Consider the following 57,671-nt stretch of genomic DNA (forward strand, 5'->3'; position numbering starts at 1 on the left):
GTAACAGCCAGCTCTTCTTCCATACTTTTTAACAGGGAGGAAATTTTATTAAGATAACGTGACTTCTCATCTGCGCTCGTCTTCTTCCAACTTTTATAAGCAGCAGAAGCTGCTTGAATCGCTTCTTTTACATCATTCGCTCCACCAAAGGCAACTTCACCAATGATCTCTAGATTAGCAGGATTATACACTGACATGCGTTCTTTTGACTGAGCAACTTTCCATTTCCCGTTAATGTATAGCATGGCCACTCTCCTTTTTATCTAGTTTTTTTAATCCCTCTTTTAATATCTTAAAAGCCTGATCAAGCTCAGATTTTAAAACCGTTACAGGTGGGATAAAACGTAAGACATTCTTATCCGATCCACAAGGTAATAGAATAAGTCCATTTTCTAATGCATATTGCCTCATGTCAGTCACTTTTTGGGGATCCGGCTTACCTTTATGATCAATAAATTCCACCCCAATCATTAAACCTAGCCCCCTTACATCACCAATACCATTAAACTCATTTTTCAATTCTAGTAATTTTTGTTTAAAGTAGTTTCCCATTTTTTCAGCGTTTTCAATACCTTCTCGTTTTAATATTTTTATAGAAGCAATTGCTGCTGAACATGAAACTGGATTCCCACCGTATGTCCCACCATGTGTTCCAGCTTCCCACTTCTCCATGATTTCACGCTTAGCAACTAGGGCACTTAATGGAAAACCAGATGCAATTCCCTTACCTAAAGTTAGGATATCGGGCTCGACCCCAAAGTGCTCATAAGCAAACATCTTACCTGTTCTGCCAAAACCGGTCTGTACTTCATCAAAAATTAGCAGAATGCCAAATTGATCACAAATCGCTCTTATTTGTTTCAAAAATCCCTTCGGAGGAACAATATATCCTCCTTCACCCTGGATTGGCTCAAGAATAATTGCAGCTACTTGAGAAGGATCTACCTGATATTGAAAAACGTCTTCCAAGCTTTGAATACACCTTCTCGTTTCTTCTTCTTCACTCAGACCTGTTCGAAAAGTATATGGATATTCGCATAAGTAAACACTTGGTAACAAACCTTCATAATCTTTTCTATATGCAGAACTTGAAAAAGTAATGGATGTTGTCGCTATTGTACGACCGTGGAATCCTCTTTTAAACGATATAATCGCAGGCCGTTTGGTTGCCTTTTTCGCTAATTTAATAGCTCCTTCATTAGCTTCTGCACCACTATTTGAGAAATACACCATTCGCTTAGATCCCGTAAGATCATTTAGTATCTCAGCTAATTCGATATAAGAAGGATAATAGGCAACATTATGACCAATATGAATCATCGAATCCAATTGTTCCTTTACCGCGTTAATTACCTCTGGATGGCAGTGCCCTACATTATTGACCCCTACTCCACTAGCAAAATCCAAATATTTCTTCCCGTTTTCGTCCACTACTGTAGAGTCGTATGCACTCGTAACTCCAATTGAAGTAGCTCTATTAGCTACGGGTGGCAATACTTTTAACGCTCTCTCTGATAAACTGCTGTTGTACTTCAAATGTCAACCTCTCCTTCCTATTTATAATCACGATTCCAAAGTTCAATATATTCCATTGCATTATGAATATTTTCATTCTTCTCTTCTTCCGTAAGCTCCTTAACCACTTTAGCTGGGATTCCAATAGCAAGGGCTCCTTCTGGAATTATCCTGCCTGGGGGTACAACTGCTCCAGCTCCTACTTGTGCTCCTTTTCTAACAACAGCACCATCCAGAACTATCGCTCCGATTCCAATCAATGCCCCATCTTCAATTTTGCAGGCATGCAGGATAGCGCCGTGTCCAACTGTTACCATTTTTCCTATGTGTAAAGGGAATTCTGGTGTAACATGTCCGATACAACCGTCTTGGATATTGCTTCCATCCCCTATTTCAATAAAATTATTATCATCTCCCCTTAATACGGCTTGCGGCCAGATGCTCACATCTTTTGCAATCCTTACATCCCCAATAATTTGAGCCGACTCATGTATAAAGGTTTCTGAATGGATGGATGGAACCTTTCCTCTTAAACCATGAATCATCCATACATCCCCCTTTCATTTTCGTAATTAACATTGGATTTAAATGTTTAACTCTTTATAAGATGAATCAGATTTCTCTAATCCTAACTCTCTTAAAATTTCCTCATTATGCTGCCCTAACAAAGGAGCTGCATTTTTTATTTGACCAGGATTCTTTGAAAGTTTGATAGGGATACCTAACGCCTTAATCTTTCCAGCAATAGGATGCTCTACCTCTTCAACCATTCTCCTAGAAATGGTATGTGAATCAGTTAATGATTCTGGATAAGAATTTATTGGGCCTGCAGGTATCCCTGCTTCTTCAAACTTCTCTAACCAATAACTTCTTGGGCGTTTACTAGTTTTTTCTTCAATTAATTGTATGAAAACTTTTAAATGCTTTATTCTTGAAGGATCATCCACAAATCGCACATCTTTTAGGAATTCTGGTCTTCCTATGATATGACAAAACACAGGCCAATGATGTGGTGTATCTGCACCTACAGTGAAATAGCCATCACTCGCTTGAAAGGCTTGATAGGGTGCTGACAAACGATGTCCACTACCCGTAGGTTCAGGAGTTTCGCCATTAACCCAATACTGCGTACTTTCCCAAACAGATAAAGCAAGGCCAGTATCAAATAATGAAGCATCTATAAATTGACCTTCTTTTGATTGGACACGTGCATACAAAGCAGATAATATTCCATAGGCAGCAAACAATGCGACACCCAAATCTGTAATAGGCAGCCCGCATTTTACTGGGTTTCCACCTCGTTCCCCGGTCACACTCATTATTCCTGTCATTCCTTGCGCAATTAAGTCATAACCACCGCGTGAGGAATAAGGTCCATATTGACCAAAACCTGAAATGGAGCAATAAACTAAACGAGGATTAATCTTGTTAAGGGTGTCATAATCAACACCCAACCGCTTTACAACACCGGGACGATAATTCTCAACTAGTATATCTGCTGTTTCAATCAATTTATAAAATATTTTCTTGTCTTCATCGTCTTTCAAATTCAGCGTCATGCTGCGTTTATTTCGATTTATTGCCATAAAAGCAGCACTTTCTCCATCAATGTGAGGTGGCCACCTTCTAGTATTTTCACCAGTAGGGGGTTCAATTTTAATTACATCAGCTCCCATATCCGCCAGTAACATACTGCAATAAGGGCCGGCCATAACCTGACTAAGATCTACGATACGGATGCCATCCAATGCACTCATCAAATCAATCCTTTCTATCATTTACTAAAAAATTTATTAATCTATCAAAGAGATTTTCCCAAAAACTCATAAATAAAGTTCATTGCCGCGAAGGATAGTTACACCGTCTATTTCCACCACCGCGTCTTTAACGACCATGTCATAATGACCTTTTGCCTTAATCACTCCGCCGATATATGCATTCGTCCCTAAAGCAACGTGAATGGTGCCAAATACACCTTCATCACTTAACATACTATTTTCTAGCTCACATTCCGGGTTCATACCAATCCCAAATTCACCTGCAAAGTAGATGTTCCCTTCTTCATCACTTCGTTCATTTAATATTTTTCTAAATAAATCAGCCTCTTTTCCCCCTGTAATTGAAACCGCCTTCCCCCCCTTAAACTCAACAACCACAGGGGTATCTATTAGACCAACTCCAGGTATGCTTCCATCAACCACTAAAATCCCTTCTGCTGACCCTTCAACAGGTGCGATACTGGATTCTATACAGTGAGCTGCAGATATATCCTTGGTGTTAGCAAAACCTGTTAATGCTCGTCCTTCCCTTCCTTTAATGGATAGTTGTAAATCCGTTCCTTGAGTAGTCGTTACCCTAACTACATCACCCTTGGTTAATAAATTTGCTATTCGTTCCACTTGGGGTCTAAGCGAAGTAAAGTCAGCTAGTAATCCTTTACTCAATAAAATGTTATCGTGGGATTCTGGCAACACTAAAACTCTAGCACCAGCTGTTTGAGCTTCATGACGAGCTTGTGTGTGTGCGATGTTATAAGTAGTTGGAGCAATCACAACATCTACTTTTTTCATAGCTGCAGCGACTGGGTCAGGTAGAGCATCACCATGCCCCTTTCTTGGCGGCATGGACATTGTGATCGGTTCAGCACCTAAAGAGTAGGTTACAGCTGCCAATGCTTTAGCAATACTTTCTGTTTGAAAATCCGTTAAAATCAACACTTTTTCTCCTTCTACAACTCCTGCCAATACTTTTACCAACGCATGGGCACCTGGATACATCATGACTTCCTTCATAACTTATTGATCCTCCCCTTAATCTATCTAGATCTCTTTATCATCTTCCTTGGAAAACTGGTATTTGTTTATTAAAAAAAGACTCAATTGCATGTTTATGATCTCGTGTATTCTGGCAAGTTATAAATGCATCTAACTCATACTTCATGGCTTCCTGCCACTCTAAATCCATTGTTTTTTGGATTGTATCTTTCGCATTCCTGACTGCAATTGGTGCACGTGAGGCAATCATATTTGCCCAATTTAAAGCTTCATTGATTAATGTAGTTTGGGGAACAACTTTGCTAGCCAAACCACGTTGAAATGCTTCATCAGCTAAAACGGTTCTGCCAGTTAATATGACTTCCTTTGCGTAAGCTTCTCCCATTAACCTCACAAGTCGAGTAGGCCCGACAACCAATCCAACTTTCACTCCTGCGGCACATAGCTTTGCTTGATCGGACATAATTCGAATATCACAAGCTAAAATCAGTTCAAAGCCTCCACCAAAGGCATATCCATTTACAGCAGCAATCACTGGTTGTGGCATTTCATTAACAACATCATAAATGCGGCAATCTTCTTCAAGAAAGTGGCGTACAGTCTCTGGGGTCAATTCACCTTCTTCATTTAAATCAGCTCCTGCACAGAATGCCCGATCTCCTTCTCCTGTCAAAATAATGACTCGAACATCATACCGAGTTTTTAATTCTTCCATATAAGGCACGAATTCTTCCCGAAATTCTTTCGTCAAAATATTCATTGGAGGGTTATTAATCGTTATGATGCAAATATGATTTTCAATATTGGTCTTTATCCACTTCATTCGATACTTCTCCTTTCTAACTTTGCTTATTTACTTCCAACGGCATCTCACTTTGGTTTAAAACATCTTCCAATTGACCGTCAATCCCTTTACTTCTTTGATATTTATCCCAAAAAATCACAGCAATTGGACAAAGAATAGAAGTAGTAATAGTAGAAATAGAAATTTGAATTGTAGCTAGATTAGCTATTTGCTGAAAACTTTGTGCCTCATCTAATGACATAAGTCCGGCTCCTGCTGCAACAGAAGCAGCTGCAGCTATGGCTGCTGGTGTTCCCACTGCATTCCCTGCAGTTGAAGCCTCAGCAACGGGACCAATTGTACTTTTCTCACCAAATATTCGATAAACAAGGATTCCTGTTAGCCCGGTAAAAATGACGGTTGCAAAACCCAGAACAAGACCGCCCCAAACAGCTTCAGCATTAAAGAAACTCATAAAATTCATTCCTGCTCCTAAACAAAAAGCAAAAAAGGGAACAAGTAGCGTTTCACCTGGTTTAAGAAATTCTCTGATGTCTTCATCCAAGTTTCCTAAAAACATGCCTAATGCAATTGGTAACAATACCGCGATGAATGCGATAGCAGGAAAATTGATCCCTACTATTCCTAGTGCCATCATGGTAAAGAATGGACCATCATTTAATGTCAATACAGAAATGGCTCCAACATCTGAACGATTACCATATTGTCCGGTGAGAACGGCATACATTCCTTCATTTCCATTTGTCATTGCAGCAATAATAGCCAGCGTGGATAAGCCAAGGAGCCCATTCATAGGATCAAAAAAGTAACCGAATAGAAGTCCAATTGTAATTCCTGTCAAACACTTACTTGAAGTTAATAGAATCCCTTTTTTTAAGGCTTTTCCACCAACTCGTAAATTCATCTGGCTACCTGCACAGAACAAGAATAAACCGATAAGTGTCAATGTCCCGTTTTTAAAGAGGGCTTCCGTAAACCCCCCAATTCTCATAAACTCATAAATACCTTCTTCCACAGGCGTTACCCCTAATGATTTTAGAAACTCCATTACAAGGGGTATATGGAGCTGATCAATCGTATTAAAAAATGCCCCCAGCATGAGTGGGATGACCATAAGCCCTCCCGGTACTTTCTCAATCCTTCGCTTGATCCTCATATAATCACTCCCAAGTAGATTTTTCATAAAAAGCATGTTTTATAATCAGAGGCTTTTCCCTGTTATGGAAATCGAATATACATTAGTTTTTCAAATACTAAATAAATGAAACCAACCATGCCTACTGATACCATAGCAGCTGTATACCAACTAACTTCCTTGTATACCATTAATCCAACAAATAGAAAGACCAATGTGGAACTCAAAAACCCTATTAAAGGCATAAGAATGAATATATACAAAAGTGTATTAAGGATAAAAATGAATCCTCTCTTCATGGAAACAGATGAAGTAATATATTTCTCGTCTTTTTCATTTTTTGTTCTGGCAAGAAGTAATTGCCAAATTGATAAAAGAATAAGACAGCTCCCTAATAGCATAGGAAATGAACGAGATGAATTTAATGGATGATCTCCCGGAGGCAATTGATAGCTCTCTATTACAAAAAAGATACCGATTGCAAGAACGATCCCTCCAAGAAGGAACTCTTTACTAATTTTCATTTTTTTCACCATCCCGTCACTCGTTTGCTCGCGTTATTCCTACTTCTTCAGGAGACCGTTTTCCTACTCCAATATCCCAAAGCAGCCAGCTAGTTTTTTCTGTCGCTTTTTGAGTATATTCTTGACTATCTTCGAAATCTGTAAGAACGATTGCCTTATTCTTTGCGAATTCTTTGAATTCATTACTGTTTATAGCTTTGTTATAAGCTTTTTTAATTTTTTCTACGATAACCTCAGGTGTTCCTTCCTTTACTGCAGGTCCCCACCAGGTTCCTTCTGGTACAAATTTATCCAGATCAGCAACAAATTCTGTCACTGGTGCAATCGTTCCAAGGCCATCTACTTCAAATGGTTTATTATCCATTACTGCTAGAGACCGAAGATCTCCTGAACGCAATAAGTCAGCAACTTCATTAACGCCACTGATGGAAAAATCCACTTCTCCTTTCATTGCGGCCATGGCTGCATTTGAGCCAGAATCATAAGTGATGATTTCTGCTTTTCCATCAATCACGCTGTTGAGAATTTCTAAAGTAAGGTGCCAAGGATCACCTATAGCTGCCACTCCGACTTTAGCTCCCTCGTTTTTTAATAGTTGCACGAGATCATCAAATGTCTTTAGTTTAGATTTATCTTTTACGACGAAATTGGCTATCCCCATGGCTCCTATACCAACTTGTTCAAAATCTTTGTAGGTTAAGTCTGTCATTCCCATTGTTGGAAACACTCGAACTAAGTCGGTTTGGAGTAAGATAGTGTGCCCATCGGCTTTTTGCTCACTGACATACTCCAAAGCTAAAGCACTGGAAGCACCTGGTCTGTTTTTTACAGCAACAGCAACACCTAGTTCTTTTTGGAGCATGGGTTGTAAAGTCCTAGCCATAGTATCCGTCCCCCCCTCCTTCACCAAAGCCAACAACAATTTCAATTGGTTTAGAGGGATACCTTTCGGCATCAGCCGTATTTCCTGAAGTCTGTTGCTTCGATTGATTTTGGCTGCATGCGCTAAGCATTAAAGCAATTGAAATAAGAAGCAAAAACATGATCTTTATCTTCATAACATGTTCCCCCTAGCCTTTATTTTTTCTGAGTCGCCTTAATTGTTTAGTTAGAAATTGATTTTGATTTAAGAGTAAAAAGATGATGCATACAAGCAAAAAGAGACTGATGGGACGAGTTACAAATGGCAGGAATGAATAATCAGCACTAACCATCGCCCTGCGAAAGTTTTGCTCTGCCATTAAACCCAAGATAATGCCTAAAACTAAAGGTGGAGCAGCCAAGCCTACTTTTCTCATCATAAATCCAACGATTCCGAAAGCTATCATAACTGCTATATCAAATGTACGATTATTTACCGCAAATGTACCGACGACACTTAAAACCGTGACAATAAGCAAGATTACACTTTTGGGAACTGCTAATATTTTCTGAAACAAAAAGGTGAAAAATAATCCGCACACTAGCATAAAAACAGATGCCACAATAATAATCACAAAGAACTGGTAAAAAATATCAGGGTTTTGAGTCGTTAATAATGGACCTGGTTGTAACCCATGTAATAAAAGACCTCCGATTATAACTGCGGTTACAGCATCTCCTGGAATTCCTAAAGTCAACATTGGAACATAAGAACCGGGTACACATGCGTTATTTGCCGTTTCTGCTGCAACAATACCTTCCGGGTTTCCTTTTCCAAACGTTTCTGGTTTTTTACTTTTTCTCCGTTGGATATCATAAGAAACCCAAGCTGCTACATCAGCTCCAACTCCAGGAATTGCTCCTATAATTGCTCCTACACCTGAAGATCGTATACCAATTGGTAAAAACTTCATCAACATTCTCCATGTAGGTAAGACGGATTTTGAATTTTCAGACTTTAAAGGAGGCTTAAGATGTATAAGTGAATCAATAACCTCTGCGATTCCAAATATGCCGATCAAAATAGCAATAAGACTAAATCCATCCATTAAAGCACTCTCTCCGAAAGTAAAACGTTGAACTCCAGTAATTTTATCCATTCCGATAGTGGCTATAGCCAGCCCTAGAAACCCAGAGATTAAGCCTTTCACCAAAGACTCTGCTGTTAAGTTAGCACTTATAATTATTCCGAACATAGCGAGCAAAAAATACTCCCATGAACCAAAATTCATTCCTAAATCAATAAGTAATGGAGATGCAAACAAAAATAGAATGGCAGCAAAGATTGTTCCCAAAAAGGATTGGAAAGTAGCTATTCCTCGCGCCAATCCCCCTTCCCCCCTTTGAGACATTGGGTACCCATCTAGGGCAGTGGCCGCAGAAGCTGGGGTACCTGGAATATTTAAAAATATGGCAGAAGTAGAGCCTCCATATGTACCTCCAATGTGAAGAGAAACAATCAAAACAATAGCTTCGACCCATTCCATCCCCCACGTAAATGAAATAAGTAAGGATACTCCCATTGTAGTAGTTAATCCCGGAAGAGCACCTACAGCTATCCCTGCAAAAGTGCCTAAAAGAAATAAAAATAATATCTTAATAGAAAGGATACTTGTAAACGAATCAACTATTGAACTTAAATCGACCACCAGATTTCCCTCCTAATCTAAGTAAATCTCGCCATTCTTCATGAGAATCTTCCCATCCACTTTAATAAGAGGATCTCTCATAACAAGATCACAATGACCAGGTGCACGAATACTGCTACCAAAAGTGATTCCATTTCCAATCCCAATATGCATCGTACCAAACTCTGCTTCATCTTCTAATTGTCCCCCTCTTCCAATCTTTGCATTGGGATTCATGCCTATTCCCATCTCAACCGCACAATAGACATTTGGATGATTATAGCTTTCTAGTGTTTGCCTTAGCATTTGTGCGTCTTCACTACCTTCAATCGAAACAATTCTTCCTTCTTTAAAAGTGATTTTTATGGGTGCTTGACATGCCCTCCCAGGAACCACGGCTCCGTCAATATATATCACCCCTTCTGTTGTACCCTCCACTGGTGCAACGGCTGATTCAATACACGGAGGTGGAGATATACTTCCAGGTTCATGACAGATACCTGTTTGGGGAACAGCATGCCGACCTGAAATATCCATGGTAAGGTTCGTACCCAACTCTGAAAAAATGCTCAAATGACTTCCAGCTTCTAAAATGGCTGATAATTTGTCGATTTTTACCTTTTGAGCTAAAAAATCAATATCTAATGAACCATCCAAAAAAACCTCTTCATTTGCATCTGGCATAAATATTAATCTTGCACCCGCATCACTCGCTTCTTTTCTTGCAGTAGAATGATTTATAGAAAAAGTGGTTGGAGCGACTATGGCATCAGCTGCTTTCATGGCTTCTGCAATAATTTTTGGAGGTTCATCTCCATGTCGAGTTGTAGGACTCATAATTGTCATAACTACTTCTGCATCCATACCTTTACCTACAATGGAAAACATCTCTCCAATTTCAATTGTGTTGGTATCGGTTAGTATAAGAAGATTTTCACCTGGTTTTATATTTAAGCACGTGTGTAAGATCGTCTGTACAGACTTCATCATAAACATTTTGCGTATTGTATTCATAAACCACCCTCACCTTTTATTTTTTTCTTTTACTATTACTAATGCAACTTCCGTGCCAAGTTAACAGAAAAATCAAAAAATAGAATAAACCCTAAATCTAAACGGGTTTATTTTTACATTTTAAAAATATTAAGCTACAAGACCCTTTTATTTTTCGCAAAATGCAAATAAAAAAAGTAGGTTAGGCCTTATAAATGTTAAAGAGGCCAAACCTACTACCGATTTTCAATTAATCGCAAAATGCAAATTACATTTGCATTTTGCGATTAATATCAAACTTATTGATTTTTCTATAAAGAGTGGCTACGTTTATTCCTAATTCTCTTGCAGCCTCTTTCTTTCCGCTTAGTGTATCACCGTGTTTTTTTAAGGATTGCAAAATCATTTTTTCTTCCATAGCTTCTAAAGTCAAATCTTGATTTAAAACACTGTGATTTATTTTTGGTTTAACCCTAGTTGGTAAATCTCCTAATGAAATCCATAAAGATTTTGTCATATTAATAGCGTATTCTACTGTATTTTGAAGCTCTCTTATATTTCCTGGCCAGGTATAAGAACATAAACAGTCTTCAGCCTCTGGTGTAAAACCACTTACTTGTTTTCCTGTGATATTTACATAATGTTTAACAAAATGGCGAAGAAGCACTGAAACATCTCCCACTCTTTCTCTCAATGGAGGAATGTGAAGAGGAATAACATTTAAGCGATAAAATAAATCCTCTCTGAATTCTCCGTCTATTACCATTTGTTCTAAGTTTTTATGGGTTGCTGCCAGCACTCGAACATCAATATCTAAAGAAGAATTTGAACCAATCCTTTCAACTCTTCTTTCTTCTAACACCCGCAAAATTTTCACTTGTAAATGAAGAGGCATGTCACCGATTTCATCTAAAAATATAGTTCCTCCATTTGCCATCTCAAACTTTCCAGGTTTTCCCTTTTTCCTCGCGCCTGTAAATGCCCCTTCACTATATCCAAATAATTCACTCTCTAGTAGGTGTTCTGGTATTGCCGCACAATTTATAGCCCTAAAGGGTTTGTTTACCCTTTGACTTTCTTGATGCACGGCCCTCGCGAAAAGTTCTTTACCAGTCCCACTTTCGCCCATAAATATTATGGTGGAGTCAGACGCTGAGATTTGCTTGGCTGTACTTTTGGCCTGCAGAATAGCTTTACTTTTCCCTATAATAATATCAAAGGTTGAATCGTCTATTTCTGATGTGATAGAATATGCCAATTTTTGTACATCCCTTAAGGCCTTAAATGAAATGGCAATTCCAATAATAAGACCCTCATAAACAAGTGGAATAACACTACCGATCACTTGAATCTTTCTTTTATGTATATGAAGTGAAAATTCAATGTCTGAATACCCTTTCGCTGTAGATAATACCTTCGTAATTGGCAAATCAGGAGTGATATCGGAAATATTCAGCTTAAGGACTTCAATTCTGTTCATCTTCAGTATCTTCTCAGCAGAACGATTTAGTTCTAAGATATATCCGTTTTGATCTACCGCGAGGATGCCTTCATACATCGATTGTATAGCCACTTGAAGCATTTGGAACATGTGTAAATATTTTTCCAACAACGATTTTGCATTTATTTTACTACTGAGTAAGTCAGCCATTTTCCCAAGGTAATTCGATAAAACAAGGTGCCTTTCTTTTAATTCCGCCTTTTGCTTTTCGGAAAAAGCCGTTAAACTAATCACCCCTATGGTTTGCCCCTCATGCTTTAGAGGAAAAGACACATCAGCTTTTTCAGGGCAGTTTCCCTGGAGAATGCAGCTTTTACAAACTTCATGAAATCCTGGTTCGAAGTTATATAGAGGCATATCTGTTTTTATCACTTCTTTAATAATATGTCCTCTAACCTGTTCACCTACAACAGCATGATGACCACCGCCTGTAGCAGCAACTACCACTTTATTCTGATCATAAATAATGACTTCCAAATCCAAGACAGATTTTATTGCTTCTGCTATCAAATTTACTTCTTCTTGCACTTCAAAAAGGATCGATTTCCCCATCTTTATCCTCCTGTTTAGTAAGACATTCAATTGATCCTTAATAATTTTTCATAATAATATTCTTCTGCTTGTTAATTGGAAAACCTTCTTTTTTAGAATTGAGGTTGTAAGAACGTGTTTTTTTATAGTTTTTCTTACATTGAAAAGAATTCAGAATGAATTTCCCTTGATCGATGAACCGGACGTCATCATTTCCTCCAAAAATGGCTCTGTACCTTCTTTCCTGAAAAATTGACAGCCTAAAGACTCCCCTCCTCAATATAGAAGATTATTTAATTTCAGCATCCAATATTTACGTCTCGTTAAAACAGAACGTATGTTTGTACAATGAATTGATTGAAAGGTGGCGATGATCCCATGCTTAGAGACCGGGGAAAAATGAAGTGGCAAGGTTTCTTTATGACGGAACATTTAAAGCTGCTGTGGGATATGGAAGAGGAATATCTAAAAACAGCTAGACCGCTGTTAGACGAGGGACAAATTGAAGACTTGGAACGACTTCTATCAGAAAGCCTGCAAGAAAAGATCTTACTGGAAATCGTCACATGGAAAGGATTAATGTTTGTGTTTGTGGAATTGTTTGATTTAATACTTGAATCATTTGGTGTACTGTTTCCGGACTCTTCTCCCCAGAAATTAATAATACATTTGCATTGATTATCTGATAATTGTTGTAAGTAGACACTAAGCGTCGAACTTCTTTATGTTCATATAAATTTGTTGGCAATAATTCTTTTATTTCGAGACAATGATTTTCACTTATTACCATACGTAAGATGAATTTTGCATACCAGTTTGGCATCCGTGCCAAAGGACTATGACTTGATCCTCTTACGAAACTAGTAAATGCTTCCCTAAAGTCTTTTCGATTCATTGCCTCTTCATATTGTAATATCCAGTCCCAATCTGTTGGTAATGAACTTATAGAAAAAAAAGTATAATTCCTCAGAATCTGGGGAACTATACCTTTTACATTCTATTTCAATTCATATAACCTTAGTAATCATAGCTTTATAGTGCAACCATTCCTTTTTCTAAAGCATCTTCGACTCTTACATAGTTGTAACAAAGGTCTTTGGCAACTGCTTCAAACGTAATTTCACCATTTGCTGTGTTTACTCCAAGTTTTAATGCTTCGTTTTCAGCGATTGCTTTATATACACCTTTGTTTGCCATCTGTAATGCATATGGAAGGGTAACGTTCGTTAACGCAATGGTAGAGGTTCTTGGAACCGCACCAGGCATGTTGGCTACAGCGTAATGAACGACTCCATGCTTTTCATAGGTTGGATTGTCATGTGTTGTAATATGATCGATCGTTTCAACGATACCACCTTGGTCAATGGCCACATCAACGACAACAGAACCAGGTTTCATCGTCTTTACCATTTCTTCTGTTACCAGTTTAGGAGCTTTTGCACCTGGAATTAAGACAGCACCAACTAAAAGGTCAGCTTCTGCTACTGCCTCTGCGATATTGAATGGGTTGGATATGAGTGTTTTAATTTGATTGCCAAAAATATCATCCAATTGACGTAACCGATCAGCACTTAAATCGATAATCGTTACATCAGCACCTAATCCAACTGCCATTTTCGCTGCGTTCATACCCACGATACCGCCGCCGATAATGGTCACTTTCCCACGGTTCACACCCGGAACACCTGCCAGGAGAATTCCTTTACCACCGTTTGATTTTTGTAAAAATTGTGCGCCGATTTGTGCTGCCATCCGGCCAGCAACCTCACTCATTGGAGTAAGCAGCGGTAAAGAGTGATTTACTGAAACGGTTTCATAGGCAATGGCAAGAACTCTCTTTTCTCTAAGCGCCTGAGCTAAAGCAAGTTCAGCGGCCAAATGTAAATAAGTGAATAAAATTAAGCCTTCACGGAAATAACCATACTCACTTGGAAGCGGCTCTTTCACTTTCATAATCATATCTGATTTAGCCCATACCTCTGTCACATCTTCAATAATTTCTGCCCCAGTATTTAAGTAATCTTCATTTGCAAAACCACTGCCCGCACCAGCGTTTTTCTCAACTAATACTTTATGCCCGGCATTTACGAATGAAACGACTCCAGCTGGAGTTAAAGCAACACGGTTTTCGTTATTTTTAATTTCTTTAGGTATACCGATGATCATGTTATGATCTCTCCTTTAATCAATCTTTTTTCAAATGATCTCTATACTGTCTAAACAGCCTTTTCATCCTGCGAAACATAAGATTTCTGTGGATTCTTTTTTTTCATCACAAAATAAGCAATTGATAAAAACAGCAGCCAAGGGATACCAAATTGGAGCATAATTTTGAAATCAGTAAACCAGGCTGTGATCATTAAACTTAGTAAGAGAAGTCCTCCCAATATCGTTAAATAGGGAAAGCCAATCATTCTTACCGGTAATTTGCGCCCGCCTATTTTCTCCCATTTTCTTCGGAAAAATAAATGAGAAATGAAGATCATTAACCAGGTAAAAAGGGAACCAAACATGGAAATCCCTATCATAAATGCATAGGATGATTCAGGCAGGAGCGCATTTACAGCAGTAGCAAGCACAATTCCCATTGTTGAAACGGTAAGAGCAGCTGTTGGAACACCTTTTTTATTAAGTTTGCCTAGAATGGCTGGTGCAAACTTTTCACTTGATAATGAATACATGGTTCGTGATGAAGCATACAGCTGTCCGTTCATCGATGATAAAGCTGCTGTTATTACAATAAAATTCATCACTCCAGAAGCACCAGGTATATTTAAGATTTCCATTACTTTTACAAACGGGCTTTCTTCAATTCCTGCCGATTGCCATGGCACAATCATCAACATGATCGCCATAGTCAACACATAAAAAGCAGACAATCGAAATACAGTTGCTTTCAATGCTTTCGGTACAGCTACATCCGGCTCTTTTGCTTCACCTGCCGTAATCGCTACCAATTCTGTACCCAAAAAGCTAAAAAGAGAAATAAAGACGGCAATCCACATACCCTTTAAACCAAATGGCAGAAAACCTCCATGATCAACTAGGTTTTTAGCACCTACATTTTCATGACCAGAAGTTCCAAACAGCACATACGCTCCAAGAAGTATAAAAGCAACAATGGCACTAACCTTTATCATCGAGAACCAATACTCAAATGTTGCAAATGCATTCACACTGGTAGCGTTTACATAAATGAGGGCTGTTGCAAAAATGATGATCCAAACAATCCCCGGGACTCCTGGAAACCAGTATTTCATATAGATTGCGATCGCACTTATTTCAACACCAATAGCAAGAACTTGAGCAATCCAATATGAATATCGGACAAGAAAGCCTGCCATGGGATGAAGATATTTATCAGCAATCGTTCCAAAAGATCCCGAAGTTGGATGGGCAACCGTCATTTCTGCCAAACATCCCATTAATAATAAAACGATGAACGCCCCTATTGTATAGCTGAGCAATACACTAGGTCCTGCAGTCCCAATGGCTAGTCCACTTCCAAGGAATAACCCCGTTCCAATCGCCATCCCCATCGCGATCATTGAAAGCTGACTTGTTGTTAATTCTCGTTTTAATCCCTCTACGCTATTATTCTTCATCTATTTCATCCCCTTCTTTAACCATAAGGCTTTGTCCGACCATTCCTTAACTACTATTAGAGAAAGAACCCCTCTAATAGATTTTCACATTAAGCCACCACTTCACGTTCATTGTTAAACTTCTCATACTCTTTTTCCGTCATGATCTTTTTAAGAATTTGAACCACTTGCCAAACTTCCTCGTAGGAGGTATAAAGGGCAACAGGTGCAAGTCGAATGATGTTAGGTGCTCTAAAATCCGGAATAATACCGTTTTCCTTCAATGACTTACAAATTCGTGCTGCTTCTTTATGTTCAAGGCTCACATGCCCGCCGCGACGTACATCTTCTCTTGGAGTTCCAATGACAAAGCCCATATCTGCTAATTCATTGTCAATTAAATCTATTAAATATTGATTAATTTTAAGTGATTTTTGGCGGATATTTTCAATACCTGCTTCTGTAAAAATTTCTAAAGAACCAATCAAAGGGGCAACGCTTAACACATGAGGTGTTCCAATTTGGAACGCTCCTGCTGAATGAGCTGGTGTTAATGTATGCTCCATATCGAATTGCTTTTCTTTATCAGAACTAAACCATCCAGCGAGTCCAGGCATCTTTCCAAAATGCTTACGATTGACAAATAAGCCTCCAACACCACCAGGTCCGCCGTTTAAATGTTTATAATTGCACCAAAACGCAAAATCAACATCCCATTCACTGAAGGAATGCGGCATCGAACCAACTGAGTGGCAACCGTCAAAGCCGATTAAAATACCTCTTTTATGTGCTTCTTCGGTTAACCGTTTAATGTCTAATATTTGACCACTGCGATAAAAGACAGTCGGCAAGACGATTAAGGCGATTGTCTCGTCCATCGCATCGATAATATCATCCTCTTCTAAAAAGCGGCCATCGCGGCTTTTCACACGAATGAGATGTGTATCCGGATCATATCCATGAATCCTTACCTGGCTTTGAAGAGCATAAATATCGGATGGAAAGGTTAGTTCATCCGCTAAAATTTTTGTGCGTGTTCCTACTGGCTTATAAAACGTAGATACAAGCTGATGCAGATTGACTGTTGTAGAACCCGTTACAATAACTTCCTCAGCAGAACCTCCAACTAACGGCGCAAGCTTTTTGCCCAATTCCTCTGCCATAAAGAACCATGGGTGATTCCCCTGTGTCCAGCCATCGATTCCATATTCTTTCCAATCGTCCAAGGATTCTAAGAGAGTCCTTTCCGCTCTTTTCGAAAGAAGACCCAATGAGTTTCCATCCATATAAATGGTTCCTGGCTTTAAATAAAACTCTTCTCGAAAATGTTTTAGAATGTCTTCCTTATCCAATTCTTTCCCGTATTCTAAAGTTGCTTGAAAGTTATTCAAAACCATCATGATTCTCCCCTTTACAATTAATGAACTGATTTTAAAGCGCTTTCTTTTATGAATATGACATCATGTCAATATTATTATCCAATGAATATGACATGATGTCAATATTATTTTTTCAGAGTATTATTTTATTAACATCTTAAGACATCCCTTCCATTTTTATAGAAATCCATTTATTCTAGAGATAATGAGTAGTGGAGGAATAGAAATGAATCAAAATAAAGTAGTGGATAAACGACATTTACGCTCGATGATGACACGGCAAAAATTATTAGAAGCAGCAAAGGAAGTTTTTCTTCAAGAAGGTTTTCAAAAAGCAACGATTTCGCAAATGATTAAAAAAGCAAACATCGGATACGGAACTGCCTATGTTCATTTTGAAGGAAAAGAAGATCTTTTAATTGTATTGATGGAGGATGTCATGGAGCGATTTTATGAAATTGCCGAGATCTCCTTCCTGCCAAAATCAAAACAAGACGCAGAGGCAATCATTAGCAAACAAGCGAATGCTTTTTTATTAATGGCAGAAGCCGAGAGGGATATGATGCAAGTCTTTGAACAGGCAATTAGGGTTTCTTCTTTAGTTTCAGACAAATGGAAAGCGATTCGCGAAAAATTTATTCAGCGTATTTCAATGGACGTTGCCTATGCACAACAAAAGGGATTAGCCCGAGCAGAATTAAATCATGAGATTGTGACACGAGGCTGGTTTTTCACAAATGAAATGTACCTATGGGAAATTGTCCGGAACGAACATCATGGTTCTGTTGAAGAGGTCGCTAAAACGATCACGTCTGTTTACGTCAAAGGACTGTATATATAAGGGGTACCACCACAAATACCTGACAAACCCATATTTTACGATAAATAAAAAGAATCCATTTTTTAAAAAAAGATTGATCAAAATAGATTCTTTTCCAGCAATTTTCAGTTTGTTTTTCATAAAAAAGTTTGATCATTTTCTACCTATGTTGTTCCACAATCGCGCCCGTTTGTGGAAGATAATTAATATTATTTAGGCTGTTGAAGCCGGCTCGTGCTTATTAAATTATAGCCCGCGTTCAACAAGGAAATAGAAATATCGAAGCAACTATGCAACCTCTTGAACGGTTCGCTTAAAATCTCTCAACTATCCATCTTACCTACAATCTTTATAAGATCCGTCAGCTCACGGATTTCAAACGTCGGCTTAATTCCTATATTGTTTTCCTTAAGATGCGGATTGAACCAGCAGGTGTCAATCCCGTAATTTATCCCCCCCTGAATATCGGAGGTCAAAGAATCGCCCACGATCAACACTTTAGCTTTATCTGTAATCTGTAGCTTGGAAAACGCGTAATCGAAAATACCCTTTTCGGGCTTCTGGAATCCAGCTTCTTCAGAAATAATAATATGCTCAAAAGTATTACAGAGAGGAGAGCTCCCGATTCGTGATGTCTGCACATCCGTGAATCCGTTTGTTATAATGGCAAGCCGACAACCGGTAAGATTATCACATAATTCTACGGCTCCCTGTACAAGATGTGTTTCATTGCCCAAATATCCAAGATAAACACTGCTGAACGTATCTGCATTGATTTCAAGCTCATGCGCAAGGAACAACCTCCTAAATCTCTCTACTCCCAGTTCTGATAAATTAGTAAGCCCCTGTTCCAAATCTCTCCATAATACCTTGCTAATCTCTTTGTAATTGGCTTCATAATCCACCAATCCCGTAGGCAACCCGAACTCTACAAAAGCTTTATGTAGTGCCTTTTTTTCCGACATACTGAAGTCGAACAATGTATCATCAACATCGAACAATATGATTTCGTATTTCATAGCTACCTCCATTTATCATTACCGACCTAATTTGGACACTTAAATATATCCATATTATACTGTATAGATAGGAAGCTTTGTGCAACTATCCTCCCTCTTAGTTCAATAAGCCTTATTCCATAATATGGCCCTTTAATCGAATAACATGACTGGCGTTTTAATGTAACGATTATATTTGTAATGAAACATCTTATTGTCATTCAACAGCAGCAGCTGACATCAGACTTTTCAACAATCAAAAAGAGCAGTTCTCACTGCTCTTGTAAAAACATATTTGCTGCTTATAATCTGTATTATGTTAACTAGTTATATTGATAATTCTTCAATATGCTTTTTATCAACAGACCAGAATAAATACAGTGTCTCCCCTAAACGTGGATAGAACAAATTATAAGTCTTTAATTCTATTAGCAACCAATCATTAAATGGTAAATATTTAGCATAATAATAAATCATCATCAGTTCATGTGGAGAAAACTGCGAGAATAAAACTTCTCTGTATATTTTATTGTTTTGGGTATTATTTTGTCTGTCTTCACTTTCAAATTGACTCTCATGCAAAAATTTCAGAATTGTAGAGATGCTATTAAAATAGCCCCCTAGAATGCTATCATAATTTAAATCGAATTGATAATAGGCTAAACGGATTAGATCCTCTTGAGGTTTATTGTAAGCATAATTAAAAAAATCTTTTATCATTCTTTTTTCATTTTGAAGGTTTAATACATCTCTAAAATCGAGTTCTTCGAAAACTTTTAACACTTCTTTTTTACTATTTAATTGAACGGATTCCATTCCAGAAACTGATTGTCTTTGTAAGTAACCAATTAAATCAACAATTTCATCAAAATCATCAGTTAAATACATCTTTTTAAATTCTGAATTTGCATTCTCAAAATAATAATCCGAAAACGCTTCGAGACATTTTTTAATAACCTTATTCCCTTGAGTATCTTTTAAACTTAATTTATCTACAACATTTTGATGTAAGGTAATCATATTAAAAAAAGTTGTTTCAAATTGTTGCCTTTTCATTGTTTCATTTGTTATTTGAGTTTCTTTTCTAGATTCATCTGCTTGTTTGACTGATGCCTCAGTTTGCTTCACTAATTCTAAAATGCTCTGTTGACTAATTTTTATTTCTTTACGCTGCATAATAATTGTAGCCAATAATAAGACTACACTTGCTGCTGTTAAAAAAGCAACAGTTGTTCCACCTATAAAGTCTCCTACTGCTCCTATATCAGCTAGGTTTTTATACTCTTCTATACGGGGCTTATAATATTCTCTTACTTTAAATGGCATAACTGTTGCTGTAATAATGAGAATAATTCCTAAGAATGTTAAACTCCAAATAGAAAGCTCTGTTAACTTACTTTTTAAATACGATACTTTATTTCTCAAACTCTTCCCACCTCAAACCAAGGTCTTTATGCAATTCTTGCATTTAAAATCCGTATTTACGTTCTCTTTTTTCGAATGCTTCCTTACCCCCTTCTAAGATCTCACATACATGTGATTTTATACCTCTACCAGAAATTTTATTGTTTATATTAAAATCACACTCTAAAGCTCCATTAATATATTCAAAACGTTTAGTATCATTTTCTGTTAATAAATTGTCTTGATTCGCTACTATAACGTTTTCTGAATCAGTTAAAACAACTAAATTTGCATTATGGGTTACAATTATTATTTGTCTCTGTTGACTCTTTTCTTTAACAAACTTAACTAAATCAGTTGATATCGTCCTATTATCTAAATTGTCTTCCGGTTGATCAATTAAGATTGGATGTGTCTCATTACTCATATCTAAAAATAGTTCTATAAGGACCAATCCTCTTTTTCCTGGTGACATTTCTGATAATCTATCTCCATCTTTTTCTAAATCAAATATTATGTTTGTATAATTAGAACTTAAAAGTTCTTCAATTGCTTTTTGCTTTGAATATCCTTTCTTATATTTTACTTTATCCATTGTAAGAGCAACTTCAAATAAGTACTGAACTTTCTCTATAAAAGTTTCTTCAGAAAATATAAAATCATCATTTTCATTAAAAATATTTTTAGTTTCATAATCAGGAAATAAATTGGTCATTTTTCCTCTTCTCACGAATATCGACAAAAATGCTTGATTAAAACTCACCTGATCAAAACCTACATAAGTTGTCAATTTCAAATCTTTAAAATATGCTTTTGTATTGAAATAGTTTTTAATTTCCTTTTTTAAGTTATACATTTTTTTAAACACTTCAAATATTCTATTTTGTGTAGCATAAACTTTATTTTCTATCTCATTTATCTCCTTTTCTAACCTCTCAATACCTATTAGGTACTCCTGTTGTTCATCAATCTTACTTTTTATTCCGTTTATAGCTGAAATCCCTCTCATTTTTTCCAATAATGGTGTAAGCAAATCATCTATACTCTCTAGCTTTTTATTTTCAGACTCTAAATTTGAAACGTGAATATTTATACTTTTTTCAACTTTAGTTTGTGCTTGTACAAATGCAGCATTAATAGCCAAATGCAATTCATCTAATACTTCTAATTGTAAATTGTAATGGTCTTTAATAGTTTTGATCTTTAAATTGATTAGCTCAAATAAAACTGATAATTCATTTGTCAGCTTTTTATCACTCTCTTTATTTATTATTACATTATTAATTTTGTTATTAATATCTACCTTTTTTAAGTCACATTCTTGAATCTTCTTTTCTTCTTCAGATGTGAGATTTGCATTAGCAATTTTAATTAGTAAAGTTTGTTCTAGCTTTACTTTTTCTTTTTCTATAGCTTCTTTATCCCCGTACCTTTTAATATCACTTATAAATTGCTCTTTTTTTTCAAATTGATCAAATAACTCAATTATATGGTTGCTTAATTCATGTTTTAATTTTACTCCTTCTGCTCCTTTAACTTGCCAATATTCCTTACTCTCATTATCTTGAAGAATAATTTCTCTTATCTTTTTTTGTAATACACTGTTTGCAGTATCTTCAGAAAGAGCATTAATATACATCTGAGGAATATATGTAATCTGGCCATTTTGGCGTGATTCTAAAAAATTACTTGTTTGGCCATTTCTCCATTTAACTTCAAAATCTACACCTTCTATAAAAGTCCCCTTATAAGAATTACTCCATAATGTTTTTCCATCAATTGTATCGTTTTCTCGTAATTGAATTTCTTCTTTAGATACAGATTGAGCGATTTTATATAACAATAGAGATTTCCCCGAAGACTTCCCACCAATTATTGTATTTAACCCTGAATTCAACTTAATATCTCTATCAATAAATTCTGCTGAGTCGTTAAATTTTACTGTTGTAATTACGTCATAGTCGTTTTTTTTATCCGGGTGTTCTTCTTGGATAACAACACGCTCTTTAGGTTCATGGAGTACCTGAATTAACCCTTCAAATACAGGCTCTGCTTTTATCCATGTAAACCTGTTTTGATCAGGTTTTCCTATTTTCTCGAAATCATGGGCATCCGAACCATGAAAGCAAGGCATTATTTTTCCACATTGTTTTATGGTTTCCTCAAAATTTCTTTCTCCTAAAAAGAAAGAACGATCTGATTCATTTGCACTAAAAATCGCATGAGAAAAACGATACAATTCTCTTCTTGTGGCTTTAAATGAATCATCTTTATTTCCCGAATTCCCATCAACATTACTATTAGGAATAACAACAATATACTTGTCCTTGAATTTTTGTTCATGTTTTCGTAGTACTTTTTTTAAATTATCTAATGATACTTTAAATTGTTTCATTCCTTCATACAGGGCCTTTTGCTTCGAGAATTTATCACAAAAAATTTCACCTAATGAAATTAAGTCTTCTTCGGTACACCTATAATGATTACCATTATATTCAAACTCTAACTCTTCTAAAAAAAACTTTTCTATAAAATTATCAACTTCTGATGAAAAGATTATATGTATATTTATTGCTCTACCTTTAAAGGTAGTCGTATTAAGCCTTAGCTCTATATTAGGTAGAACTAAATCAAGATTTTGTAATTTCCCTTCCTCTTTGAACTGCTTAACTTTCTTATATCCTTTTATAGAAAAATAGTCAGTAATCCCAATAACACTTATATCTTTAAGTTTTTCTAAAGTTTTTATATATCTAATCCAATCCCCACCAAAATTACTACTTAAAACAGACTCTGGTGAATGAATATGTAAATCCCATTTACTCCAATAAGAACCTTGAGAATTAAGTAATTGTTCCATTTTATTACTCCTTATCTTGAAAGATATTTCACCCTCTGAATACTGAATATACCTACAAGGATTTAAGATTCACTTATACTTGAAAGACCAACTCTCAAGTAATTTGACCTATGTAATGTATATTCTATAATATCCCAATTAAAATCTACCTATTTTGCGAATTGAATAAAAATTGTATTGTTTACAAAATTTTACCACACATATTTTCATTTATCCTTTTATCTCAAAAATAAAAGATATAATTATTATCGTTTATGATTAAGAATTTTTTATAGTTAGTTTCATATATTAATCCGAATTTTACTTCTCTCAAGATTTTGATTATAAAAGCCATATATTAAAGAATAAAAAAGGAGGCCTTTTCCTCCTTTTTTTGATTACAAAACACTAAACCTTAAATATTTGACGAGTTTCTACTATTATTTAGTAGACTGTTTATTAGTGTTTTCAAATCCTTAACCAACTTATAGAAAGTAGTCTTTTTAACACCCATTTCTCTTATTGCTTACAGCTGTGTCATCTTCCTTGCTTTCCAACGACCATACACGAAATTGAATTCTTTTGTAGCCTGTACTTTTGGCCGTCCAAGTACTACACCGATTTGTAAAGGAACATCTATTCCTTCACGCTGCCGTTTTCGAATACGATCTCGGTCTTCTTGCGCCATCCAAGATAGAATCTGAATCTGTAGGACTAGATCAGCAATGACTGTAGGAAGACTATCTTTATATTAAGTGGTGACCAACAAAGGCATATCCATCACTATAATGTCTACTTCAATATTCTTAGTAATGTTATTCCACTTCTGGAGGATCTCTTCATTGTTCCGACCAAAATGATCCAAAGAATGAATGTAGAGAATATCTCCTTTCCTGATCATCCGTTTTAGAAACTGATATTGTTCTCGATTGAAACTTTTACCACTTTATTTATCTAGAAAGATATCTCGTTTGTTGAGACCAATTCCCAGCATTGCTTGAAGTTGGCTTCCTTCATTTTGATCTTTGCTACTAACTCTTATGTATTCCAATCTACGAACCTCCATTTTATTTTCCTTTTTCTTCTTTCCTTCCTATTCCTCCTAAAGTGTACTTTCTAAAATTTATTAGAAGTGTCTATTGGAAACATTTGTTATATAGGTGAATAATTCATATCCTTTCTTAAATATTCCAATTATATCCAAATAAGATTTGTATAAAAGTTGTAACTTCTAGACATTTATGTTTTTAATTTATTATTAATAAATTTATTAGTAGAAATCAGTCTAAAAGATAGTCTGTAATTTGAAGTATAAAAGATTATTGATTTATAGACACAAGGAGCTTAGTAATGAAAATTAGTTATATATTTATGCCGAGTTTCTACTATTATATAGTGAACTTATTAAAGCCTTTTTCATGTTCATTAACCAACTTATAAAAGGTCGTCTTTTTAACACCTAATTCTTCCATAGCTTTTACAGCTGTCATCTCTCCGGCCTTCCATCTGGTATAGATTTCAATAAAATTGTCTGTAGCCTGTATTTTTGGCCGCCCAAACGTTACACCATTCTTTAAAGCAACATCTATTCCCTCACGCTGCCGTTTTCGAATACGATCTCGTTCTTCCTGAGCCATCCAGGAAAGTATCTGTAAAACCAAGTCAGCAATAAATGTACCAAGACTATCTTTATATTGAGTGGTATCAAGCAACGGCATATCCATCACTACAATATCTGCTTGAATATTTTTAGTAATGTCATTCCATTCATGAAGTATTTCTACTTTGTTCCTGCCAAAACGATCCAGGGAATGAATGTAAAGAATATCTCCTTTTCGGATCATCCGTTTTAGCAACTGATATTGCTCTCTATTGAAATTTTTCCCACTTTGTTTATCCAAAAAGATATCTCGTTCATTAAGACCATTTTCCATCATGGCTTGAAGTTGACGTCCTTCATTTTGATCTTTGCTGCTTACTCGTATATAACCAAATTTTCTAACATCCATTTTTTACTCCTCTTCCCTTTTTTTTCTCTAATTCTATCAAATTCGTTCGGAAAAGTGTATGCAAAATAGAGAACGTTCGAATAATAATTTCATACTTAAACGGACGAAAAAAAGAAATGAAATAATAAAAAAATACCCCGTTCGGAAAAGTGTACTTTTACGAACGTCTTAAATAACAAATCATAAAAATCAAAAACACAAAAGTAGGGAAACCTCTCTCGAAGCTTCCCCTTATCAAACCGTATGTGACTTATTAAACCGTACATACTTTATTAAACGGTACGTGTCTTATCAAACTGTACATGACTTATCAAACTGTACATGACTTATTAAATCGCACATGTTTATCAAACTACACATGACTTATAATCCGTACGTGTCTTATCAAACTGCACATTACTTATTAAACTGTACGTGTCTTATCAAACTGTACGTGTCTTATCAAACTGTACGTGTCTTATTAAACTGTACATGACTTATCAAACTGTACATGACTTATCAAATCATACATGTTTATCAAACTACACATGACTTATAATCCGTACGTGTATTATCAATACTGTACATGACTTATCAAATCGTACATGTTAATCAAACTGCACATGACTTATTAAACTGTACGTGTCTTATCAAACTGCACATGACTTATCAAACCGTGCATATCTGATTAAGGCAACGGCCCGCCCATATGTTAAAATATTCATCAAGAGGATACGTTCCAGGTATTTTCCATATTTCGGAATTGGAAAGGAGTGTAATACTTTGCTCCTTTTTCTTTTGCTCTATTTCTTGTTCTTTGTATTTTATCTTTTGACTTCCTCTTTATTCAACTCAAGCATCATGATTTACACCACCCCCGCGGGTAGGCCGCTCTTGTCACTTCTTCATCATATGGTGCACGGGTACTCCAGAACTGAACTAAGAATGTACCTGTCACAACCTGCCATGCAGAAGCAAAAGCACTTGGTAAGGCTGCAAGCGGTGATAAGTGAGTGACTGCTCATGTGACTCCAAGACCTGAATTTTGAATTCCAACCTCAATTGCGTTTGTACGACAATCCTGCTCAGGTAACTTTGTTAACTTCCCTGCAAAGTACCCAAGTAAATAGCCAATGCTATTGTGTACAAGATGAAACAATAATAATGATTGCGACAATTGAAAATAACGGTAATATTGAAGCACCCTTTTCCGGATTCCTTAACAATCACCTGCAGGGCTTCACTCTCTTGATTGTGTTGGTTTAGCGTGGTATTACCTGTTACATCACCTTCTGTGAACCTTAAGTTACCTACTGTACCATTCACTAAAACTTTAGCTATAGCGATATTCCCTCAGACTATTCAAAATAGAGATTTCCTGTAATAATTCCTCTCCAACATTCGTTTCTATCACCTTTTTTCTCTCTAGTTCTTTATCCACCAATCTTTTTACTGATAATACATCTGTTCCATTTAGGAGAACATCTTCTTTTGAATTAAAATGTTTATGTGCGACGAGTTGCATACCGTAGGAATTATATAATAACGTGTATCCGGCAATACCTGTTTTTGATTGATAAGCCTTGGAAAAGCCTCCATCAATGACTATCATCTTTCCATCTGCCTTAATTGGATTTTCTCCCTCAATTTCTTTAACAGGAGTATGGCCATTTATGATATGACCTTGATCAGGATTAAGATCAAATTCTGTTAGGATTTTGCGGCAGGTTTCCTCTTGTTCACGTAAATAGTAGTATGGGTTCTTTCTCTCTTTATGAGTTTCCTTATCTTTAATGAAATACCGTTCAAAGGTTGTCATTTCTCTTTTCCCAAAGAGTGATGAATATTCTCCTGTCCATAAATACCAGACCATATCTGTCGAAAGATCATCTGTCTCTTCAGGATGTGCAAATGCATGTCGTAAATAATGTTCAAAAATATCAAGTAAATCACGACCTGCATAGGTTTTGTTTTCAATCTCCATTTTTTCCATATTTCCTTTTTCATCTAAAGGAATACAACCATGTAATAATAGGTTCCCGTTATATTTTAAATAAAGACTGCCTTTCTTCATAAGAAAATTCATATGTCTGGCCAGCTTTTCCGAATGTTGGACAGAAAATAACAATTTGTCCATCACTTGCTCTTCTTCCTCTGATAATTGATGTGATTGTTCTGGATTAACCGTTGCAAAGCAAGTATTTTCTAGTAGGTACGTCTTCCCATGAATCGTTATTTCATTTTTGTCATAATCAATTTTCTCTAGCAAAAGCCTTTCTGACATATTAAAGTTCGGTCGTCTCTTTATGATCGGCATTTCAAGTTTGAACTGAATCATGGCAATGGCTTGATGAATTTTAGTAATTTGTAATTGTTCATGATCAGATAGTTTTTTATCTGAATGTCTCTTTGGTCGAAAGGCTGGATTGTCCTTATAATATTTCTCCGCAAGATTAAGAAGTGGTCTAAGATTGATTCCATACACATCTTCAATAATATCCAAATTGTCGTAGCGAGCACTGATACGAATAATATTAGCGAGACAAACCTTTGAACCAGCAAAGGCACCTAGCCATAGTACATCATGATTTCCCCACTGAATATCAACCGAATGATAATTGATTAGAGTTTCCATGATTTTATCAGGTTCGGGTCCGCGATCATAAATATCCCCTACGACATGAAGATGATCCACAACCAATCTCTGAGTGCTGTAAGCAAGACCAGTAATAAGCTTATCAGCCTGTCCAAGGGAAATAATTTGCTGGACAATTTTTGTGTAATACTGTTCTTTATTTGCGGATTCATCTGTTTTGTATAGCAGCTCTTCTATAATATAGGCAAACTGATTAGGCAATGCTTTCCGTAATTTCGAGCGTGTATATTTGGAGGAGGCATAAGAAATAAGCTTAATCATACGATCAATGATTACTTTATACCATTGGTTTAATTCTTGTTCATTGTCAAAATTATTCCTAATTATCTGTAATTTTTCTTCAGGATAATAAACTATTGTCGCCAATTCAATAATTTCTTTTTCGTATAATCCACCGTTAAAAAGGTCTCTTATTTTCTCTTTTACTCTCCCCGAACCATTTCTTAACACATGTTGAAAGGCTTGATACTCCCCGTGTAAATCACTGACAAAATGTTCTGTCCCCTTTGGTAAATTAAGAATGGCTTCAAGATTAATAATTTCAGTTACCACTTTTTCTTCACAATCATATTTCTGGGCAAGTAAGTCTAAATATTTTGCGTTCAAAACTATGTATCCCCTTTCAAAATTCACCATTTATTTTTTCTTCTACTAGATTGAAATTAAATACTTATATTATAAGATAAACTTAAGGGTTCTGGTGCAAAGATTGTATTTATTTGAAAGAGGTATATAATTCCTAATGGAATCTGATCTTATGCATTCATTATGTCATTATGACCGATAGTCAAAAGAAAAAGAAGTACGCACTTTCAAAAAATGACAAATATGACATTTTGTCATTCGTCACTACACAACTTCACATCAAAATAGCGTAAATACTCCCATAAAGATCTGGCTTTCTTATTCTTAAAATTTCCAAGTATAGTATGTCGTGCTGCCGCCCAGTCTCATAGGAAAAAAGAGTCCTCATTTTATACGTATAAGTATTTTATTTTTCTTCAAAAAGAAGAGGGTTAATTAAATCAAAATTTTAAGAACATCTTTTAGTCGGCTGCTCAATGATTATGCGAGGGAAAGAATGGACAAAATTGTTAAAAAGTGGGAAAGTCTCATCCAGGGGTGAACGAATTATTGAAGGCCAAAATATCAGTACGACAATTTATAATAATAGTGATCTTATTTACAGTTGGAACTTCCATATTAGTTTACCCGGCAAGTATAGCAGCTGAAGCAAAGCAAGATGCATGGATTACGGCAATACTCTCTACAGGCATTGGTTTATTATTCATATGGTTATTTAGTGCTTTAGGTAGTATTGTCCCTCAATTAACTTTAATCGAAATGTGCATGAAACTTCTTGGTAAATGGTTAGGTACCATAGCTGCTATCATTTTTATTTCCTTTTTCTATTATAGTACTGCTGCATTACTATTCTATGTAGGGAATTTCTTGACAACACAAATGATGCCTGATACCCCGATGGTATTCCCAATTATTCTTTATTTAAGCATTTTAGTTCTGGGAGTTTACCTTGGAATCGAAACCTTCGCTCGTTTTGCAGAAGTAGTTTTCCCTATAGTAATATTACTTTTAATGATTTTATTCATCTTCATTAGCCCTCAGTTTGAATTTCAGAACATTCTGCCCGTATTTGAGGTAGGGATTAAGCCTATCATGCGGGGTGGAATTCTCTTTTTTAGTAACACTTTTCTGATGCCTATTACTTTATTAATGATTTTTCCCTCTCACCTAAATCAAACCAAACAAGGTAGAAAAGCGTTTATAATGGGGGTTTTTATCGGGGCGATTATACTTGACATCATAATTGTGATAAGTATTTTGGTTTTGGGGGATTACATCACTTCTATTGAAATGTATCCAAGCTACGTTTTAGCACAAAAAATTAATATCGGGGACTTTTTTCAACGGACAGAAGCTATCATGGCCATAATATGGTTTATCACGATCTATATCAAGATGACTATATATTTTTATGGAACAGTCCTAGGCCTTGCACAGATGTTGAAGTTACATGATTACAAACCAATTGTCCTTCCATTAGGGTTGACTTTAGTTCCTTTTTCCTTATTAATGTATCCAGATATAACTTATATGCAAAAATTCGAATCGACAAGTTGGGTACCTTATGGCTTTACGATTGGTATATTCCTCCCATTATTATTACTAGGTGCAGCTGTATTTAGAAAAAACATTCTTAAAGAAAACCTACAAAATCTAAAATCTTAATTAAAATCGATTCTTAAATATGTTCAATTTTTTATTGCGTTTTTTCTTACTAACCTTCTTTAGTTTTAAAAATCAGAGTTTTGTCTTTACTACACCTTATATAAGTTGGCATGTTTTAGATCAATTGTGACAAAAAGAATGTCAAGAAATTGTAAAGGAGGAGTACAGGCAGACTTTCAATGAAACTCACCTGCATTCCATTAATTTGGGTTTGTAAAGCAATGGAAAATAACGGCAATAGAATTATGTAGGGTTCTGTGCACAAAATCTTTAGTCTTGTTGCTAAATTTCCAAATTTTTTGCGTTTTTTCTCGCCATTAGACGCTTATAAAGCGGAAAGCCAATCATATAATACCCTGAAAATGATAGCAGAATTAGGGATAAACCTGCCATTGTTAGAGCACTGTATCTATACAGATTGCCAAAAGTAGATCCATCATGTAAAGAAATGAGAAAGCCTGAGTAATCTGGCTTTGTTGATAAAACTTTCCCAGTGCTCGCATCAATTTGAACTTCTTGATTGTTTTCTAAGCGAACACGGAATACATTTGAACCTGGGCTTAATTCTATTCTAAAGATATCTTCAACCGATTTTATACCTGGAAGTTCCTGAGAAGTCGTAATGGAGATAACCTTTTCAATAGGTATCGATTTACTAGGATCTGCTTTAACCCCTGTCTTTAAATCAGTACCTAATCCAAGTGGAATATAATACACTAGCAAAAGTCCTGTTACAGCGATAAACATAAAAACAACCGATAAAATCAGTCCAGCCCATTTATGTACTTTTCGGCTAAATTGATACAAGCTTAAAGTTTTCGACAATTTCCCATCACACTCCTTGTCTTTCTTTTCAATTAAACATCACCCATCAATTCCGAAGCCGTTGTTGATTCCATTAACCTTCTTTCCATATTGAAAGTTGGTTCTGGTGCAAACATCGAATTTCCTAAACCAAAACATCTATCTTCTATTTCCTTTTTGAACTAACTTCATTTTTTTGATATTGTTGATGTCAAAATGAAATAGACCTTATGCTACAAACGAAGCGTCCATGATTTGGTATACCTCCATATAGAAAAGCAAAATAAACAAGCCCTCCATAGGGAGATCTCAATGGTTAGGTCGTATATATTATACTGCCTAATTGCATTTATGGGAGATGAGTTTTCATGTTTATTTTCTTTATAAGTCTGTGAGCTAGTTAATGAAATATCTTTGTCTCAGGTCCAATTAATGCTCCAATAGTGTAAATAATTTCTTTTGAACATGTGAAACAGAAAACATCCAGTTAATTTATACGTTAAAACGAGCAACAATAACAACATATATAATAATAATAATATATATGTTGTTGTATATTACAAAGTTAAAAACAACATAGTTCACATTGTTAACTTATCATTTTGAAAATTAATTGAAATAGAAACGTGACATTCTATTCAAACATCACATCTTTGCAATATCATTATGTGTGTAAAAAGAAATTATCATCATTTTGTTGAGTGTCTTCTTTAACTAAAGCGCCCTTTAATTGAAAAAGACGTTCCAATAAGGATAGTCCATTAATATTATTAATTCTTTTTTTGTAACGAGTCCAACTTTTCTTCAATACGATTTAATTGTTCTTTTTTCTTTTTTAAAGAGCGCCAAATCCTTTATAGCTAGTTAAGATATATACTAGTTTTGTAACAAATAATAAACCCTATAGTAACTAAAGGGTCAAGGGTAAACTCATTTTTTTAGCACTCTTAATTCTATAAGGAACTGTTCTTCTCTAAGTTTCACCCTATTCGTAAAATGATTTAATTTTTTTGATATTAAAAGGATACCTATAACTCCTTATCTCTTATCTCGTATAAAAACTTTAAATTCAATGCATACATCCTACTTATAGATCTTTTTGATTAACATTTAGTTCAATCAAATTACCATCTGGGTCGGCACAGAAAATTTGTGCGAATCCACTTTTTCCGTATGGTTTTTCAAGGATTTCAACTTCATTCTGTTTTAACCATTTAAGAGTGTCATAGTAGTTCTCGACTCTAAGGGCAAAGTGACCTTCTCTGCTGGATAGGCTTTTATCCTCACGAATCGTCTGTGAAGAGGGATCGACTATTAAGTGTAGTTGATGTCCCTCTATTTCATACCAGGCACCTGAAAAATCAAAATCAGGACGCTGTATTTCTTTTAAACATAAAGTTTTACCATAGAATTTTTTTGCTCTTTCCAAATCTGTCACAGTTAGACTTACATGATGGAGGCATTTATATTTAATCAAAACCTTCACTTCTTTCATTTCAACTAATTTTTTTTTACCTTAGTCGTTTTGTGGCTAAGATGACCCCTCGCACCGCATCTGGAGCTTGATCGGTTAATTTAAACAATTCGGTAAATAGAATCAATAATCCTTCTTCAACTAACTGCCCATTTAGTTTAACAAGAAAAAAGCCACCTAAAGATGGCTCCCGGATCTTCAAGTAACGCCCCCTTAGTTCAAGATTGGCTTTGCTAAAATCGAATTTAGTTTGTTGTTGTAGAGAATGGAGATGGTTGTTTTTCCCATTTAGTAGGTCCTTCACCTACTTCAATAAACTTTCTCCAATAATCTCCACTTTGTTTATCAAAAATGATGATGTTGCTTTCATTGGGTGAGATTAGTTTATACAACTATTAATCAGTTGAAAAACATTGATTTTTATTCTATTACTTCGACATCTTTTAGCTTTGCTCAATCGCTAAAATGTTACCGATCATTCATGTATTTTGAAAAATTTCAAATCCGACTTGAAGTAGTAAGAATATTTTGTTATATTAGTATCAATTAAATAATTTTCCCTTCTATAAATTTTGAAGAGAAGATAGAGGAGCAAAAACCATTAGTACACAATGCGAGGATAATGAGGTCCAATGACTATTGTGGAAAGGGGAATTTGCCGAAGTGGAAAGAATCTCATGTTCTTAAAGCTGGTTCTGTTATTGAATAAATGCGGGACTGTCATATAGGAAACTATATGGAGGGCTATCTTATGCAATGGTAACGACTTTTGATAAATTTTGTTCCTACTGCAACAGCGAATCCCTCGTTGTTGCTTTTTTGCGTTTCCTTTTGAATGGCTCTAACAACATCTATATTTTAAATAATAATATTAAAGGGTGTGAAGTTATGAATTTTGGGCAAGTTTTAACAGCAATGGTTACCCCATTTGATCGTAATGGCGAGGTTGATTTTAACGCTGCGAGAAATTTAGTTAATTATTTAGTCACTAATGGTTCTGATGGATTAGTTATAGCTGGTACAACTGGAGAGTCTCCTACATTAACAGCAGAAGAGAAAGTGGATTTATTCAAAATTGTGGTAGAAGCTGTCGCTGGAAGAGTACCAGTTATAGCTGGTACTGGCTCAAATAATACGAAAGCGTCTATCAGCTTAACTAGGCAAGCAGAAGAAGCAGGAGTGGATGGGATTATGCTCGTTACTCCGTATTATAACAAGCCTTCTCAAGAAGGATTATTTCAGCACTTTAAAGCAATTGCCCAATCAACCCTATTGCCGGTAATGCTTTATAATATCCCAGGACGAAGTGCTGTAAACATGTCAGTAGAGACAATTGTTAATCTCTCAAAGATAAACAATATTGTGGCAGTAAAAGAAGCAAGTGGCAACTTAGATACCATGACACAAATCATTAGCAAAACACATAGTGATTTTACGTTATACAGCGGCGATGATGGGTTAACTCTTCCGGTTTTAGCCATCGGTGGAACAGGAATTGTTTCGGTTTCCTCACACATCATTGGCAATGAAATGCAAGAAATGATCAATTTCTTTAAAAATGGTGATGTCCGTAAAGCTTCTTCTGCACATCGTAACCTTCTCCCAATAATGAAAGCATTATTTACTGCACCAAACCCATCACCGGTAAAAGCTGTATTGAATATGAAAGGGATAAATGTAGGAGATGTCCGCTTACCATTGGTCCCTTTAAACAATGAAGAAAAAAGAACTCTGCAAAGAGTCCTGCAACCTATTAATATAGAAGTACTTGCTTAAGGGAACACAAACTGGCATTCACTTATTCATCCTGAATCTGGATGCCCTAGAACTGAGCCCTTTACAGTTGTTTTTAGATTTATCAAATTCACAATCTAAAAACTCTAATATTATATAAACAAAGGGGCAACGCCCCTTTGTCTTTCTTAAAGATAGCCTTTTTCTTTCAAACTTATATGGTTTTCTTTATGGGTTACAATTAATGGAAAGAAGTGATATTCCTAGGGTCTTCCCCGCCTCAGCAATTCTCCTTGTAACTTCTATATCTTCTTTGCTTGGTGTTGGGTCGCCAGAGGGATGCTGATGACTGACGATAATAGAGGCCGCGTTGTTTAAAATAGCGGATTTCATCACCTCTCTTGGATGAACAACACTTCATTTAAACTTCCCACGTGTGCCCGGTGTAGCCCTATAACCTCATTTTTTGTATTAAGCATCATGACAAGAAATACCTCTCTGTCCTCATCTGCAATATAGGATGCCGCTAGCTTCTCTGCATCCATTGGGGAAGTTATTTTGTATGCGGCAAAATCTTTTTGCTTCCCTGATTTCCTATCTGATTCGTACAACTTCAAAGATAGATTCTAAAGTCATTCCTCATTCTCCTTTGTAATTTTGATTTTGGATTTTGCTTTTTCTTTGTTTCTTGAGTGTTTTAAAGGTTGTTTCCTTTCCTCCTTTACTTTTTAATTTTGCGTTATCCATTTTAAAGCCGAGGCGCTGATGTTCCCCAAAGGGGGATGATTTTTCCCTTTTGCAAGGAGACCGAAAAACTCGCATAGACGACTGGTCAAGGGCGGTTTAAGCACAAAAGTTTTTTATGCTACTGGCGACTTTAAAAAAGTTTTATGCCCCTTGACCGATTGGCTAGACGTCTTCGTTTCCAGCCGGAAAGGTTCGGGTACCTGCCGGATAGAAATGTAGCCGGCTTGCGCTGTTTTACGATTCGGATTCAAAAGGAAAAAGCATAATAAAAAGCAGCCATAAATGGCTGCTTTCCTTTTGATCTTTATTCTTTTATCTTGGAATCTTTTGAACTGTACAGTTTCCGGCTCGTTCGGTATGGCGGCATCCGGCAAATGAAACAGGAACTTACAGAATGTAGGAGAAGACCATACAGACTATTGTTATCGGTTCATTTAATGCCGAAGCGACACTTACAGAATGACAAAAAGTCGCTATTTCCTTTCTGATCAGTCTGTCGTGCAGCCGCTTTAAGGATGCTCTGGAATTACATTTAAAAAGAAAAACCTTTAATCTTGAATAAAATAGTCAGCCTAAATGCTACCTTGTAATCAATGTAGAGGGATATCCAGTCAGTTCAATAAAAGTTCATACTAACTTTTATATAAAACGTTCGTAAAAGTGTTCATTATGATCGCTTTATATTTTTTAATAAAGTGTTTGAAAAGAGTTAAATGGTTAGCACATCCCTTATAGGGGCCCTGCCAACGAAAGACATAATTATACGCTAGATGTCGGTTAATTTTTATTCTATACTTCGACATCCTCAAAGTGATTCTTTTTATTTTTATATCCAGCAAAAGTACTAAGAGCTATTGCTAAAAGAGAAAGTACCATTAGCGTTCCGGATATAGGACGTGAGAAAATTTCTAAGAAATTGCCTTTATATAATCCTAATGTCTGAAGCAGTGATTCTTCCATCATTTTTCCTAATATAAATACTAATGCAATAGGGGCAACTGGAATTTCGGCCTTTTTTAAAAAATAGCCTAATAAACCAAAAACTAGTAACCCGCCAACATCCCAAAGACTATTGCTGATAGAGTATGTACCAACTATAGAAACTGCGATGATAATAGGGAAAAGCATTTTGAATGGAACACTTGCTATTTTCGCCCAGAATTTGGCCAGAGGCAAATTCATGAACAATAAAAGCAGATTACCAATAAACATACTTGCTATAACTGCCCAAACAAAATCAGCATGACGAACAAACAACGTTGGACCTGGCTGTAAACCATGTAAAACAAATGCTCCTAGTAATACAGCCATTGTTGCTGAACTAGGAATTCCTAATAAAAATAACGGGATTAACGCACCAGCTGTAAAAGCATTATTTGCTGTTTCCGGTCCTGCAACACCCTCAATAGCTCCCTTACCAAAACGTGATGAATCTTTCGCTAATCTTTTCTCCATTGAATATGATAACAAAGACGGAACAACAGAACTTATTCCAGGAATTAGACCCAAGAAAAACCCTAAAACTGTTCCTCTCCCTATGGACATAACAGAGGGACGGATTTCTTCCCGACTTGGAAGTAAACCTTTGACCATAGGTGGCTTTTCAGGCTTTTTCATCTGTTGTTCTAGACCTAATAAGATTTCAGATAGACCAAAAAGCCCCATCGCGATTGTTACAAAGTCAAATCCGTCTATCAGAAAAGGTGTTCCAAATGTAAATCTCATATCACCAGAGCTTGGGGCAATTCCAAACATGGCTAAGACTAATCCGATTAAAACTGCTATGATGCCACGAATAATAGATTTCCCTGCAAGCCCTACTACCATGGTCATACCGAATAAAATTAAAGCAAAATATTCTGGAGGTCCAAAAGAGAGTGCAAATTTAACGAGATGAGGCGCTATAAATGCCACCCCAATTATGGCAACTACTCCACCAACGAATGAGCCAATTGCTGAAATCCCAAGCGCCACACCTGCACGGCCCCTTTTGGCCATTGGATAACCGTCAAGACTTGTTATAACGGAGGCTGCTTCCCCTGGTACGTTCACAAGAACAGTTGTAATCGTTCCTCCATACATTGAACCATAAAATATTCCTGACAACATGATAATGGCTGAAATGGGATCCATTGCAAATGTCATTGGTATTAGAATCGCAGTTCCTGCACTTGGTCCCAATCCAGGCAATATACCTACAAGCATTCCAACTGAAACACCTATTAAACAAAACATTATATTTTGCCAAGATAAAGCTGTTTCAAATCCTGACATCAATAACTGAAATGTATCCACCCTTTCCCCCCCTTACCATCCCCAAATGTTAGTTGGTAATGGAATATCCAAAATTGTCTTGAAAACTACAAATAATATTAGTGTTACTGAAGTTGCTGTACTAAGCGAGGTAGTCCACTTAAAATCAGGTATAAGAAGAATGAGCATAATAAGAATACTGGAAACGATAAATCCCAAATGAGGTGAAATAAGGATAAATAATAAAATGGAAAGGACAACTTTTAATACACTGATTAAAATTTTTCCTTTTGGAAGAACATCTGAAAAGGTAATTCTATTATTTTTCCTTAAGGAGTCAAGGATAAACAATATAGAAAAAACTCCAAGTAAGCCACTTAACCACAATGGAAAAAATCCTGGACCTGGCCCATACTGACCATAATATTCATACTTAAGTGAAGAATTAAACATAAAGATCGAAAATAATAATATAAAAACCCCAACCCATACACCATAATTTTTCATTAGAACAACTCCTTTCTTGGAGATAACTAATTTATGCAATAAACTCTTTTAAAAATACCCGGTTCACAGGAAGAACCGGGTATTAATTTTTTTACCAGCCGATTAAATCTTTTATATCTTCAATATCATTTTTATCTTTTTCTAATAATTTCATATAATCATCGCCATTAACATAATGAGTCTGAGTTCCTAATTCTCTCATCTTTTCTTCGTGTTCGGCATTCTTTGCAGCATTCGCTAACGCTTTTTGGAGTACTTTAATTCTTTCCAGATCTACTCCAACTGGTGCTGCTAACCCTCTAGTTGATTGAGAGATAACTGGTTCAAAACCAGCTTCTGCAACTGTAGGAACATCTGGCAGGAAAGGTGATTTTCCCTCAGCCGTCACCGCTGCAACCTTTAATTGCTTTTCTTGATGCATTGGGTAAGCTTCGCCAACACTGGTAATTAATACATCAACGTGTGCACCTAAGAAAGCAGCTCTAGACTTAGCAGTACCCTCAAATTGTATTGCTCTAAATTTCGTACCGAGTTTTTCGTTTAATTTTAATGTAACTAAATGATCATCCCCAGCCACTCCAGTTGCTGTTGTGGTTACTTCATTTTTTTTTGCATACTCCACTAATTCTTCAAAGTTTGAAAATCGGTTGTCGTTCACTCGAATTGCTACAGCACCAGGATCAGCAACGTGATTTCCTATTGTTTGAAATTTATCTAGATCAATTTGCTTCTCCATTGTTGGATTGACTAATCCACTTGCAAGATTAGGGGAGTTAAGAAATCCTATTGTGTATCCATCAGGCTTGGCATTGGCAATTCCATTCCATCCAACCCAGCCGCTGCCACCTGGTTTATTAATGATATTTACTGTAACCCCTAACTCATCCTCCAAGTATGGCTGAAGTGTTCTAGCTGTAGTGTCTGTTCCTCCGCCTGCATCAAAAGCTACAATTATGTTTAACGGCTTATTAGGAAAATTATCCTTTTTACTTGATGAAGGATTCGAATTAGCTTCCTGAGTACTTGAACATCCAGCCAGAATACTGAAAATTAAAATTGCCATGAAAACGAAAGAAATAACTTTTTTCATTTAGAATCCCCCCTAATTTATAGTTTAAATTGTTTTCTTAACTAGATAACTCTTTAACTAATAAAATAGTTAAAAGGATTTATTCACCCTGAAAATTCATTTAGGGCTGTAAGCAAAGCCTTTATATATCCCACTGAATAAGCAAACCCTATACTAGATGAACTCCATCCAATATTTGAATTAGACCATTTTACATCTGTATCAGGTAAATCTCCTTCCATAATAGGAACATGATCAGGATTAATACAGCCTTCATATCCGACCTTCTTGAGCTCTAAAAGAATCTTAAACATATTCAAGTCACCGTCATCTAATAAAGCTTCTTCAAATGCTTTTGCTGTAGCAAGACTTCCTCTAACATTTCTAAAGTGGATAAGAAATAATCTACCTTTACGTCCGTAATGATTAATCTCATCTAAAACTAGTGAACTTCCACCTTCTTCAGCTCTTGTTCCGACACAATAAATATAACCTACATTTTTGTTAGGAAATTCATCAATTATTCGATGATAACCCAGTCCGCCAAATGGACTGTCCGGATGCGGTGTATCGGATGGATGCATACCTATTTTGACATCGTAATCTTGTGCTATCGGAACGATTTGACTATATACTTCATTAAATCTCTCTCTCCACTTGATGCTTTCCTCCAGAGTAGGAGTAATCGCCTTTTCTTTTGTAAATCCTAAACTTTCTCCTCTAGAAATTGCACCTCCACGCTGATAGGCTGTATATGGAGTTGATAATCCCTGGTAAACGTCTCCTGCAAATCTTTGTCTAACAATTTTAATCCCTGCTTCGCCGAAGACCTTCACTGAATTGACAGCGTTTTCAATTGTGTGCTCACTACCTTCACCGTCATTCATAAAGTTTTCTGTAATATTAGGTAACGTTACACGATTAATATCAAGACCCCATGATCGAATCCTTCTCTTTTGCTTTAGCAAAGCGTCAAGGTCTGGATAGCCCTGTTCCTTAACACCAGGAAAGGATGATCCATTACCAAAGTCAACACAATCAACACCTAATTGACTCATCTGTTTTAAATCTTTATCGGATAAATCAAAGTAATTTGCAGTCACTGAAACCTTCATCAAAACGAATCACCTTCAATTCTATTATTTTTAAGTAAAAGTGCTATTTTATGAAAACAGTTTTTATTGCAGTGAAAAATTCTTTTGCTGCCTCACCTTGCTCACGCGAATGGGAACTTGATTGTTTCATTCCCCCAAATGGTGCTTGAAGCTCAACTCCTGCACTTTCTGCATTAATTCGGACAAGCCCAGCCTCCATTTCTTCAACAAACGAAAGCATACTTTGAATGTTGCTTGTATAAATAGAAGCACTTAAACCAAACCTCACGTCATTAGCAACCTCTATAGCGTCTACAAGAGTATCTACTTGAATAAGCGCTATGACTGGTCCAAATATTTCCTCTTGAGCAATAGTCATTTCAGAAGTAACATTTTCAAAGATAGTTGGTTCTACAAAGTGTCCTTTTTCATAAGCATCTCCGGTCAACTGTTTGCCGCCGATAAGTAGAGTTGCCCCTTCTTGATTCCCTTTTTCGATGTATGACAATACTGTTTTAAGTTGACTTTCATTGGCACATGGTCCCATCCAAATACCTTCTTTTAAGCCATCACCAACTGTAATTTCCTTGACTTTAGCTACCAGCTTTTCTTTAAATGTTTCATAAACTTTGCTTTCTACTATCACACGGCTTGTCGCTGTACATTTTTGTCCTGTGGATTTAAATGCTCCACTAATTGTTCCTTCTACTGCAAGTTCTAAGTCCGCATCTGCAGCAACAATAACTGGGTTTTTCCCGCCCATTTCAAGTTGATACTTTGCACCACGGGCTAAAGCTCCTTGACCAATTCTTTTCCCTACTTCATTTGATCCTGTAAATGTAATCGCGTTTACATCTGGATTATCAGTAAGTGCTTGACCGATAACTGAACCTGAACCAGTAACTAGATTTAGTACACCTGGAGGGATTCCTGCTTCTTCAAAACATTCGATAACTTTTGTACATGTAACTGCAGTTTCTTGTGCAGGTTTAATTACAACACTATTTCCATAGATAAGGGCAGGTGCTATTTTCCATATCGGAATAGCTACAGGAAAATTCCAAGGTGTAATAACGCCTACCACTCCCAAAGGCACACGACTTGTAAACATTAATGCTTTACTATCAGTTGATGGAATGACATCACCTACTTTACGCATTCCTTCTCCAGCATAATATCGAAGGATTGCGACTCCTCTTGCTGTTTCACCTTTTGCTTCAGGTAAAGTTTTACCCATTTCACGAGTCATACATTCAGCAATTTCATCTACTTTACGTTCTAAAACATTCGCTGCTTTATGCAAATAATTTCCTCGTTCATTACCTGATAATTTTCTCCATGTTATTTGTGCATTTTTGGCAGCTGAAACAGCTTGATCTAACTCTTCCTTTGTTGACATTTGAACATAGCCTACAACATCACTATTTGCGGGGTTCAAACTTGCTTGTACTTCCCCGCTAGAAGATGCTACCCATTGACCATTCAAAAAGTTTAAGTATGTTTTTGTCTTTATTTCTATAGTCATTGTTATCCTCCATTCAAATAAAACTCATTGCTAGATTACTTTCTCTTGCAATTCAAGCAAACGCTTACATATTTAATCTCTCATTGACTAACAACTGATCTCTTTATTGTCTGCAGGATACTTTTCCAATGCATATTTAATAATTGTTTCTAGTTGCTGATAGTGTTCCTTCTCTACAGGTATCACCGGCGGACGAACTGTATTCACTACTGGTAATCCTATAACTTCCATACCTGCTTTAATCAATGATACTGCATAGCCTTTTCTAGCCTTGCGAATTCGGTTAATTGGTAAAAGAATATCCACATATATATCTCGTACAAGGTGATCATTACCTTCCAACAACGCTTTGTAAAATTGTTTTGAAATATGCGGAAGATAATTTGACATTGCTGAAGAATACGAATTATATCCTATTGGCGCATATGCCGGCATTGTAATTTCAGCAAACGGCATCCCATTTAACCATTCAAGTCGGTCACCAATTGTTTGCGTTAGTTCAAGATTCAACTCCATATTACCGTGCCCATCTTTAAGCCCGACAATCTGTTGGTAATCTAATAATCTTTGTAGAGTATCTAATTGTAAAATTGCATTATCACGTTGATAAACAATTGCATTTAAGTCACTATTCTCGACAATTGTTTTATAATAGTTGAACAAACCCTCTTGCTCACCTTCAATTAAATATGGGGGTAGAATTAAATAGCCATCAGCACCTAAATCTTCAGATAGTTTCACTACCTCAACAGCATGTGAAATATTTCCTCCTACCCCTGTATACACAGGAACCTTTCCTCCTGCCACAGACATAGCTACTTCAACCATAGCTTGGTATTCCGCTTTGTTTATTGCATGGAACTCGCCTGAACCACAAGCGATAAAGATGGAAGAGAGTCCCTCTTTCACTAAGAATTCAATATTTGCCGCTAAAGCTTTTTCATCTAATTTCCCATTCTCATTATAAGGAGCAGTTGGAAAACCTAGGATACCCGTTGGTACTGCTTTTCTTTCGATTGCCATCATTGTGACCTGCCCTCCCAAATTAACTTTTTTTATTTAGATAATACTTACACTAGGAAACTAGCTATCAGGTTTTAAACTTTTAATTGCTTTCTGTCTAACATAATTAAGATGGTGATACATACTGGCATATGCTGCTATTGGATCACGTTTTTCAAGTGCATTATATATTTCAATATGCTGGCGCATTGTCTCTTTTAAATCCCTTTCTTCCAACGGGATTTTTTCTAATATTTTGTGATGAAACTGTTGCAAGGGATTTATGACGCCTTCAAACAAAGCATTTTTGGCACTCTGTGCAATAATCATATGAAATTCTTTATCTTCTTCGGAAGAATCTTCTGTTGTTAAAAGTTTCATTCTATCAATCGTTCCTTTTAATTTAGCAAGATCTTCATCTGTTATTTTTTCAGCCGCTAACGTTACTAGACCCAGCTCTAATGCGACTCTGATTTCACAAATTGAAAGCAAATCACCAGCTGAAAGTGCTAACATCATTGAGAAAGGTCCGCTACCTACTTTTTTTGAAAAGAATGTTCCATTTCGCGTTTTACGGTTAACAATCCCCATAACTTCTAAAGAAGTTAAGGCCTCTCGTATAACTGGTCTACTCACATTACAGATTTCCATCAGTTCAAACTCTGAAGGTAATCGTTCCCCAGGTTTTAGTTGACCAGTCATAAGTAAATCGATTATTTCATCAATTACTTGTTTTGACAGTGATTTTCGATAGACTGATTTTATATTACCTTCAAATTCTTTTTTTTCTCCCAAAACACTTCCTCCTTTTTGAAAGTGGTGAGAACTTTTATTTTTTTATTTGTTTAATTGTCTTTTTGTTTATTTGTAAGACAATTTAATTCCTAATTAAAATTGTAAGACAAATAAAATTAACTGTCAATTCTAAAAATATAAAAAATTCAAATTTTACTTGCATTCATCTAAAAAGAAATCCAAATCCTGAATAAAATAGGCTGTATCTAACAGTGGTCCAGCTGTTTTTGCAAGGAGAACGAAAAGCACGCATAGGCAATCAATCAAGGGATAAGCACAAAAATTTTTTATGCTGCAAGCGCCTTTAAAAAGTTTTTTGTCCCTTAATCGATTGACTCGCCGTCTTTGTTTCCGGCTGAAAACGTAGTCGGCTTGCGCTGTTTTACGATTCGGATTCAAAAGGGAAAGAATAATAAAAAAGCAGCCATAATTGGCTGCTTTCCTTTAAATCTCTTATTCTTTTATCCAGCTTTTCTTAAGGTTTTCGGCTCGTTCGGTATGGCGGCTTGCCGCATGTGGAACAGGAACTTACGGAATGTAGGCAAAAGCCTTACAGACCATAGTTATCGGTCCATTTAATGCCGAAGCGACACGAACAGACTGCCAGAAAGTCGCTCTTTCCCTTCAGATCAGTCTGTTGTGCAGCCACCCAATTATTTTGGGCATTTTCATCTAAAACAGCAGTACTTATTCCTGAAGAAAACAGACAGTCTTAAGACTTCCTTGGTCTACAGGCTTGCTGTAATAGGTGTTCTGCCGAAAAAATCGGATAATTATACTGTAAGTAATTTCCGACTTAAAAAAGGCGACTTCCTTACGTTGATGTTTACCAAGTTGTTCTTTAAAATCTATCAATTATAAATTCATAATCCCCATCTGGATTATTATCGTAAAGCATCTCTCTTAGAAAATAGGCTAAATGTCTATTCATCTCATATAAATTATTAAGGCAATCATTTAAATGATCTAAATCCTTCTTTAAATAGCCTCCATTCTTATAATTTTTCCAAGCCTCTGTAACATTATTCAAGACCATTCTAGGTGTAATACCGTTTGTACCAAAGCCAGTGTTATCCATTACATTTCCATCCCGAATATATTGTCTCACTTCAGGAATATAATCTAATGCTACAATTGCCTCTCTATATTGGCTTATCTCATCTTCAACAGCTTTTGAAATTCTATCTACTAAATTCTTGTTTAATTTATCTATTAAATCAATATTTTTTAAAACTTCCTCTATCGAAGAAGCATTTGAAACATATTTTTGAATCGGAGAATCTTTTATTTTAGATTTGTCTTGAATTTTCATAGCTAATTCTAGAGAATCAGCTATCTTTTCCAATATATCGTAATGATACTCGAACATAAAGAAACCTTAAAATACGTTCCTACCTTATATTTGGAATTAAACTTTTTGTGAGGTTCTTCAACTATCGGGGTGCTTTCCTTAAAGAATCGGCTGCAATTTACTGAACTCCCTCGATAACTAAGAAATATCTCTTAAAAATGAAAGCAGTCAAAAGCCTATCTTGTGTGAAAAATTGATAAAACCATTACTTTTTGTTTATCTTTTTCTATAATTAAACGTTTGTTTAAAAATTTAAGCAAACATTCATATATTAATTATGGAACGATAATTATCTGAGGAATTTTATTTAAGTTTTAAACGGATAAAACAAAAAGAGTGAGTGTCCCTTTATGAACGACCCTCACTCTATTCGTAAGTAATAGGAATCAACAGTGTTACCTTACTATCGTACTTCAGCTAACACTTCGCTTTAATTCGTCACAGGAGTTGCTATTTAAGAAATAATTTTTTCTTTAGGGATCGGGATAGTGTCTTCTCTAACCTCTTCCTTTAAAGCTTTGAATAATGACCAGCACATGACCACCATAATAATTGCAAATGGGAATGCAGCTGCGATGGAGGCAGTTTGTAGTGCCTGCAAACCACCTGCCAAAAGTAATACCGCGGCAACCATTGACTGAATAATCCCCCACGTAACTTTAATTTTATTTGAGGGGTCTAAATTGCCTCTTTCGCTGAGCATACCCAACACAAAAGTGGATGTATCAGCTACCGTTATATAATAAATCATCATGACTGCAAAGCCTACGATACTTAATAAAGAACTTGCGGGTAGATATTCAAAAAAACTAAAAACGGATAAATCAACATTTGAAGTAATTTGTGTTGCTAATTCCTTTTGACCTAAGTTATGAATCATATGAAGAGCTGATCCTCCAAAGATGGAAAGCCAAGCAAACGTACCAAGTGATGGGACGAATAATACTCCAATGACAAACTCCTTTATAGTCCTTCCTTTAGAAATTCTGGCAATAAACATACCTACAAACGGGGCCCATGCGATCCACCATGCCCAATAGAATAAAGTCCAACTCCCAATCCACTTGCTGTCATCAAAAGGTCCTAAGTTTAAACTCATATCAACGAAATTACTTGCATAGCCGCCCATAGTATTAAAAAACACTTTAAAAATCGAAGAAGTAGGTCCCAGTACTAAGACCAAGAACATGATGAAAAACGATAGGATCATGGCCGTGTTGGATAAATATTGAATCCCTCTTTTTAATCCAGTGGATAGTGAGATTATGAATAGAATAGTAGCAATGGAAATAACGATGATTTGAACAAAAAGAGTATTTGGAATACCAAATAAAGCATTAAGTCCAGCTGAAATTTGTTTGGCACCCAAACCAAGAGAGGTAGCTATACCGAAGATGGTGGCAAAGACAGCAAGGATATCAATGGTTTTCCCAATCGGACCATGGATTTTCTCCTTTAAAAGAGGATAAAAAGCAGAACTCACTGATGCTGGTAATCTTCTGTTAAATTGGAAAAAAGCAAGGGCTAACCCAATGACTGTGTAGATAGCCCAGGGATGGAAACCCCAATGAAAAAATGTATACTCCATCGCTAGATTAGCAGCCGCTTCTGAATTCCCTTCTCCAGAAGGTGGACTCGTATAATGAAATACAGGTTCTGCAACACTCCAATAGATAATTCCTACACCCGTACCTGCACCAAAAAGCATAGCTAACCAGGATGCTGTCTTAAATTCCGGTTTGTCTGTTTCCTTTCCCAACCTAATATGACCGAATTTAGAGAATAGTAAGTAAACTGAAAATATAACAAAAAAGATGGCTGAACTAAGATAAATCCACCCAAAGTAGTCAAGGGTACCATTAAAAAAAGCAGTGGAAATCGTTGAGAGGCTCTCTGTAAAAAAGATCCCCCAAATTATGAAAGCAACCGTTAGTAGGACTGAAACATAAAAAACGATATTTTCGTTTATCCTCTTTTTACTCATATTAACTCCTCCTTTATTTCGATAAAAGTGGTTCCTGAGTATTCGGTGGTGCGCTTCATCCCTTTTCTTTTGCACGAATTCGAAAAAAAATGTGTGTAATAAAATATTATTTTACATTCAATTCCTCCTATTCGAATTTTTTTTAACAACCCTAATCAAGATAATACCATAATCACAATTAAAATTAACTAATAATTTTAAATATTAGATATTTTCTAAAAAAAAACAATTGTTTAAACATTAAAAAGGTCACTATTAAATTGCATTTATCGCACTTTTTTGTTAAATTTTTACGCACAATTCCCACTTTAATCTTGTACGACTATTCAGTATAAGCCTTAGGCTTGTAACGCTCGAGGGACATCTGCATAAATGATCGACCCCAGGTTCATCCGCACACCTTCAAACGTATTCTGGATCACGCCTGTGACCATCCTAATCCATCTCAAAGAGTGAAAGCTCGACCGGATAGTTAGAATTCACAAAAATATCTAACTACAAACGAACGGACGGTGGATCCACCGCATACTTGTGGATAAAAACAAAAAAGCATCTGATCATTGATCAAACACTTTGCTAAACGCATATGGATATATGAATAATATGCACTCGTGGATATTCACGTTTACCACAGTTGCACATACCATATGTTCACTATATTGGATTCAAAAAATTCTCTATAGCCAAGAAAACATTACGCCTATATTACTGCCCGTTAATGTATAAATTTCATTAATTAATAAAGTTCCATTTCTCTTTTGTAAAAAGAACTTCTTACTTTTCGAGATTCATATTGTTTGAAATTTATAATTTCGATATTCAACTTCTTAGTTCCGATATTACCTATTATCGGAACTTTTTATTGGAGGAGAAATTTTGATAAAATTAGGAATTGGACAAGTTAATTGATCACTGATTCACATGTTTCTCTCATAAATAGAAGGACTGGATCCATGTAAGCGACTTCATTGATGATATAGAGTGCTATTTTATGTTACACTCAAAATTAATTATAGTAAAACTGAGGTAGGTGTTAAATATTGAAAAGACAAAAAGAAAAAAATAAAGAAAAGCAAAGTGTTCGGATGATGTCTTACTTTATTAATGCAACTGCTGATATTATCAAAGAAGAAGGGATTGATAAAGTTACAATAAGAAAAATCGCTGATTTAGCAGGTTATAACAGTGCAACGATTTATAACTACTTTGAAGACTTATCCCACCTCATTTTCTTTGCTTCTATGAGGTTTGTAAAAAAATACACGGATGCTTTACCAACGTATCTTGAGAAAGCACGAACACCCTTAGAAAGATATTTTTTGATTTGGGAATGCTTTTGTAAATATTCTTTTGAATCTCCACAAATCTACTATGCAGTATTTTCGGCTAATTTAGGTACTCACCCTATTAATTTAACAAAATATTACGAATACTTCCCAACTGATTTGTTAGCATTTCCAGATGAAATAAAGCCCATGCTTTTAGAATCTAATTTATCTAAGAGAACACTTATTGCCTTTAACCAATGTATCAGCGAGGGATACATTCAAGAGATGAATGCTGAACGAATTGCAGAAAGTCATTATTTAATCTGGCAGGGAATGCTTACGCTGTTTATCAATAAAAGATCTACTTATACTGTTGATGAAGCAACAGAAGTAACTGTTAATCACATTCGTAATACCATTCTTTAAAGCTAAGTTTAAACGACTTCTTTTTTTTCCTCTTTTTGATCAGCTGTCTTATTTGAATGGATTATGATCTGAGCATTCTCTTCTCTTAATGCTTTATATAAGGTATAGCACATAATAATCATAAGAATGGTAAATGGAAAAGCTGCTGCAATAGATGCAGATTGTAAAGTTTCTAAGCTTCCGCTTAATAACAGCACGACCGATATGAGAGCTAGAGCTATTCCCCATGTTATCTTAATTCCTCGAGATGGGTTTAATCTTCCTTCTGAGCAAAAAATGGCTAAAACCAAGGTTGCCGAATCGGCAGATGTGATAAAGAATGTGACAATTAATAGTAAAAAAACAAGACTTAGCACAAAACCACCAGGAAAATTTTCTAAAAAAACAAACAAAGCTACTGAAACATCATTGTTTACTGCACTAACTAATACTTTATTTCCTAAGTCATGAACCAAATGCAAACTTGAAGCTCCAAAAGTAGAGAACCAAAAAAATGTTCCTAAGGTTGGAATTATTAAAACACCTAAAATAAACTCTTTGATAGTTCTTCCCTTTGAAACTTTTGCGATAAAGCTTCCTACAAACGGTCCCCATGCAATCCACCATGCCCAATAAAATAATGTCCAGCTTGAAACCCAGGAATTATCCCCTATAGGTGGTATTCTTAAACTTGTATATAAAAATTGATCAAGATAGATTCCTAATGTGTTGGTAAACACTTTAAAAATTTGAGCCGTCGGCCCTAATATTATCAAGATGATCATTAGCGAAATGGCCAGCAAAATATTCGTGTTTGATATAACCTTCATACCCCTGTCAATGCCAACAAAAGCAGAACCGGTGAATAATAAAGTTAATAAAATAATAATAATTATCTGGTTGGTGAAATTATTGGGTATATCAAAGAGAAAATTAATACCGCTAGTAATTTGTAACGCTCCTAAGCCCAAAGATGTGGCAATGCCAAATATAGTAGCTACAATAGCTAATACATCAATAGTTTTGCCAATAGGACCATATATTCGATCACCCAAGATTGGGGAAAAAATTGAACTAATCAATCCCGGTAAGTTTTTACGATATTGAAAAAAAGCGAGACTCAAACCAATAAATGTATAAATCGCCCATGGATGTAATCCCCAATGAAAAAAAGTATACATCATCGCTGTATTTGCAGATTCATCTGTATTCCCTTCTCCATAAGGTGGTGAGGTATAATGCATGATTGGTTCTGCAACTCCCCAAAACACTAACCCAATTCCCATTCCTGCACTGAATAACATAGAAAACCAAGAAACTGTACTGTATTCAGGTCTGTCTGTTTCCTTACCTAATCTTAAATTTCCGAACTTCGAAAACATTAAATAAACAATATAAATCAGGAAAACAAGAGTTGCTAATAAGTAAAACCAGCCAAAGTATTCTGTTGTAATTTTCAAAAAGGCTCCAGTTAAGTTCGCTATAAGTTCATTGAAAAATATTCCAAACAAAATAAATAATCCTGAAATTAACAGTGCAGAAATGAAAACACTATTTTTTTTCACTTTTATCTTATCCCTCCCATTTTTAGCAACCGCTTACACTTTTTAGAACTAAACATGATAATATCATAATCTTGATTTTATTGAAAATAGAATTTTTAGAAAATTTAATTATTTACTTTCTGAAAAAACGAGAATATAATTATCTTAATTATTAAATAATCATGATTATCAATTAGGAGTTGATTTATGACTAAGTCAAGAAAACTCTCATGATTTGAATTAAAGACTACTAAAAGTGTAAGCACTTCCTAATGTAAATCTTCATTGTGAAGAAGTTTATCAGCCTTCTGGAATTATGTACATCTTGCCACTTCCTCAATACTCCTAGAGAAAAAATTCTACCTAGATCACTCAAAATTATTTTTTTCTGTCGTAAATGCCACTATGAAACAATTGATTATGGAATATTGTAAACCATTTTTGTGTTCCTACCAAACTAAAATGATTAATTAGAAAAAGCAATTAACGTTTTTCTTCTGTCAATTATTTTTTTCTTTGGGTACACCAGGAGCAATAGTAGTTGAATGAGAACAAAGTAAACCTTGTAACATTACTATGAAGGTAAACGAGGGGAGTGGGACGGAGAGTTATGGAACAAAAGAAAATTGTCATCATTGGTGCAGGTGTTGTTGGATGTAGTACGGCCTATTATTTAAGCAAAATGGGGCAGCGAAACATTACGGTTATTGAACAAGGGCCGTTATTTGAAACAGGGGGATCAACATCGCATGCTCCTGGACTTGTGTTTCAACTTGGTTTTTCCAAAGTGCTAACGACATTGGCTTCTCAAACAGTTGAAGCGTTCAAAGAATTAAGTTATGAAGGACAACCCTCTTTCTATTCGGTAGGAAGTCTTGAAGTTGCAAATACTCACGAACGTTTAGAAGATTTAAAACGAAAAGCAGGCGTTGCAAAATCATGGGGAATGGAGGCATTTGTTCTTTCACCAGAAGAATGTGCCCAAAAAAGCTCGCTGCTCAACACAGACAACATTTATGGTGGACTGTATGTACCGTCAGATGGAATTGCCAAACCCCTTCGGGCTGTTGACCAAATGGCTCATTTTGCTAAATCTTGCGGGACTGAATTTTACGGTCACACAGAAGTAACGGACATCGAGGTAGTGGATGGTCAAGTAAAAGCAGTGGAAACAAGTGCTGGACGTTTTGAAGCGGACTTAATCATCTGCTGTGCAGGATTCTGGGGGCCTCGCATTGGAGAAATGGTAGGCGTCACGATTCCTCTTCAGCCAATCGCTCATCAATATGTATTTTCGAATGATTTACAAGAACTAGCTGGTGAAACGGAAGAAGTATCAACGCCGATTATCCGTCATCAGGATAGTGCCATGTATTATCGCCAAGTGTTCAATGGGATAGGGATTGGTTCTTACCAACATCGACCATTGCCTGTAGAGGTCAGTGAAATTACGAAATATGGCGAAGCGAAAGAAATGCCGTCTGTAAAGCCGTTTACACCTGAAGATTTTGTAAAGCCATGGCAAGATGCCCTTGAAATCATTCCTGCCTTAAAACAAGCAGGCGTGAAAAGAGGAATAAACGGGATTTTCTCCTTTACACCTGATGGGATGCCACTACTAGGAGAATCACAAAAAGTACGTGGTTTTTGGGCGGCAGAAGCTATATGGGTAACTCATTCTGCTGGTGTTGGGAAACAAATGGCAGAATGGATTGTAAATGGAGCACCAACCCTCGATTTGGAGTTGTGTGATATTAATCGATTTGACACGTATGCACAAAGCCCTGCTTATTATAAAAAGCGCTCTATTGAAAATTATGAAAAAGTATACGATATTCATCACCCGTTCATGCCGCCGGAAACTTCGCGCGACATGCGTGTAAGTCCATATTATATGCGTCAAAAAACATTAGGCGCTTATTTTAATGAAAAATCAGGCTGGGAACAGCCGCAATGGTATGAAGCAAATGATTCTCTGGTTGCAACCTATGAAAAAAGCATCTTAAAGCGCAATGGATGGGCAGCCCAGTATTGGTCGCCAATTATCGAAGCTGAGCAGCTGCATACGCTTCAATATGCTGGACTTTATGATGTGACAGCAGCGAAAAAACGGTTGGAAATCAGTGGCGAAGGAGCAATTGAGTTTCTGCAGCACCTAACAACAAGCTCGATCGATATTCCAATCGGGCATGTGACGAGTACCTTAATGCTGCATGAATTAGCTGGGATAAAAGATGAAATAAAAGTGATTCGTACCGCAGCTTCAACATTCTTTGTTCTTTGCACAGGAGCAGTTGAAGCGAGCTGGATTAAAAAACAAGTGCCTGTATCCAGCCGGGTTGTGATCCAAGATCTAACGGCCGGAATGTGCGGTCTTGGTGTAATTGGCGGTAAGGCGAGCGAGATCATGCATTCTCTTGATCCCCAGACTTTTAATAAAAGTGAATGGGAAACTGGACAAGCCAAAGAAGGATTTATCGGAAATGTTCCAGTCCTTGCAGTTTACGATTCCTATGCCGGTACAGAAAGATGGGAGTTATTCACAACGTTCGACCAAGGATTAAAGTTATGGGATGTCCTATTAGATACAGGACGCCACTATCAGCTCATTGCTGCAGGAGACCGTGCACTTGAAAATCTTCGAATCGAATCACTCTCACTAAGGAATGGAAAAGACTTCTGGAGTGAACATGACCCTTATGAAGTGGGACTCGATCATTTGGTCGACCTTACGAAACCAACTTTCATTGGGAAACAAGCATTGCTTGGCCGCAAGGCAAAGGGACCAAACCTAGTGTTAACTCCTTTACTGCTGGATGATCCTTCAATGGTTGTGATGGGGTATGAACCAGTATTAGATGAAGATAAAGTAGCTGGTTTTGTGACAAGTGCTGGATATGCATACAGCCTGGGCAAGGGAATTGTGTATGCCTTGTTATCACCTGAAACTGTCAACAAAGGAAGCGAATTAAGTATTGAATACTTTGGGAAACGCTACACAGCGAAAAGAATGACCCAATCCACTGTGAGTGCTTATCAATAAAATCAAAACAGCCAGGAGGATTATACATGTCAACACATTATGATGTCATTGTCATCGGTTTAGGAGCGATGGGCAGTACAGCAGCCTATCAATTAGCAAAAAGAGGTCAACGTGTACTTGGACTTGAGCAGTTTGGTCCGGCACATGACCAAGGATCCAGCCACGGCGGATCACGGATCATTCGGCAATCTTATTTTGAAGATCCTGCTTATGTTCCATTATTGCTTCGTGCCTACGAATTATGGGATGAGATTAAGCGAGAAAGCGGAGAAGAGATTATGACGGTTACAGGAGGATTAATGATGGGTCCTCCAGACAGTTTAACTGTATCCGGCAGTATTAAAAGTTCGAAACAATGGAACCTTGCTTACGACGTGCTGGAGGCAATTGATATTCGCAGACGTTTCCCAGTATTTAATCCATCACCTAACACAATCGCATTATACGAAGAAAAGGCTGGATTTGTCAGACCAGAACGGAGTGTATACACCCATCTTCTTCATGCAGAAAAACATGGTGCCGACCTTCGATTCTTCGAATCTGTTCAATCGTGGGAAGCACATCCTTCTGGTGAAGGTGTCCGTGTTGTGACAAATAACGGGATATATGAAGCTGGAAAAGTGGTCATTTCGGCAGGAGCCTGGGCACCACAGATCCTGAAAGACTTAGGGGTAAGCCTACAAGTAGAGCGTCATATTCAAATGTTCTTTGAACCAACAGGAGGAATTGAGCCATTCCGTGTTGGAAAACAACCGATTTATATATGGGAAGCAGATGACAATGTTCAATTATATGGATTTCCTTCTGTAGGAATAGGCGCTGAAGGTGCAAAAGTCGCCTTTTTCCGCAAGGGCAAACCATGTACACCAGAAACCATTGACCGAAACGTGTATAGCGAAGAAGTGGACATGATGAGAGAGTATCTTGCCCAAGGCATTCCACAACTAAACGGTCGCTTTTTACAAGGAAAAACATGTATGTATACAAACACACCTGACGAACATTTTGTTATTTCTGCCCATCCCGAACATCCGCAAGTTGCAGTTGCAGCTGGATTTTCTGGACATGGATTTAAGTTTGCTAGTGTTGTAGGTGAAATATTAGCAGATTTAGTGATCGATGGAAAAACAAATCATCCCATTGATTTATTCAGCCCGCAGCGTTTTGCCTATCAATAAATTTTTGTGAATGGATAAAACACCTTATGCCAGACTATCGTTTAATGATTCCAAAGGATGAAGGAGGAGTAATAGATGGCAATGGATCAGAGTGTATTAAAAGATAAAGGGAAAGTCAGATCTACCTTAAAAGGAGAATTATATATATCCCCGGAGGTTTTTGAACTAGAAAAAAAGAATATTTTTAGGGAATCATGGCTTTTCGTTGGCTATGAATATGAGGCAGCCGAGCCAGGCCAATATATCACAACCAAGGTTGAAGGCGAAAATATTCTGATTGTTAGAGGCAAAGACCGTGTGCTGCGGGCTTTCTTAAATGTTTGCCGTCATCGTGGAGCAACACTCTGCAGTGACCCTTCGGGAAAGACAGGGATCATCCGATGTCCCTATCATTCTTGGAGTTATGGACTTGACGGCTCCTTGCTTGGAGTTCCAAAATCGAGTGAATGCCGTGAAGAGTTAATTAATAATGATACCTACGGTTTAGAAGAAGTGAACCTTCAAACATGGCACGGAATGATTTGGCTGAACTTTTCAGAAAATCCTCAGCCCGTTGAACAACAATTAGACACACAAATCATAGATCGCTTTGGTGAGCTTGAGACATTTGCCAGATATCAAATTCAAAATCTCAAAGTCGCTCACCGCAAAGAGTATGATGTGAAAGCAAACTGGAAAATCATTGTAGAAAACTTCCAGGAATGTTACCATTGCTCAGCTATTCATCCTGAATTAACTGCAGCTCTTCCTGAATTCAAATCAGGGATTGGAACGCAAAATCAACCTGGTCTAGGGGCAAGTTTCAATGAAGAGCTAGAAGCTTTCTCCATAAGTGGAAAAGGCAGCCGTCCAAAGTTAAAAGGGCTGCTTCCAGAAGATGATCGTATCTATTACGGAATGACGATTGTTCCTCATGTATTCATCAACTTAACGCCAGATCATGTGATCACTCACCGGATCATTCCGATTAGTCCGGAAAGATCGATTGTTATTTGTGATTGGCTATTTGATCCGGAAGAAATGGCCAAACCAGATTTTGATCCAATGGATGCAGTTGAACTATTTCATCGCGTGAATGAGCAGGATTTCGAAGCTTGTCAATGGTGTCAAGAAAACATGGGATCAAAAGCATACAAAGATGGTGGAATCTTAGTTCCAATTGAACACCATGTTTCTCGATTTTACAATTACGTTTTAGAGTCAATCGGTAAGAAAGCCGAATAACAGATACTTATCAAATGGTGATTTAATAAGAAAGGCACCTGTTGAAAAAAACAGGTGCCTTTTGTTAAATGGATGAATGGTTGAATTAGTGGCGTGCTCGTCACTTGTTTTTACTGGAATTTATAACTAATAACAACTATCAAATGGAGGGATATTTGTGAAAGAAGATACTAAAGTATACGATATAACGATCATAGGTGGCGGTCCTGTAGGATTGTTTACTGCTTTCTATGGTGGAATGCGTCAAGCGACTGTAAAAATAATTGAAAGCTTGCCACAACTTGGCGGACAACTTACGGCATTATATCCAGAAAAGTACATTTATGATGTTGCTGGATTTCCTAAGGTTCGAGCACAAGAATTAGTTAACAACTTAAAGGAACAAATGGCTATGTTTGAATCGGCAATCTGCCTTGAACAAGCTGTTGAAACGGTTGAAAAACAAGCAGATGGAGTATTTAAATTAACAACAAATAATGAAATACATTATTCAAAAACGATTGTGATTACTGCTGGAAACGGCGCTTTTCAACCTCGTAAAATTGAACTTCCTGAAGCCGTTTATTTTGAGAATAGCAACCTCCATTATTTTATTGATGACCTGAATACATTTGCCGGACAAAGAGTGCTTGTATGTGGTGGCGGAGATTCAGCAGTTGACTGGGCTCTTATGCTTGAACCGATTGCCGAAAAAGTAACACTAGTCCATAGAAGAGATAAATTCCGCGCTCATGAACATAGTGTTGAAAATCTTTATAACTCAAAAGTGGAAACACTTACTCCCTTTATTCCAAAGGAACTAAATGGTCATGAAAGAATTGAGCAAGTGGTTTTAGAAGATGTAAAAGGCAATCGCAAAGAAATTTTGGATGTTGATTCGGTTATTGTGAACTTTGGATTTGTTTCTTCATTAGGACCAATCAAAAGCTGGGGACTCGAAATTGAGAAAAATTCTATAGTCGTAAACAGCAAAATGGAAACAAATATCGAGGGCATATATGCTGCTGGAGACATTTGTACATATGAAGGGAAAGTGAAGTTAATTGCAAGTGGTTTTGGTGAAGCACCTACTGCCGTTAACAACGCTAAAGCTTATATGGATCCAAAAGCACGCCTTCAACCTCTTCATAGCACAAGTTTGTTTTGAGTAAGTGGTACCCCAAACATTTTAACGCTAAGGTAAAAAACAAAAGCTGATTTCTCCTGCATTAAGGAGAAATCAGCTTTTGTTTTTTTTGAATAGATCACTTTATAAATCTATAAACTTTGCTTTTAAATATTGAAAAATAGGATCGATTAGAAAACTAGCATATATAATAGGAAGGAATACGTCCCAAAAGGACTAGTTCTGTATTAATCAACCTCAATTGCACATGCACTTGAAGCAAAGTTTTCTCCAACAAGAAAGCCGTGTTCTTCTGTAAAATCAATTTGTGTATCTTCATCTAAATAGCGCTTTGTAAAACGATCAATTCGAATTTTGATTCCACCATATTCAATAATCGAATCATTTCGTCGTGGTTCTTCAAAAACAAGCGTAAATTTTATAGACATCCCACATCCGCCAGCTACAATGGCATCAATTCGAGGAGAGTACTCTTCTTTCAACTTCATTGTTTCCAGCTTGTTAACTGCTGATTTTGTTAGTGTGATAACCATCGAATCCCCTATGATAGAACCACTTCTTTTTCTCTCACAGCCAATTCTTCTTTTGTATAACGTAATATAGGTTGTCTTGCTGCTTGCACTTCATCTAATCGTCCAATGATCGTTGTATGCGGTGCTTCTAGTACAATATCTGAATTTTCCTCCACTTCTTTTGCAATTTGAATCATTACATCGGCAAATGCATCAAGGGTTTCTTTTGACTCAGTTTCTGTTGGCTCAATCATCAAACATTCCTCTACATTTAACGGAAAGTAGATGGTTGGTGGATGGTAACCGAAATCAAGTAGCCGTTTGGCCATATCAAGGGTTCTTACACCCAGTTTTTTCTGTCTTGAACCGGATAACACAAATTCATGCTTGCAAATTTGTGAATAAGGTGCCTCAAAATATGGTTCAAGCTTTTTGCGAAGATAGTTTGCATGGAGGACTGCACTTTCCGATACTTGTCGCAGACCTTCAGGTCCCATGGTACGAATATAGGTGTAGGCTCGAACTAGAATCCCAAAGTTTCCATAATAGCCTTTTACTCGGCCAATGGATAATGGTTGATTAAAGTCCAATACATAGTGATCCTTATCTTTTTTAATGTGTGGCACCGGCAAATATGGAATCAGCTTCCTTTTTACACCGACCGGACCTGCTCCAGGTCCACCTCCTCCATGAGGGGTTGTAAATGTTTTATGAAGATTTAAGTGCACGATATCAAAGCCCATTTTTCCCGGTGTTGTTTTCCCTAAAATGGCATTGGCATTGGCCC

The 57,671-nt window shown here is 36.4% G+C and carries 45 protein-coding genes, 2 pseudogenes and 1 riboswitch (2 of these 48 running past the window's edge); of the genes and pseudogenes, 9 read left to right on the forward strand and 38 right to left on the reverse strand.

Annotated elements, in window-relative coordinates:
• The 13 genes from QFZ72_RS27840 to QFZ72_RS27900 form a co-directional block, all read right to left on the reverse strand.
• A protein-coding gene (locus QFZ72_RS27840; protein WP_307440261.1) for an NAD-dependent succinate-semialdehyde dehydrogenase crosses the window boundary here: on the reverse strand, nucleotides 1–245 show its beginning. It extends 1,180 nt beyond the left edge of the window; 245 of the gene's 1,425 nt are visible here — the first part of the coding sequence; its start codon is at nucleotides 243–245; the stop codon falls past the left edge of the window.
• Nucleotides 232–1,536: an aspartate aminotransferase family protein gene (locus QFZ72_RS27845; protein WP_307440263.1), complete on the reverse strand. Its 1,305-nt coding sequence runs from the start codon at nucleotides 1,534–1,536 to the stop codon at nucleotides 232–234. The genes QFZ72_RS27840 and QFZ72_RS27845 overlap by 14 nt, the downstream gene beginning before the upstream one ends.
• Before the next feature lie 17 nt (nucleotides 1,537–1,553).
• Nucleotides 1,554–2,060, reverse strand: coding sequence for a gamma carbonic anhydrase family protein (locus QFZ72_RS27850; protein WP_307440265.1), 507 nt, complete (start codon nucleotides 2,058–2,060; stop codon nucleotides 1,554–1,556).
• 39 nt (nucleotides 2,061–2,099) lie between these two features.
• Nucleotides 2,100–3,272, reverse strand: coding sequence for a CaiB/BaiF CoA transferase family protein (locus QFZ72_RS27855; RefSeq protein ID WP_307440267.1), 1,173 nt, complete (start codon nucleotides 3,270–3,272; stop codon nucleotides 2,100–2,102).
• Between the two features lie 66 nt (nucleotides 3,273–3,338).
• Nucleotides 3,339–4,307 (reverse strand): aminopeptidase, encoded by a 969-nt coding sequence (locus QFZ72_RS27860; RefSeq protein ID WP_307440268.1) that lies wholly within the window; start codon nucleotides 4,305–4,307, stop codon nucleotides 3,339–3,341.
• A gap of 40 nt (nucleotides 4,308–4,347) precedes the next feature.
• Nucleotides 4,348–5,112 carry an enoyl-CoA hydratase/isomerase family protein gene (locus QFZ72_RS27865; RefSeq protein WP_307440270.1) on the reverse strand — a complete coding sequence of 255 codons (765 nt, stop codon included), beginning with the start codon at nucleotides 5,110–5,112 and terminating at the stop codon, nucleotides 4,348–4,350.
• 16 nt (nucleotides 5,113–5,128) lie between these two features.
• Complete coding sequence (locus tag QFZ72_RS27870; protein WP_307440654.1) at nucleotides 5,129–6,250, reverse strand: 2-keto-3-deoxygluconate permease; 1,122 nt, start codon at nucleotides 6,248–6,250, stop codon at nucleotides 5,129–5,131.
• Between the two features lie 62 nt (nucleotides 6,251–6,312).
• Nucleotides 6,313–6,753: a tripartite tricarboxylate transporter TctB family protein gene (locus QFZ72_RS27875; protein WP_307440272.1), complete on the reverse strand. Its 441-nt coding sequence runs from the start codon at nucleotides 6,751–6,753 to the stop codon at nucleotides 6,313–6,315.
• Between the two features lie 16 nt (nucleotides 6,754–6,769).
• A complete protein-coding gene (locus QFZ72_RS27880) occupies nucleotides 6,770–7,636 on the reverse strand; it encodes a tripartite tricarboxylate transporter substrate-binding protein (protein WP_307440274.1) in 867 nt (288 codons plus the stop codon).
• Nucleotides 7,629–7,811, reverse strand: a complete 183-nt coding sequence (locus QFZ72_RS27885; RefSeq protein WP_307440276.1) for a hypothetical protein — start codon at nucleotides 7,809–7,811, stop codon at nucleotides 7,629–7,631. Before QFZ72_RS27885 ends, QFZ72_RS27880 begins: the two co-directional genes overlap by 8 nt.
• A 12-nt stretch (nucleotides 7,812–7,823) precedes the next feature.
• Nucleotides 7,824–9,323 carry a tripartite tricarboxylate transporter permease gene (locus QFZ72_RS27890; protein ID WP_307440277.1) on the reverse strand — a complete coding sequence of 500 codons (1,500 nt, stop codon included), beginning with the start codon at nucleotides 9,321–9,323 and terminating at the stop codon, nucleotides 7,824–7,826.
• A gap of 12 nt (nucleotides 9,324–9,335) precedes the next feature.
• Nucleotides 9,336–10,316: an aminopeptidase gene (locus QFZ72_RS27895; protein WP_307440279.1), complete on the reverse strand. Its 981-nt coding sequence runs from the start codon at nucleotides 10,314–10,316 to the stop codon at nucleotides 9,336–9,338.
• Nucleotides 10,317–10,563: 247 nt separating this feature from the next.
• Entirely contained in the window at nucleotides 10,564–12,348 is a 1,785-nt protein-coding gene (locus QFZ72_RS27900) for a sigma-54 interaction domain-containing protein (protein WP_307440280.1), read from the reverse strand.
• Nucleotides 12,349–12,705: 357 nt separating this feature from the next.
• Here QFZ72_RS27900 and QFZ72_RS27905 point away from each other — a divergent pair, with 357 nt between their 5' ends.
• Nucleotides 12,706–13,005, forward strand: coding sequence for a YolD-like family protein (locus tag QFZ72_RS27905; protein WP_307440281.1), 300 nt, complete (start codon nucleotides 12,706–12,708; stop codon nucleotides 13,003–13,005).
• Nucleotides 13,006–13,359: 354 nt separating this feature from the next.
• Here QFZ72_RS27905 and ald read toward each other — a convergent pair whose 3' ends face one another.
• From ald to kynU, 3 genes are all read right to left on the reverse strand, one after another.
• The gene (gene ald / locus QFZ72_RS27910) at nucleotides 13,360–14,493 is read right to left on the reverse strand and encodes an alanine dehydrogenase (protein WP_307440283.1); all 1,134 of its coding nucleotides are present in this window, start codon (nucleotides 14,491–14,493) and stop codon (nucleotides 13,360–13,362) included.
• Nucleotides 14,494–14,543: 50 nt separating this feature from the next.
• The gene (locus QFZ72_RS27915; RefSeq protein WP_307440284.1) at nucleotides 14,544–15,932 is read right to left on the reverse strand and encodes an amino acid permease; all 1,389 of its coding nucleotides are present in this window, start codon (nucleotides 15,930–15,932) and stop codon (nucleotides 14,544–14,546) included.
• Nucleotides 15,933–16,021: 89 nt separating this feature from the next.
• Nucleotides 16,022–17,308, reverse strand: coding sequence for a kynureninase (gene kynU / locus QFZ72_RS27920; protein ID WP_307440657.1), 1,287 nt, complete (start codon nucleotides 17,306–17,308; stop codon nucleotides 16,022–16,024).
• Nucleotides 17,309–17,516: 208 nt separating this feature from the next.
• Between kynU and QFZ72_RS27925 the strand changes: the two genes are divergently transcribed.
• On the forward strand, nucleotides 17,517–18,131 hold the full coding sequence (locus QFZ72_RS27925; RefSeq protein WP_307440287.1) for a TetR/AcrR family transcriptional regulator: 615 nt from the start codon (nucleotides 17,517–17,519) through the stop codon (nucleotides 18,129–18,131).
• 302 nt (nucleotides 18,132–18,433) lie between these two features.
• On the opposite strand, the gene QFZ72_RS27930 is transcribed toward QFZ72_RS27925, so the two are convergent.
• The 6 genes and pseudogenes from QFZ72_RS27930 to fbp form a co-directional block, all read right to left on the reverse strand.
• Nucleotides 18,434–19,129 carry a YjjG family noncanonical pyrimidine nucleotidase gene (locus tag QFZ72_RS27930; RefSeq protein ID WP_307440289.1) on the reverse strand — a complete coding sequence of 232 codons (696 nt, stop codon included), beginning with the start codon at nucleotides 19,127–19,129 and terminating at the stop codon, nucleotides 18,434–18,436.
• A gap of 306 nt (nucleotides 19,130–19,435) precedes the next feature.
• Nucleotides 19,436–20,533 carry a putative phage abortive infection protein gene (locus QFZ72_RS27935; RefSeq protein ID WP_307440291.1) on the reverse strand — a complete coding sequence of 366 codons (1,098 nt, stop codon included), beginning with the start codon at nucleotides 20,531–20,533 and terminating at the stop codon, nucleotides 19,436–19,438.
• 43 nt (nucleotides 20,534–20,576) lie between these two features.
• On the reverse strand, nucleotides 20,577–23,372 hold the full coding sequence (locus QFZ72_RS27940) for a TrlF family AAA-like ATPase (protein WP_307440293.1): 2,796 nt from the start codon (nucleotides 23,370–23,372) through the stop codon (nucleotides 20,577–20,579).
• Nucleotides 23,373–23,880: 508 nt separating this feature from the next.
• A pseudogene (locus tag QFZ72_RS27945) lies at nucleotides 23,881–24,417 on the reverse strand (recombinase family protein); the annotation flags it as partial.
• 322 nt (nucleotides 24,418–24,739) lie between these two features.
• Nucleotides 24,740–25,360, reverse strand: coding sequence for a recombinase family protein (locus QFZ72_RS27950; RefSeq protein ID WP_307440295.1), 621 nt, complete (start codon nucleotides 25,358–25,360; stop codon nucleotides 24,740–24,742).
• A 1,312-nt stretch (nucleotides 25,361–26,672) separates the two neighbouring features.
• A complete protein-coding gene (gene fbp / locus QFZ72_RS27955) occupies nucleotides 26,673–28,601 on the reverse strand; it encodes a fructose-1,6-bisphosphatase (RefSeq protein ID WP_307440297.1) in 1,929 nt (642 codons plus the stop codon).
• Between the two features lie 528 nt (nucleotides 28,602–29,129).
• Between fbp and QFZ72_RS27960 the strand changes: the two genes are divergently transcribed.
• Entirely contained in the window at nucleotides 29,130–30,245 is a 1,116-nt protein-coding gene (locus QFZ72_RS27960) for a GerAB/ArcD/ProY family transporter (RefSeq protein ID WP_307440298.1), read from the forward strand.
• Between the two features lie 282 nt (nucleotides 30,246–30,527).
• On the opposite strand, the gene QFZ72_RS27965 is transcribed toward QFZ72_RS27960, so the two are convergent.
• The 3 genes from QFZ72_RS27965 to QFZ72_RS27975 all read right to left on the reverse strand — a co-directional run bounded on the left by QFZ72_RS27965 (nucleotide 30,528) and on the right by QFZ72_RS27975 (nucleotide 32,725).
• Entirely contained in the window at nucleotides 30,528–31,070 is a 543-nt protein-coding gene (locus QFZ72_RS27965; protein ID WP_307440300.1) for a PepSY-associated TM helix domain-containing protein, read from the reverse strand.
• A 1,066-nt stretch (nucleotides 31,071–32,136) separates the two neighbouring features.
• Nucleotides 32,137–32,526, reverse strand: a complete 390-nt coding sequence (locus QFZ72_RS27970) for a VOC family protein (RefSeq protein ID WP_307440302.1) — start codon at nucleotides 32,524–32,526, stop codon at nucleotides 32,137–32,139.
• A gap of 34 nt (nucleotides 32,527–32,560) precedes the next feature.
• A complete protein-coding gene (locus QFZ72_RS27975; protein WP_307440303.1) occupies nucleotides 32,561–32,725 on the reverse strand; it encodes a hypothetical protein in 165 nt (54 codons plus the stop codon).
• Between the two features lie 374 nt (nucleotides 32,726–33,099).
• A riboswitch (Lysine riboswitch) is annotated at nucleotides 33,100–33,278 on the forward strand.
• Between the two features lie 133 nt (nucleotides 33,279–33,411).
• On the opposite strand from QFZ72_RS27975, the gene dapA reads away from it, so the two are divergent.
• Nucleotides 33,412–34,299 carry a 4-hydroxy-tetrahydrodipicolinate synthase gene (gene dapA, locus QFZ72_RS27980; RefSeq protein WP_307440659.1) on the forward strand — a complete coding sequence of 296 codons (888 nt, stop codon included), beginning with the start codon at nucleotides 33,412–33,414 and terminating at the stop codon, nucleotides 34,297–34,299.
• A gap of 186 nt (nucleotides 34,300–34,485) precedes the next feature.
• Here the strand turns inward: dapA and QFZ72_RS29705 are convergent.
• From QFZ72_RS29705 to QFZ72_RS28035, 10 genes and pseudogenes are all read right to left on the reverse strand, one after another.
• A pseudogene (locus tag QFZ72_RS29705) lies at nucleotides 34,486–34,802 on the reverse strand (JAB domain-containing protein).
• Nucleotides 34,803–35,793: 991 nt separating this feature from the next.
• Nucleotides 35,794–37,299, reverse strand: coding sequence for a tripartite tricarboxylate transporter permease (locus QFZ72_RS27995; protein WP_307440307.1), 1,506 nt, complete (start codon nucleotides 37,297–37,299; stop codon nucleotides 35,794–35,796).
• A gap of 12 nt (nucleotides 37,300–37,311) precedes the next feature.
• On the reverse strand, nucleotides 37,312–37,764 hold the full coding sequence (locus tag QFZ72_RS28000; protein WP_243551595.1) for a tripartite tricarboxylate transporter TctB family protein: 453 nt from the start codon (nucleotides 37,762–37,764) through the stop codon (nucleotides 37,312–37,314).
• A 91-nt stretch (nucleotides 37,765–37,855) separates the two neighbouring features.
• Nucleotides 37,856–38,854, reverse strand: coding sequence for a tripartite tricarboxylate transporter substrate binding protein (locus QFZ72_RS28005; RefSeq protein ID WP_307440310.1), 999 nt, complete (start codon nucleotides 38,852–38,854; stop codon nucleotides 37,856–37,858).
• An 83-nt stretch (nucleotides 38,855–38,937) separates the two neighbouring features.
• Nucleotides 38,938–39,948, reverse strand: coding sequence for a mannonate dehydratase (locus QFZ72_RS28010; protein WP_307440311.1), 1,011 nt, complete (start codon nucleotides 39,946–39,948; stop codon nucleotides 38,938–38,940).
• A gap of 43 nt (nucleotides 39,949–39,991) precedes the next feature.
• Nucleotides 39,992–41,452 carry an alpha-ketoglutaric semialdehyde dehydrogenase GucD gene (gene gucD, locus QFZ72_RS28015; RefSeq protein WP_307440313.1) on the reverse strand — a complete coding sequence of 487 codons (1,461 nt, stop codon included), beginning with the start codon at nucleotides 41,450–41,452 and terminating at the stop codon, nucleotides 39,992–39,994.
• 87 nt (nucleotides 41,453–41,539) lie between these two features.
• A complete protein-coding gene (kdgD, locus tag QFZ72_RS28020; RefSeq protein ID WP_307440664.1) occupies nucleotides 41,540–42,475 on the reverse strand; it encodes a 5-dehydro-4-deoxyglucarate dehydratase in 936 nt (311 codons plus the stop codon).
• Nucleotides 42,476–42,535: 60 nt separating this feature from the next.
• On the reverse strand, nucleotides 42,536–43,249 hold the full coding sequence (locus QFZ72_RS28025; RefSeq protein WP_307440315.1) for a FadR/GntR family transcriptional regulator: 714 nt from the start codon (nucleotides 43,247–43,249) through the stop codon (nucleotides 42,536–42,538).
• A gap of 841 nt (nucleotides 43,250–44,090) precedes the next feature.
• On the reverse strand, nucleotides 44,091–44,618 hold the full coding sequence (locus QFZ72_RS28030) for a hypothetical protein (protein WP_307440317.1): 528 nt from the start codon (nucleotides 44,616–44,618) through the stop codon (nucleotides 44,091–44,093).
• A gap of 436 nt (nucleotides 44,619–45,054) precedes the next feature.
• Nucleotides 45,055–46,584 carry a glycine betaine uptake BCCT transporter gene (locus QFZ72_RS28035; protein ID WP_307440319.1) on the reverse strand — a complete coding sequence of 510 codons (1,530 nt, stop codon included), beginning with the start codon at nucleotides 46,582–46,584 and terminating at the stop codon, nucleotides 45,055–45,057.
• Between the two features lie 1,040 nt (nucleotides 46,585–47,624).
• Between QFZ72_RS28035 and QFZ72_RS28040 the strand changes: the two genes are divergently transcribed.
• A complete protein-coding gene (locus QFZ72_RS28040; protein ID WP_307440321.1) occupies nucleotides 47,625–48,278 on the forward strand; it encodes a TetR/AcrR family transcriptional regulator in 654 nt (217 codons plus the stop codon).
• A gap of 8 nt (nucleotides 48,279–48,286) precedes the next feature.
• On the opposite strand, the gene QFZ72_RS28045 is transcribed toward QFZ72_RS28040, so the two are convergent.
• Complete coding sequence (locus QFZ72_RS28045) at nucleotides 48,287–49,822, reverse strand: glycine betaine uptake BCCT transporter (RefSeq protein WP_307440323.1); 1,536 nt, start codon at nucleotides 49,820–49,822, stop codon at nucleotides 48,287–48,289.
• Between the two features lie 589 nt (nucleotides 49,823–50,411).
• On the opposite strand from QFZ72_RS28045, the gene QFZ72_RS28050 reads away from it, so the two are divergent.
• The 4 genes from QFZ72_RS28050 (at nucleotide 50,412) to yumC (ending at nucleotide 56,393) form a co-directional block, all read left to right on the forward strand.
• Nucleotides 50,412–52,844 carry a GcvT family protein gene (locus QFZ72_RS28050; RefSeq protein WP_307440325.1) on the forward strand — a complete coding sequence of 811 codons (2,433 nt, stop codon included), beginning with the start codon at nucleotides 50,412–50,414 and terminating at the stop codon, nucleotides 52,842–52,844.
• Nucleotides 52,845–52,870: 26 nt separating this feature from the next.
• The gene (gene solA / locus QFZ72_RS28055; protein WP_307440327.1) at nucleotides 52,871–54,022 is read left to right on the forward strand and encodes an N-methyl-L-tryptophan oxidase; all 1,152 of its coding nucleotides are present in this window, start codon (nucleotides 52,871–52,873) and stop codon (nucleotides 54,020–54,022) included.
• A 75-nt stretch (nucleotides 54,023–54,097) separates the two neighbouring features.
• Nucleotides 54,098–55,246, forward strand: a complete 1,149-nt coding sequence (locus QFZ72_RS28060; protein WP_307440329.1) for an aromatic ring-hydroxylating oxygenase subunit alpha — start codon at nucleotides 54,098–54,100, stop codon at nucleotides 55,244–55,246.
• Between the two features lie 157 nt (nucleotides 55,247–55,403).
• Nucleotides 55,404–56,393 carry a ferredoxin--NADP reductase 2 gene (gene yumC, locus QFZ72_RS28065; RefSeq protein ID WP_307440332.1) on the forward strand — a complete coding sequence of 330 codons (990 nt, stop codon included), beginning with the start codon at nucleotides 55,404–55,406 and terminating at the stop codon, nucleotides 56,391–56,393.
• A 206-nt stretch (nucleotides 56,394–56,599) separates the two neighbouring features.
• Here the strand turns inward: yumC and QFZ72_RS28070 are convergent, their stop codons facing one another.
• Complete coding sequence (locus QFZ72_RS28070) at nucleotides 56,600–56,905, reverse strand: HesB/IscA family protein (protein WP_307440335.1); 306 nt, start codon at nucleotides 56,903–56,905, stop codon at nucleotides 56,600–56,602.
• An 8-nt stretch (nucleotides 56,906–56,913) separates the two neighbouring features.
• Nucleotides 56,914–57,671, reverse strand: the 3' portion of a protein-coding gene (gene gcvPB / locus QFZ72_RS28075) for an aminomethyl-transferring glycine dehydrogenase subunit GcvPB (protein ID WP_307440336.1). The gene runs 733 nt beyond the window's last position; only the last 758 of its 1,491 coding nucleotides appear in the window; its start codon lies off the right edge, out of view — the gene reads right to left on this strand; the stop codon is at nucleotides 56,914–56,916.

This window comes from Bacillus sp. V2I10, from assembly GCF_030817055.1.
GTDB lineage: Bacteria > Bacillota > Bacilli > Bacillales > Bacillaceae > Bacillus_P.

What these genes read in the sequence shown, in the direction of transcription:
- QFZ72_RS27850 (WP_307440265.1), bottom strand. Translation starts at nt 2,060, where the DNA reads ATGATTCATGGTTTAAGAGGAAAGGTTCCATCCATCCATTCAGAAACC.
- QFZ72_RS27855 (WP_307440267.1), bottom strand. Translation starts at nt 3,272, where the DNA reads ATGAGTGCATTGGATGGCATCCGTATCGTAGATCTTAGTCAGGTTATG.
- QFZ72_RS27860 (WP_307440268.1), bottom strand. Translation starts at nt 4,307, where the DNA reads ATGAAGGAAGTCATGATGTATCCAGGTGCCCATGCGTTGGTAAAAGTA.
- QFZ72_RS27865 (WP_307440270.1), bottom strand. Translation starts at nt 5,112, where the DNA reads ATGAAGTGGATAAAGACCAATATTGAAAATCATATTTGCATCATAACG.
- QFZ72_RS27870 (WP_307440654.1), bottom strand. Translation starts at nt 6,250, where the DNA reads ATGAGGATCAAGCGAAGGATTGAGAAAGTACCGGGAGGGCTTATGGTC.
- QFZ72_RS27875 (WP_307440272.1), bottom strand. Translation starts at nt 6,753, where the DNA reads ATGAAAATTAGTAAAGAGTTCCTTCTTGGAGGGATCGTTCTTGCAATC.
- QFZ72_RS27880 (WP_307440274.1), bottom strand. Translation starts at nt 7,636, where the DNA reads ATGGCTAGGACTTTACAACCCATGCTCCAAAAAGAACTAGGTGTTGCT.
- QFZ72_RS27885 (WP_307440276.1), bottom strand. Translation starts at nt 7,811, where the DNA reads ATGAAGATAAAGATCATGTTTTTGCTTCTTATTTCAATTGCTTTAATG.
- QFZ72_RS27895 (WP_307440279.1), bottom strand. Translation starts at nt 10,316, where the DNA reads ATGAATACAATACGCAAAATGTTTATGATGAAGTCTGTACAGACGATC.
- QFZ72_RS27900 (WP_307440280.1), bottom strand. Translation starts at nt 12,348, where the DNA reads ATGGGGAAATCGATCCTTTTTGAAGTGCAAGAAGAAGTAAATTTGATA.
- QFZ72_RS27905 (WP_307440281.1), top strand. Translation starts at nt 12,706, where the DNA reads ATGCTTAGAGACCGGGGAAAAATGAAGTGGCAAGGTTTCTTTATGACG.
- ald (WP_307440283.1), bottom strand. Translation starts at nt 14,493, where the DNA reads ATGATCATCGGTATACCTAAAGAAATTAAAAATAACGAAAACCGTGTT.
- QFZ72_RS27915 (WP_307440284.1), bottom strand. Translation starts at nt 15,932, where the DNA reads ATGAAGAATAATAGCGTAGAGGGATTAAAACGAGAATTAACAACAAGT.
- kynU (WP_307440657.1), bottom strand. Translation starts at nt 17,308, where the DNA reads ATGGTTTTGAATAACTTTCAAGCAACTTTAGAATACGGGAAAGAATTG.
- QFZ72_RS27925 (WP_307440287.1), top strand. Translation starts at nt 17,517, where the DNA reads ATGAATCAAAATAAAGTAGTGGATAAACGACATTTACGCTCGATGATG.
- QFZ72_RS27930 (WP_307440289.1), bottom strand. Translation starts at nt 19,129, where the DNA reads ATGAAATACGAAATCATATTGTTCGATGTTGATGATACATTGTTCGAC.
- QFZ72_RS27940 (WP_307440293.1), bottom strand. Translation starts at nt 23,372, where the DNA reads ATGGAACAATTACTTAATTCTCAAGGTTCTTATTGGAGTAAATGGGAT.
- QFZ72_RS27950 (WP_307440295.1), bottom strand. Translation starts at nt 25,360, where the DNA reads ATGGATGTTAGAAAATTTGGTTATATACGAGTAAGCAGCAAAGATCAA.
- dapA (WP_307440659.1), top strand. Translation starts at nt 33,412, where the DNA reads ATGAATTTTGGGCAAGTTTTAACAGCAATGGTTACCCCATTTGATCGT.
- QFZ72_RS28000 (WP_243551595.1), bottom strand. Translation starts at nt 37,764, where the DNA reads ATGAAAAATTATGGTGTATGGGTTGGGGTTTTTATATTATTATTTTCG.
- QFZ72_RS28005 (WP_307440310.1), bottom strand. Translation starts at nt 38,854, where the DNA reads ATGAAAAAAGTTATTTCTTTCGTTTTCATGGCAATTTTAATTTTCAGT.
- QFZ72_RS28010 (WP_307440311.1), bottom strand. Translation starts at nt 39,948, where the DNA reads ATGAAGGTTTCAGTGACTGCAAATTACTTTGATTTATCCGATAAAGAT.
- gucD (WP_307440313.1), bottom strand. Translation starts at nt 41,452, where the DNA reads ATGACTATAGAAATAAAGACAAAAACATACTTAAACTTTTTGAATGGT.
- kdgD (WP_307440664.1), bottom strand. Translation starts at nt 42,475, where the DNA reads ATGGCAATCGAAAGAAAAGCAGTACCAACGGGTATCCTAGGTTTTCCA.
- QFZ72_RS28030 (WP_307440317.1), bottom strand. Translation starts at nt 44,618, where the DNA reads ATGTTCGAGTATCATTACGATATATTGGAAAAGATAGCTGATTCTCTA.
- QFZ72_RS28035 (WP_307440319.1), bottom strand. Translation starts at nt 46,584, where the DNA reads ATGAGTAAAAAGAGGATAAACGAAAATATCGTTTTTTATGTTTCAGTC.
- QFZ72_RS28050 (WP_307440325.1), top strand. Translation starts at nt 50,412, where the DNA reads ATGGAACAAAAGAAAATTGTCATCATTGGTGCAGGTGTTGTTGGATGT.
- solA (WP_307440327.1), top strand. Translation starts at nt 52,871, where the DNA reads ATGTCAACACATTATGATGTCATTGTCATCGGTTTAGGAGCGATGGGC.
- QFZ72_RS28060 (WP_307440329.1), top strand. Translation starts at nt 54,098, where the DNA reads ATGGCAATGGATCAGAGTGTATTAAAAGATAAAGGGAAAGTCAGATCT.
- QFZ72_RS28070 (WP_307440335.1), bottom strand. Translation starts at nt 56,905, where the DNA reads ATGGTTATCACACTAACAAAATCAGCAGTTAACAAGCTGGAAACAATG.